The sequence below is a fragment of the Sphingomonas sp. UYAg733 genome, assembly GCF_054057355.1.
This window is the reverse complement of the sequence record NZ_JBSRZE010000008.1, coordinates 1-54,871: the sequence shown is the minus strand read 5'-3', so window position 1 is coordinate 54,871 and position 54,871 is coordinate 1. Positions and strand designations below refer to the sequence as shown.

59 protein-coding genes and 2 pseudogenes (1 of these 61 cut by a window edge) are annotated in these 54,871 nt (G+C 63.5%); 27 read left to right on the top strand and 34 right to left on the bottom strand.

Going from position 1 to position 54,871, the window contains the following annotated elements:
* The 3 genes in view from ACVWZA_RS14390 to ACVWZA_RS14380 are tightly spaced (at most 24 nt apart) and all read left to right on the top strand, a layout consistent with a single transcriptional unit that may run on beyond the window.
* Positions 1 to 3 carry the 3' portion of a hypothetical protein gene (locus ACVWZA_RS14390; RefSeq protein WP_457311938.1) on the top strand. 297 nt of this gene lie to the left of the window's left edge, so only the last 3 of its 300 coding nucleotides appear in the window; its start codon lies off the left edge, out of view; it ends in the stop codon at positions 1 to 3.
* A gap of 13 nt (positions 4 to 16) precedes the next feature.
* Positions 17 to 1,081 carry a ribonucleotide-diphosphate reductase subunit beta gene (locus ACVWZA_RS14385; RefSeq protein WP_457311937.1) on the top strand — a complete coding sequence of 355 codons (1,065 nt, stop codon included), beginning with the start codon at positions 17 to 19 and terminating at the stop codon, positions 1,079 to 1,081.
* Between the two features lie 24 nt (positions 1,082 to 1,105).
* Complete coding sequence (locus ACVWZA_RS14380; RefSeq protein WP_457311936.1) at positions 1,106 to 1,723, top strand: hypothetical protein; 618 nt, start codon at positions 1,106 to 1,108, stop codon at positions 1,721 to 1,723.
* A gap of 235 nt (positions 1,724 to 1,958) precedes the next feature.
* Here ACVWZA_RS14380 and ACVWZA_RS14375 read toward each other — a convergent pair whose 3' ends face one another.
* The 3 genes from ACVWZA_RS14375 to ACVWZA_RS14365 form a co-directional block, all read right to left on the bottom strand.
* Entirely contained in the window at positions 1,959 to 2,150 is a 192-nt protein-coding gene (locus ACVWZA_RS14375; protein WP_457311935.1) for a hypothetical protein, read from the bottom strand.
* A gap of 39 nt (positions 2,151 to 2,189) precedes the next feature.
* Positions 2,190 to 2,579, bottom strand: coding sequence for a GFA family protein (locus ACVWZA_RS14370; RefSeq protein WP_457311934.1), 390 nt, complete (start codon positions 2,577 to 2,579; stop codon positions 2,190 to 2,192).
* A 609-nt stretch (positions 2,580 to 3,188) separates the two neighbouring features.
* Complete coding sequence (locus ACVWZA_RS14365; RefSeq protein WP_457311933.1) at positions 3,189 to 3,503, bottom strand: hypothetical protein; 315 nt, start codon at positions 3,501 to 3,503, stop codon at positions 3,189 to 3,191.
* A 73-nt stretch (positions 3,504 to 3,576) separates the two neighbouring features.
* On the opposite strand from ACVWZA_RS14365, the gene ACVWZA_RS14360 reads away from it, so the two are divergent.
* The 3 genes and pseudogenes from ACVWZA_RS14360 to ACVWZA_RS14350 form a co-directional block, all read left to right on the top strand.
* Positions 3,577 to 5,118, top strand: coding sequence for a hypothetical protein (locus tag ACVWZA_RS14360; RefSeq protein WP_457311932.1), 1,542 nt, complete (start codon positions 3,577 to 3,579; stop codon positions 5,116 to 5,118).
* 138 nt (positions 5,119 to 5,256) lie between these two features.
* The gene (locus ACVWZA_RS14355) at positions 5,257 to 5,589 is read left to right on the top strand and encodes a hypothetical protein (RefSeq protein ID WP_457311931.1); all 333 of its coding nucleotides are present in this window, start codon (positions 5,257 to 5,259) and stop codon (positions 5,587 to 5,589) included.
* Between the two features lie 87 nt (positions 5,590 to 5,676).
* Positions 5,677 to 6,117, top strand: a pseudogene (locus ACVWZA_RS14350) (DUF4440 domain-containing protein); the annotation flags it as partial.
* A 62-nt stretch (positions 6,118 to 6,179) separates the two neighbouring features.
* Here ACVWZA_RS14350 and ACVWZA_RS14345 read toward each other — a convergent pair.
* The 3 genes from ACVWZA_RS14345 to ACVWZA_RS14335 are packed head-to-tail and all read right to left on the bottom strand — an operon-like array spanning position 6,180 to position 7,318.
* Positions 6,180 to 6,677: a c-type cytochrome gene (locus ACVWZA_RS14345; protein ID WP_457311929.1), complete on the bottom strand. Its 498-nt coding sequence runs from the start codon at positions 6,675 to 6,677 to the stop codon at positions 6,180 to 6,182.
* 28 nt (positions 6,678 to 6,705) lie between these two features.
* On the bottom strand, positions 6,706 to 6,885 hold the full coding sequence (locus tag ACVWZA_RS14340; protein ID WP_457312044.1) for a phytase: 180 nt from the start codon (positions 6,883 to 6,885) through the stop codon (positions 6,706 to 6,708).
* Between the two features lie 34 nt (positions 6,886 to 6,919).
* Positions 6,920 to 7,318: a hypothetical protein gene (locus tag ACVWZA_RS14335; RefSeq protein WP_457311927.1), complete on the bottom strand. Its 399-nt coding sequence runs from the start codon at positions 7,316 to 7,318 to the stop codon at positions 6,920 to 6,922.
* 135 nt (positions 7,319 to 7,453) lie between these two features.
* On the opposite strand from ACVWZA_RS14335, the gene ACVWZA_RS14330 reads away from it, so the two are divergent.
* Both ACVWZA_RS14330 and ACVWZA_RS14325 read left to right on the top strand, forming a co-directional pair.
* Positions 7,454 to 7,903, top strand: coding sequence for a MarR family winged helix-turn-helix transcriptional regulator (locus tag ACVWZA_RS14330; protein ID WP_457311925.1), 450 nt, complete (start codon positions 7,454 to 7,456; stop codon positions 7,901 to 7,903).
* Positions 7,900 to 9,180 (top strand): MFS transporter, encoded by a 1,281-nt coding sequence (locus ACVWZA_RS14325; RefSeq protein ID WP_457311923.1) that lies wholly within the window; start codon positions 7,900 to 7,902, stop codon positions 9,178 to 9,180. The genes ACVWZA_RS14330 and ACVWZA_RS14325 overlap by 4 nt, the downstream gene beginning before the upstream one ends.
* Before the next feature lie 33 nt (positions 9,181 to 9,213).
* Here ACVWZA_RS14325 and ACVWZA_RS14320 read toward each other — a convergent pair whose 3' ends face one another.
* The 6 genes from ACVWZA_RS14320 to hflK all read right to left on the bottom strand — a co-directional run bounded on the left by ACVWZA_RS14320 (position 9,214) and on the right by hflK (position 16,297).
* Positions 9,214 to 10,440, bottom strand: a complete 1,227-nt coding sequence (locus ACVWZA_RS14320) for a M20 metallopeptidase family protein (RefSeq protein WP_457311921.1) — start codon at positions 10,438 to 10,440, stop codon at positions 9,214 to 9,216.
* A 9-nt stretch (positions 10,441 to 10,449) separates the two neighbouring features.
* Positions 10,450 to 10,869, bottom strand: a complete 420-nt coding sequence (locus ACVWZA_RS14315; RefSeq protein WP_457311919.1) for a hypothetical protein — start codon at positions 10,867 to 10,869, stop codon at positions 10,450 to 10,452.
* A complete protein-coding gene (locus tag ACVWZA_RS14310) occupies positions 10,869 to 12,533 on the bottom strand; it encodes a helicase HerA-like domain-containing protein (protein ID WP_457311917.1) in 1,665 nt (554 codons plus the stop codon). Before ACVWZA_RS14310 ends, ACVWZA_RS14315 begins: the two co-directional genes overlap by 1 nt.
* 113 nt (positions 12,534 to 12,646) lie before the next feature.
* Entirely contained in the window at positions 12,647 to 14,182 is a 1,536-nt protein-coding gene (locus tag ACVWZA_RS14305; protein WP_457312043.1) for a Do family serine endopeptidase, read from the bottom strand.
* Positions 14,183 to 14,291: 109 nt separating this feature from the next.
* A complete protein-coding gene (gene hflC, locus ACVWZA_RS14300) occupies positions 14,292 to 15,158 on the bottom strand; it encodes a protease modulator HflC (RefSeq protein ID WP_457311916.1) in 867 nt (288 codons plus the stop codon).
* Positions 15,155 to 16,297 (bottom strand): protease modulator HflK, encoded by a 1,143-nt coding sequence (gene hflK / locus ACVWZA_RS14295; RefSeq protein ID WP_457311915.1) that lies wholly within the window; start codon positions 16,295 to 16,297, stop codon positions 15,155 to 15,157. Before hflK ends, hflC begins: the two co-directional genes overlap by 4 nt.
* 88 nt (positions 16,298 to 16,385) lie before the next feature.
* Here hflK and ACVWZA_RS14290 point away from each other — a divergent pair, with 88 nt between their 5' ends.
* The 5 genes from ACVWZA_RS14290 to ACVWZA_RS14270 all read left to right on the top strand — a co-directional run bounded on the left by ACVWZA_RS14290 (position 16,386) and on the right by ACVWZA_RS14270 (position 19,052).
* On the top strand, positions 16,386 to 17,312 hold the full coding sequence (locus tag ACVWZA_RS14290) for an Mrp/NBP35 family ATP-binding protein (RefSeq protein ID WP_457311914.1): 927 nt from the start codon (positions 16,386 to 16,388) through the stop codon (positions 17,310 to 17,312).
* A 1-nt stretch (position 17,313) separates the two neighbouring features.
* A complete protein-coding gene (locus tag ACVWZA_RS14285; protein ID WP_457311913.1) occupies positions 17,314 to 17,742 on the top strand; it encodes a CoA-binding protein in 429 nt (142 codons plus the stop codon).
* 79 nt (positions 17,743 to 17,821) lie between these two features.
* Entirely contained in the window at positions 17,822 to 18,169 is a 348-nt protein-coding gene (locus ACVWZA_RS14280) for a hypothetical protein (RefSeq protein ID WP_457311912.1), read from the top strand.
* Positions 18,166 to 18,618, top strand: a complete 453-nt coding sequence (locus tag ACVWZA_RS14275) for a hypothetical protein (RefSeq protein ID WP_457311911.1) — start codon at positions 18,166 to 18,168, stop codon at positions 18,616 to 18,618. The genes ACVWZA_RS14280 and ACVWZA_RS14275 overlap by 4 nt, the downstream gene beginning before the upstream one ends.
* A gap of 50 nt (positions 18,619 to 18,668) precedes the next feature.
* Positions 18,669 to 19,052: a hypothetical protein gene (locus ACVWZA_RS14270; protein WP_457311910.1), complete on the top strand. Its 384-nt coding sequence runs from the start codon at positions 18,669 to 18,671 to the stop codon at positions 19,050 to 19,052.
* A 6-nt stretch (positions 19,053 to 19,058) separates the two neighbouring features.
* Here ACVWZA_RS14270 and ACVWZA_RS14265 read toward each other — a convergent pair whose 3' ends face one another.
* The 3 genes from ACVWZA_RS14265 to ACVWZA_RS14255 form a co-directional block, all read right to left on the bottom strand.
* Entirely contained in the window at positions 19,059 to 20,366 is a 1,308-nt protein-coding gene (locus ACVWZA_RS14265) for a homoserine dehydrogenase (protein WP_457311909.1), read from the bottom strand.
* A gap of 71 nt (positions 20,367 to 20,437) precedes the next feature.
* Entirely contained in the window at positions 20,438 to 21,391 is a 954-nt protein-coding gene (locus ACVWZA_RS14260) for an isopenicillin N synthase family dioxygenase (protein ID WP_457311908.1), read from the bottom strand.
* Between the two features lie 74 nt (positions 21,392 to 21,465).
* Positions 21,466 to 22,176 carry a glutathione S-transferase family protein gene (locus ACVWZA_RS14255; RefSeq protein ID WP_457311907.1) on the bottom strand — a complete coding sequence of 237 codons (711 nt, stop codon included), beginning with the start codon at positions 22,174 to 22,176 and terminating at the stop codon, positions 21,466 to 21,468.
* A 105-nt stretch (positions 22,177 to 22,281) separates the two neighbouring features.
* Here ACVWZA_RS14255 and ACVWZA_RS14250 point away from each other — a divergent pair, with 105 nt between their 5' ends.
* Positions 22,282 to 22,650: a winged helix-turn-helix transcriptional regulator gene (locus ACVWZA_RS14250; RefSeq protein ID WP_457311906.1), complete on the top strand. Its 369-nt coding sequence runs from the start codon at positions 22,282 to 22,284 to the stop codon at positions 22,648 to 22,650.
* Here ACVWZA_RS14250 and ACVWZA_RS14245 read toward each other — a convergent pair.
* Positions 22,617 to 23,126, bottom strand: coding sequence for a hypothetical protein (locus ACVWZA_RS14245; RefSeq protein ID WP_457311905.1), 510 nt, complete (start codon positions 23,124 to 23,126; stop codon positions 22,617 to 22,619). The genes ACVWZA_RS14250 and ACVWZA_RS14245 overlap by 34 nt on opposite strands.
* Before the next feature lie 67 nt (positions 23,127 to 23,193).
* On the bottom strand, positions 23,194 to 23,547 hold the full coding sequence (locus tag ACVWZA_RS14240; RefSeq protein ID WP_457311904.1) for a DUF3597 domain-containing protein: 354 nt from the start codon (positions 23,545 to 23,547) through the stop codon (positions 23,194 to 23,196).
* A 134-nt stretch (positions 23,548 to 23,681) separates the two neighbouring features.
* Here ACVWZA_RS14240 and ACVWZA_RS14235 point away from each other — a divergent pair, with 134 nt between their 5' ends.
* The 6 genes and pseudogenes from ACVWZA_RS14235 to ACVWZA_RS14210 form a co-directional block, all read left to right on the top strand.
* Positions 23,682 to 24,908, top strand: a complete 1,227-nt coding sequence (locus ACVWZA_RS14235) for a multidrug effflux MFS transporter (protein ID WP_457311903.1) — start codon at positions 23,682 to 23,684, stop codon at positions 24,906 to 24,908.
* Positions 24,909 to 25,011: 103 nt separating this feature from the next.
* On the top strand, positions 25,012 to 25,347 hold the full coding sequence (locus ACVWZA_RS14230; protein WP_457311902.1) for a DNA primase: 336 nt from the start codon (positions 25,012 to 25,014) through the stop codon (positions 25,345 to 25,347).
* 86 nt (positions 25,348 to 25,433) lie between these two features.
* Positions 25,434 to 26,030, top strand: coding sequence for a YdeI/OmpD-associated family protein (locus ACVWZA_RS14225; RefSeq protein WP_457311901.1), 597 nt, complete (start codon positions 25,434 to 25,436; stop codon positions 26,028 to 26,030).
* A 62-nt stretch (positions 26,031 to 26,092) separates the two neighbouring features.
* Entirely contained in the window at positions 26,093 to 26,533 is a 441-nt protein-coding gene (locus ACVWZA_RS14220) for an ExbD/TolR family protein (RefSeq protein WP_457311900.1), read from the top strand.
* 86 nt (positions 26,534 to 26,619) lie between these two features.
* A complete protein-coding gene (locus ACVWZA_RS14215; protein WP_457311899.1) occupies positions 26,620 to 27,297 on the top strand; it encodes a hypothetical protein in 678 nt (225 codons plus the stop codon).
* A 33-nt stretch (positions 27,298 to 27,330) separates the two neighbouring features.
* Positions 27,331 to 27,477, top strand: a pseudogene (locus ACVWZA_RS14210) (DMT family protein); the annotation flags it as partial.
* Here ACVWZA_RS14210 and ACVWZA_RS14205 read toward each other — a convergent pair.
* The 3 genes from ACVWZA_RS14205 to ACVWZA_RS14195 all read right to left on the bottom strand — a co-directional run bounded on the left by ACVWZA_RS14205 (position 27,478) and on the right by ACVWZA_RS14195 (position 28,301).
* Positions 27,478 to 27,681, bottom strand: coding sequence for a hypothetical protein (locus tag ACVWZA_RS14205; protein ID WP_457311898.1), 204 nt, complete (start codon positions 27,679 to 27,681; stop codon positions 27,478 to 27,480). It lies immediately after the preceding pseudogene.
* Between the two features lie 64 nt (positions 27,682 to 27,745).
* Positions 27,746 to 27,982: a YjhX family toxin gene (locus tag ACVWZA_RS14200; protein ID WP_457311897.1), complete on the bottom strand. Its 237-nt coding sequence runs from the start codon at positions 27,980 to 27,982 to the stop codon at positions 27,746 to 27,748.
* Positions 27,983 to 28,166: 184 nt separating this feature from the next.
* Complete coding sequence (locus ACVWZA_RS14195) at positions 28,167 to 28,301, bottom strand: hypothetical protein (RefSeq protein ID WP_457311896.1); 135 nt, start codon at positions 28,299 to 28,301, stop codon at positions 28,167 to 28,169.
* A 127-nt stretch (positions 28,302 to 28,428) separates the two neighbouring features.
* On the opposite strand from ACVWZA_RS14195, the gene ACVWZA_RS14190 reads away from it, so the two are divergent.
* Entirely contained in the window at positions 28,429 to 29,136 is a 708-nt protein-coding gene (locus tag ACVWZA_RS14190; RefSeq protein ID WP_457311895.1) for a Crp/Fnr family transcriptional regulator, read from the top strand.
* Positions 29,137 to 29,371: 235 nt separating this feature from the next.
* Complete coding sequence (locus ACVWZA_RS14185; RefSeq protein WP_457311894.1) at positions 29,372 to 31,354, top strand: OPT family oligopeptide transporter; 1,983 nt, start codon at positions 29,372 to 29,374, stop codon at positions 31,352 to 31,354.
* A 61-nt stretch (positions 31,355 to 31,415) separates the two neighbouring features.
* Here the strand turns inward: ACVWZA_RS14185 and ACVWZA_RS14180 are convergent, their stop codons facing one another.
* The 3 genes from ACVWZA_RS14180 to queF form a co-directional block, all read right to left on the bottom strand.
* Entirely contained in the window at positions 31,416 to 32,699 is a 1,284-nt protein-coding gene (locus ACVWZA_RS14180; protein ID WP_457311893.1) for a glycoside hydrolase family 130 protein, read from the bottom strand.
* A 42-nt stretch (positions 32,700 to 32,741) separates the two neighbouring features.
* Complete coding sequence (locus tag ACVWZA_RS14175) at positions 32,742 to 35,015, bottom strand: glycosyltransferase (protein WP_457311892.1); 2,274 nt, start codon at positions 35,013 to 35,015, stop codon at positions 32,742 to 32,744.
* Between the two features lie 166 nt (positions 35,016 to 35,181).
* Positions 35,182 to 35,628, bottom strand: a complete 447-nt coding sequence (queF, locus tag ACVWZA_RS14170) for a preQ(1) synthase (protein WP_457311891.1) — start codon at positions 35,626 to 35,628, stop codon at positions 35,182 to 35,184.
* A gap of 248 nt (positions 35,629 to 35,876) precedes the next feature.
* Here queF and ACVWZA_RS14165 point away from each other — a divergent pair, with 248 nt between their 5' ends.
* Both ACVWZA_RS14165 and ACVWZA_RS14160 read left to right on the top strand, forming a co-directional pair.
* Positions 35,877 to 37,268 carry an HYD1 signature containing ADP-ribosyltransferase family protein gene (locus ACVWZA_RS14165; RefSeq protein ID WP_457311890.1) on the top strand — a complete coding sequence of 464 codons (1,392 nt, stop codon included), beginning with the start codon at positions 35,877 to 35,879 and terminating at the stop codon, positions 37,266 to 37,268.
* A gap of 68 nt (positions 37,269 to 37,336) precedes the next feature.
* Positions 37,337 to 37,618 (top strand): DUF6881 domain-containing protein, encoded by a 282-nt coding sequence (locus ACVWZA_RS14160; protein ID WP_457311889.1) that lies wholly within the window; start codon positions 37,337 to 37,339, stop codon positions 37,616 to 37,618.
* Positions 37,619 to 37,666: 48 nt separating this feature from the next.
* Here the strand turns inward: ACVWZA_RS14160 and ACVWZA_RS14155 are convergent, their stop codons facing one another.
* Positions 37,667 to 38,767, bottom strand: a complete 1,101-nt coding sequence (locus ACVWZA_RS14155) for an MlaA family lipoprotein (RefSeq protein WP_457311888.1) — start codon at positions 38,765 to 38,767, stop codon at positions 37,667 to 37,669.
* Positions 38,768 to 39,018: 251 nt separating this feature from the next.
* On the opposite strand from ACVWZA_RS14155, the gene ACVWZA_RS14150 reads away from it, so the two are divergent.
* The 3 genes from ACVWZA_RS14150 to ACVWZA_RS14140 all read left to right on the top strand — a co-directional run bounded on the left by ACVWZA_RS14150 (position 39,019) and on the right by ACVWZA_RS14140 (position 42,049).
* Entirely contained in the window at positions 39,019 to 39,858 is an 840-nt protein-coding gene (locus ACVWZA_RS14150; RefSeq protein WP_457311887.1) for a sulfurtransferase, read from the top strand.
* A 10-nt stretch (positions 39,859 to 39,868) separates the two neighbouring features.
* Positions 39,869 to 41,071, top strand: a complete 1,203-nt coding sequence (metC, locus tag ACVWZA_RS14145; RefSeq protein WP_457311886.1) for a cystathionine beta-lyase — start codon at positions 39,869 to 39,871, stop codon at positions 41,069 to 41,071.
* Between the two features lie 207 nt (positions 41,072 to 41,278).
* A complete protein-coding gene (locus ACVWZA_RS14140; protein ID WP_457311885.1) occupies positions 41,279 to 42,049 on the top strand; it encodes a TorF family putative porin in 771 nt (256 codons plus the stop codon).
* A gap of 183 nt (positions 42,050 to 42,232) precedes the next feature.
* Here the strand turns inward: ACVWZA_RS14140 and ACVWZA_RS14135 are convergent, their stop codons facing one another.
* The 10 genes from ACVWZA_RS14135 to ACVWZA_RS14090 all read right to left on the bottom strand — a co-directional run bounded on the left by ACVWZA_RS14135 (position 42,233) and on the right by ACVWZA_RS14090 (position 54,667).
* Entirely contained in the window at positions 42,233 to 42,640 is a 408-nt protein-coding gene (locus ACVWZA_RS14135; RefSeq protein WP_457312042.1) for a DUF3035 domain-containing protein, read from the bottom strand.
* Position 42,641: 1 nt separating this feature from the next.
* Positions 42,642 to 43,196, bottom strand: a complete 555-nt coding sequence (lspA, locus tag ACVWZA_RS14130; protein ID WP_457311884.1) for a signal peptidase II — start codon at positions 43,194 to 43,196, stop codon at positions 42,642 to 42,644.
* A complete protein-coding gene (ileS, locus tag ACVWZA_RS14125; protein ID WP_457311883.1) occupies positions 43,193 to 46,096 on the bottom strand; it encodes an isoleucine--tRNA ligase in 2,904 nt (967 codons plus the stop codon). The genes lspA and ileS overlap by 4 nt, the downstream gene beginning before the upstream one ends.
* Positions 46,097 to 46,303: 207 nt before the next feature.
* On the bottom strand, positions 46,304 to 47,227 hold the full coding sequence (locus ACVWZA_RS14120; RefSeq protein ID WP_457311882.1) for a bifunctional riboflavin kinase/FAD synthetase: 924 nt from the start codon (positions 47,225 to 47,227) through the stop codon (positions 46,304 to 46,306).
* A 191-nt stretch (positions 47,228 to 47,418) separates the two neighbouring features.
* Positions 47,419 to 48,585 (bottom strand): dipeptidase, encoded by a 1,167-nt coding sequence (locus ACVWZA_RS14115; protein ID WP_457311881.1) that lies wholly within the window; start codon positions 48,583 to 48,585, stop codon positions 47,419 to 47,421.
* Between the two features lie 38 nt (positions 48,586 to 48,623).
* A complete protein-coding gene (locus ACVWZA_RS14110; RefSeq protein ID WP_457311880.1) occupies positions 48,624 to 49,109 on the bottom strand; it encodes a dihydrofolate reductase in 486 nt (161 codons plus the stop codon).
* A 136-nt stretch (positions 49,110 to 49,245) separates the two neighbouring features.
* Positions 49,246 to 50,040 carry a thymidylate synthase gene (locus ACVWZA_RS14105; protein ID WP_457312040.1) on the bottom strand — a complete coding sequence of 265 codons (795 nt, stop codon included), beginning with the start codon at positions 50,038 to 50,040 and terminating at the stop codon, positions 49,246 to 49,248.
* Entirely contained in the window at positions 50,040 to 50,783 is a 744-nt protein-coding gene (locus ACVWZA_RS14100) for a class I SAM-dependent methyltransferase (protein ID WP_457311879.1), read from the bottom strand. Before ACVWZA_RS14100 ends, ACVWZA_RS14105 begins: the two co-directional genes overlap by 1 nt.
* Positions 50,784 to 50,884: 101 nt before the next feature.
* Positions 50,885 to 52,012: a peptide chain release factor 2 gene (gene prfB / locus ACVWZA_RS14095; RefSeq protein WP_457311878.1), complete on the bottom strand. Its 1,128-nt coding sequence runs from the start codon at positions 52,010 to 52,012 to the stop codon at positions 50,885 to 50,887.
* 114 nt (positions 52,013 to 52,126) lie between these two features.
* Positions 52,127 to 54,667, bottom strand: a complete 2,541-nt coding sequence (locus ACVWZA_RS14090) for a penicillin-binding protein 1A (RefSeq protein WP_457311877.1) — start codon at positions 54,665 to 54,667, stop codon at positions 52,127 to 52,129.
* Between the last annotated feature and the right edge of the window lie 204 nt (positions 54,668 to 54,871).

Genomic DNA, 54,871 nt, shown 5'->3' with positions numbered 1-54,871 from the left:
TGAAAGGCGTAACCCCATGTCCCTCACCGAAGCCCGCAAGCAGTACAAGCCCTTCGAATACCCTTGGGCGTTCGACTTCTGGAAGCGTCAGCAGCAGATCCACTGGATGCCGGAGGAAGTGCCGCTCGGCGAGGATTGCCGCGACTGGGCACAGAAGCTCAGCGACCATGAGCGCAACCTGCTGACGCAGATCTTCCGCTTCTTCACTCAGGCCGATGTCGAGGTGCAGGATTGCTACCACGAGAAATATGGCCGAATCTTCAAGCCGACCGAGATCAAGATGATGCTCGCAGCCTTCTCCAATATGGAGACGGTGCACATCGCCGCGTACAGCCATCTGCTCGACACGATCGGCATGCCCGAAAGCGAATATGGCGCCTTCCTCGAATATTCCGAGATGAAGGACAAGCACGACTATCTGCAGGGCTTCGGCGTCGATACCGATGAGGATATCGCCAAGACGCTCGCCATGTTCGGCGGCTTCACCGAGGGGCTTCAGCTCTTCGCCAGCTTCGCCATGCTGATGAACTTCCCGCGCTTCAACAAGATGAAGGGCATGGGCCAGATCGTCACCTGGTCGATCCGCGACGAAAGCCTGCACTGCGAAGGCATCATCAAGCTGTTCCACACCTTCGTGAAGGAACGCGATTGCTACACCAAGGCGGTGAAGCAGGACATTCGCGACATGTGCCAGACGACCGTGCACCTGGAGGACAACTTCATCGATCTCGCCTTCGAAATGGGCCCGGTCAACGGCATGACTCCGAAGGAGATCAAGAAGTATATCCGCTACATCGCCGACTGGCGGCTGGGCCAGCTCGGCCTCAAGCCGATCTACATGATCGACGACCATCCCCTGCCCTGGCTCGCCCCGATGTTGAATGGTGTCGAGCACGCCAATTTCTTCGAACAGCGCGCCACCGAATATTCCAAGGCAGCGACGCGCGGCAACTGGAACGAAGTGTGGGACGGCTTCGACAAGCGCCAAAAGGCCAAGGCCGGGCCAGCGGCGAACGAGGATGCCAGCGGTGGGGATGCCGGCGGGGATATGTTCTCGCAGGCTGGCGTGGCGGCGGAGTGAATTGTTGCTCGGAAGGCAAATATCATGCCCAATGGAGAGTCAAAAACACTAGAACATCCGCTGGACGGTTGCGATGCGGACGAATGCTATAAAACCATGATGTCTGAACGGACGGAGCTTATAAAAGCCCGCCGTGAAGCGGAAGACCATTTAATAAAGACAATAATACAACTTTCAGCCGCACTTATAGCACTTATAGCTGGATTCTTGGCTCAGACTAACATTTTAATAGACCTCAATTTCTTATTACTCTTTTCTTCTGTACTTATATTATTTATCCTAGCTCTTACAGCGGGATTAGCAGAACAGTTTTTTTCTTCCAAGGCATACCAAGCTCAGCAAATAATCCTCGAAAAATACTACAACAAGGAGATTAACGAATTTTCTGAACCAAAGGCCAATTGGTGGGTTCGCTTCTTCCAACTTTCATCATTCTCTTTTTTTGTCTTAGCGCTTATAACTTTGGCGTGCTTCGCAATAATCCAAGCAGGAAAGAGAGAAGATGTCAGAAAACAACAATCCCAGCCCGCCTCCTCCACCTCCACCTCCGCCGCCTCCTCCTCCGCCGCCACCACCGCCAACGCCACCTGCCCCTCCGCGGATCAATCTCGGCGAGGACCGGGCTCTAGGATCTGTAACTAAATCAGCGGCGCCTAGCATGCCTCCGCCACCACCCAAGAAAAGCTAATCAGGCAAACCGTATTGAGATACGTGTATTGTTGAATGGCGGGGCAGGACATAATCGTTCCGTCCCGCAATCGCCCTACTGCAGACAAGGTCCCTGCATTGCGGAATTACGAATTACGGTGGGCGCGTTCCAAAACCAAGTGAAATAACGGTGACAGTCCACTAATTACGGCGAGCCTGCGGGGTGAAACTAACGTTCAAGCTTGAGGTCGCGCCAGATCTGTTCGACCGGGATCATCGTCTTGCGGTCGCGGCTTTGCGCCATTCCCTTTTCGACCTTCTCGCGCTTCCAATCGGCATAGCCGGTCTCGGTCGCGCCGCCTTCGGCTTCCAGCTTCTCGCGGTCAGGCAAGGTCGGTTTCATGCGTGGAAGGTAAGTCATCACATCGCATAACGCCATAGCCAGCGCCGTTCCCGCGACCTACTCAAAGCGACCCTCAGCCTCCCGATCGCGCTCATATCCTCTCGCAAGCGGAAACGCCGGCAACCAGGACTCGCGGCGGACGGTCCAGCACTCATAGGTCGGCACCAGCTGGTCCGGCGCGTCCAGCGATCCCAGATACACTTCGACCTCATCGCCGCTGCGCGCGAAAACGGACGAGCCGCAGCGGGAGCAGAAAAACCGCGTGCCATAATTGCTGGTTTCGCCCTCGATCGTCACCGCATCTTCGGGAAAGATCGCGGCGGCGTAAAACAGCGCGCCATGATGCTTGCGGCAGTCGAGACAGTGACAAAGGCCGACCCGATAGGGCTGGCCCGACGCTACGATCCGAACATTGCCGCACAGGCAACCACCAGTGAATCGATCCATGCTGCGTCTCCCCTAAATCAAGCGGCCGGGTTGTAACGAACGGCCTTGTTGGAATTTCCCGCTTTGCGGCGGCGATGCAAGCTTGCTGGTCTGGGGCGTTCTGGAGCTAAGTTGATCCACCCCCGGTCGTTTCGAGCGAAGTCGAGAAACAGACAGCAGGCGCTGCGCATGGTTTCTCGACTTCGCTCGAAACGAACGGGGGGAAAGATTCCGCGCCAGCTCGGAACTGATCCGGTGGCGATCTCTTCGAGCGACCACAGGTCTCCCATACCGCGCGCACTGTTATAACTTATTGAAATAGCTATTATTTTTCTTGACGCGACCCGCCGCCCGGCATCCGCCGATATCGACCGAATGTCCGGCACGCCACTCACCGGACATATGTCACAATAGGGTGTGACATATCTCTCCCCGCCCTTGTCGCGGGGGCCCGATACAAACGCCGTTCAACCCGCGCTATCGCAGCAGGCATGAAAGCTCGCCCCCAGTTTCCAAAACCCCTTTTAGGTTGCGATGGCGCCAGACTTTGCGTTCGCCGCACCTCTCCAAAATTCCCGTGGCGTCGGGTCGATATTCCCGTAAGATTTCCCGTAAATTCCCGTAGTGCGCTCAAAAAATGCTTTTCCCGTAGCGGCTCCCGTAACCACGGGAATCTGGGTCGACGGCGGCCAGCTGGTTTATGGTGACAGCCCACTGGTCATGCGCAGCATCGGCGAGCCGCCACCCGCGCGATTCAAACACGCCGCCATCGTGTCCATTATTCATTCGGTCGGCAATTGCTGATCGGCCGACTCGCTCTTTCACATGATGAAGACCAACCACACTCACGCCGTTCCCGGCGATGGCCGCAAAATGCGCATCGCGTAGCGCACTCTCGATGAAGCGCTTGCCGACGAAACGGCAGCGCGCCGCTGGACGCTGCACCCGCAGCCCCCTATTCCTGCTCCCAACAGAGGGGCCGGGGACCGGCTGACATCACCACATCGGGGAGTGGTTCATGGGGAAAAAGCCATTACCGGCGCTGGGCGCCATATGGGGCCTTCGGCGTCTCCTTCGCACCGCGCTTGCCTCCCTCACGATGGTGCTGGTCTTCGCCGCCACGCCGCGTGACGCATTGGCGAGCGAATGGCAGGCAATGACCTTCAGCGTCATCACCAACCCCGAATTCCGGCGCGCCGAAGCCGCCACGCTGGGCGAGACCGTGCCGATCCTCGCCAGCGGCGTGATTGTAAAAGACACGGTGGCCGACCTCCGCGCCTTTGTCCGGGCGCGGGGCATCAAGTCCGCGACGATCTATCTCAACTCGGACGGCGGACTGATGGAAGGAGGGATGGAGTTGGGCCGCGCGATCCGCGAGCTCAGGTTCAACACCGATGTCGGCCAGCCGGGCGAGGAAGCGTTCTGCGCCAGCGCCTGTACCAGCGCCTATGCCGGCGGCGTCAGCCGTTTTCTGACCAAACGCAGCGGCCTGCTCGGCATCCATCAGTTCTCCAGCAATGCCAAGCCGACCCGCGAGACCGTACTGAGAGCACAGGTCGTCAGCGCGAAGAAAGTCGATTTCCTCACCGAAATGGGCGTCGATGCCCGCCTCTTCTCGCTCGCCAGCATGACCGATGCCGACGATATCGCGTGGCTGTCGCCCGAAACAGCACTGAGCCTTGGCCTCGCCAATAATGGCGCTCAGCCCGCCACGGCGACGATCGGGACCTTGAAGATGCGGCCCTATCTCATCGTCCAGCAAGAGCATCACGACATGATCGGCCGTGCGCTGTTCTTCTGCCTCGGCGGCCGGCTGACGATGAACGCGATCCTGATCACGACGCCCGTAACCGCGCGCACCTGGGCCACCGGGTCGAGGTTTGCCTATGTCGAACTCGACGGAAAGATCGAATTGGCCGCCGCCGGCGCCGATGCGGTGGAGGCGGTCAGCGATTATGTCACCTTCACGCGCGCGATCACGCCGGACATGGCCAGGCGCCTGATCGACACCAACGACATGGCGATCCGGGTGCGCGGCACTTCGCTGCACGGGCAATCGCTCGATCTGCGGCCTGGCCGCGAGACGATGCGCGATTTCTTCCGTCAATGCCTGCCGGGCGGGCTGCCCGCGCCATCGGTCAATGTTCGCGATCTGGTCGTTGCGAGCCTCAGCAGTCACGACGGGCTCAGCTCAGTCATGATCATCGATCGCAACTCGATCGCGCCAGCCGGCAGGCTGGTCCGCGCCCGCGTCTACGGCGCGGCGGTCGAGGGCAAGGAGCGGATCATCAGCGTCGCACTGACCGAGTTCGACTGCACCGCGCACCGATCGCGCGACGTCGCGATCAACTTCCATGATGTGAATGGCAAACTGCTCATGTCGGACAAGCGCGATTGGGCCGCGGTCGCCCCCGGCAGCGGCGGCAACGCGGTGCTGCTTATCGCCTGCGGCAAGACGCGTCCCGACAAAAAGGACGTGATGGGCAATGAGGACCCGTTCGAGCTGTTGCGAATCTTCGTCGATGTCGCCGGGGATGGTCGGCGCCCGCCCTCGCGGTAACCGATGACCAGCGATAAAAGCGATTCGGCCCCATCGCCCAGCCGGCAATGACACGGCGCCGCGCCCTTACCGCCGTTCGCGGTGCCGGGCCGGACGGCAAAGCCGGAGTGCGAACATGCCCTGCCGATGGATAATCTGATGACCGTCGTGGCGTTTACCCTGATCGGACTGGCGGTCGTCCCGCTGCTGCTCGTCGGGCTCACCGCATTGGCCTGTTATTTCGAACTCGGGGTCGCCGATCATATCCTGTCGGTCACGGTTCGCGCCCTGAAGTTTCAATGGATCAGCGGCAGCGTGCTGAATATCGTGGCCGGGCTCGCGGTCGCGGCGCTCGGCATATGGGCGATCCTGCATTTCGATCCGCTCGCGTACCGGTTATTGGCGGCCTTGCTGGTACCGTTCGGTTTATGGCGGACGTTCAGCGCCGTTGCCCTGCTCCGGGGCATCTCGACCGGGAACGATGCGCCATGAAGGGTGGCATCGATCAGGCTGAGGATGTGATCGCTTGACCCGGCACACCCGAACAATACCCCACGAATACACATATCGGAGTCGCCCATGCTTCTCGCTCTCCTGCTCGTCCAGGCCATTTCGGCCGCGACGACCCCAACCGTCCCGCCGAGCGGCCCGGCACTGACGGCGGAGATCGCGACGCGCGATGCCGAATTCTTCCAGCTCTATTTCGAGGGTTGCGACCAGGCCAGGCTCGCGACCACGCTGACGCCCGATTTCGAAATGTACCACGACAAGGGTGGCAAGGTCGCCTCGAGCGCTGCGCCATTCATTGCAGAATATGTGAAAAACTGCGCCAATCGCGCCAGGCCCGACGCCTGGCGCACGCGCGGCGTGCTCGTCACAAGCTCACTCAAGGTCGAGGCGATCCCCGGCTTCGGCGCGATCGAGGAGGGCGATCACGATTTCTACGAACGCCAGGGCGACGGCGCGGAGCGCAAGGCAGGCACCGCGCACTTCATGCAGCTCTGGCAGCGCACCGCCGATGGCTGGCGCCTGTCGCGCGTGTTCAGCTTCCCACCGTGCGGCGCCATAGCCGGGCACGCCCGCTACTTCTTGTCCGCCATCCGGTATGCGTCGTGGCACGCGCCACAGCTCTTGCCCACGACGGCGAACTGCGCGGCAAAGCCCGGCTTGTCGCCCGCCTTGGCCAGCGCGGCGAGCTTGTCCGCCGCCGCGGCATAGGCCGTCGCCTTGGCCTCGAACCCGGCGCGATCGGTCCAGATCGCGGGCAGCGCCCCGCTTGGTGCGATCCCGGTGCCCGCCGGGAACATCGCCGGGATCGTCTTCGCCCAGCGGGCCAGTGATCGCGCCGCGAACGCCTGCGTCGTCACATCGTCGCCGCGCGCGATCGCCGCCTTGATCCCGCCGAAATCGGCCGCCGAAAGCAGGAACGCGGCCTGCCGCCCCGCGACGATCGCCGCAGGATCGACCGGCACGCTCGCTGCGGCCGGGGCAGGCGCGGCAGGCCTCTGACCGCCGGCACTCGCCGCCGCCGCTGTCAGGATCAGTGTCGCCCCAATGATCGCCATCGTTCCGCTGCGCATCGCTTGATCTCCTTGAGTTACGGAGAGGCTATGCCCCCTCCCGCGCGCGCGCAATGGCGGATCGGGGCCCAAGCGCCGCGTTGATCTCGCCCCGGCTAACCAGTTTGAAATTCTGCGCGCGCGGCGCGTTCACCCCATCCTGCGCGACCAAGATGCCGCCGGGATAAGCCGGACCGAAATCGCCCGCGACAATCTCGATCCGGTCGATTTCCTCGATCGACCCGAACCTTGCACCTGATTGCCTATGAGGCGCGCCGGCGTTGCAATCGGCCGCCGAGCAGGACGCATGGCAGCCCGGTCACCGCGACGGCGATCGGATACCAGCGCGGCCCGAGATTGAGCCCGGCGGTGGCAATCACGCCGAGGGTTCCGGCGGCGAGCCCGATCAGGCCGAGGATCAGCACGTGCCGCATCGCATTACGCGGCGCGAGCCACGCGGTGACGAACCCGCCGCCGACGGCGAAGACGCAGCGATAGGCCAGAGCCAGCGCATTGTGCCACGGATTCCACATCGCACCGGGCGGGATGATACCAGTCGCATGCATGATCTGGTCGGTGACGGTAGATCCGATGACGACGACCGCGAGCCCCGCGACGGTCGCCAGGATGCTGCGAAAAAATGTTCCTGCGGTGCTCGCCATATCCCCCCTAACCCGGCCACTCGTAACCAGGTCCCTGGTTATCGCGAACAGTGCCACGACCGCGACAAGGGGCAATCACAAATCGGCCGAACGTCGATCCTGGCCATTGACCGTATCACGTGATGTAGATACATCATGTATATGCATCATGAAGATCCGATCGCCGACGCGGCCTGTGCCTGCACCACCTTGCGCAAGGCCGCGCGCGCCCTGTCGGGCGTCTATGACGCCGCGCTGGCCGATACCGGCATGACTATCGCGCAATTCTCCGTGCTGCGGCATATCGCGCGTGGCGGCGTTGTCCCGCTCAGCCGGCTCGCCGAACAGCTCGTGATGGACCGCACCTCGCTCTACCGCGCGCTGACGCCGCTCGAACGGCAGGGCTGGGTGTCGGTCGCCGCCGCGCCCGAAGGCCGGACCCGGATCGCGTCGCTGACCGATACCGGCCGCGCGGCGATGGCCGAAGCGACCGTGCCATGGGAGGCGGCGCAGCAGCGCATCGTCGGCGCGTTCGGCGTGGAGGACTGGCGCGCGCTGGAAACGATGCTGCGCACCGTGACCGCGATCGCCGGAGACCTCCGGTGACGACACTCCGCCTGCCGCTGCTCCGACTGCCTGTACGCAGCTACGCCTATGTCGTCGTCGCGGTGACCTTCTTCGCGCTGCTCATCTCGGCGGGCCTGCGTTCCGCCCCCGGCGTGCTGATGGTCCCGCTCGAGGTCAATTTCGGCTGGGACCGCGCGACCATATCCTTCTCGGCGGCGGTCGGCCTGCTGCTCTACGGCCTGGTCGGCCCGTTCGCCGCCGCGCTGATGGTGTCGTTCGGCATCCGGCGAACCATGCTCGCCGGGCTTGCCTTGATGTCAGCCTCGACCTTTGCCAGCCTGTGGATGACCCTGCCCTGGCATTATGTGCTCAGCTGGGGCGTCCTGTCCGGTGTCGGCAGCGGTGCGGTCGCCTCGGTGCTCGGCGCGGCGGTGGTCAATCGCTGGTTCGCGACGCGCCAGGGCCTGGTGATGGGCCTGCTCAGCGCAAGCACCGCGACCGGCGCGCTGATCTTCCTGCCGCTGCTCGCCTGGCTCGCGCGTGAGGGTGCGTGGCGGCCGGTGGTGATGGCGGTGAGCATCGCCTGCCTCGTGCTGATCCCGCTGGTCGCCTGGATCGTGCCCGAACGCCCCGGCGATGTCGGCACGCGCCGCTTCGGCGAAACCGACGAAAGCGAACCACCCCCGGCGTTGAAACAGGCAGCCTCGCCGATGCTCGCCTTTGCGGCGCTGTTCCGGGCGGCAAAACAGCCGGTATTCTGGCTGTTGTTCGGTACCTTCTTCGTGTGCGGCCTGACCACCAATGGGCTGGTCGGCACCCACATGATCGCGTTTTGCGGCGATCACGGCATCGCGCCGATCGCGGCGGCCGGCCTGTTGTCGATGATGGGGCTGTTCGACCTGATCGGCACCACCGCCTCGGGCTGGCTCACCGACCGCCACGATCCGCGCAAATTGCTGTTCGTCTATTACGGCCTGCGCGGCCTCTCGCTGCTGGCCTTGCCCTTTCTCGATTTCAGCCCGGCAAGCCTGACGATCTTCGCGATCTTCTTCGGCCTCGACTGGATCGCGACCGTGCCGCCGACGGTGAAGCTCGCCAACCTCTCTTTCGGCGAACGCGAGGCGCCGATCGTGTTCGGCTGGATCCTGGTCGGGCATCAGCTCGGTGCGGCAACCGCCGCGTTCGGCGCCGGCCTGATCCGCGAACAGACCGGCAGCTACACGATCGCCTTTGTGATCGCCGGCGCCTTCGCGCTCGTCGCCTCGGTTGCGATCATCGGCTGGAGCGGGACGCGAGCGCCAGTGGCCACTGCTTAAATCCTCCCTAGCGCAGCGAGGGAGGACTTCAGGTCAGTCGAAGCCGGCGTTCAGGAACCGCTCGGCCAGCGCGCAGTGCATCGCGACGCCCATCGCCATTGCGTCTTCGCGAATGACCATCTTCGTGTTGTGCAGCGGCGGATTGGTGCGCGCATCGCTGCCCTCGGCCGCGACGCCGCTGAACGCCATCGCGCCGGGCACATCGCGCAGCACATAGGCGAAATCTTCCGCGCCCATCATTGGCGCCGGCATCACCTGCCACGCCTGATCGCCGCCCAGCGACACCGCGCAGGACCGCATCAGCTCGGTCGCACGCGCGTCGTTCATCGTCACCGGATAGCCCGGATCGATCTGCGCGACGCCGGTCGCACCGTGCGCGGCTGCGATATTCTCGACGATGCGCACGAACCCCTCGCGCATCGTCTCGCGTGTCCGCTCCGAGAGGGTGCGCAGCGTGCCGAGCATCGTCGCTTCGCCCGGGATGATGTTGTGCGCGCTGCCGGCGTTGATCTTGGCGATGGTCAGCACCGCAGGGTCGCTGACCGGCACTTGCCGCGCCAGGAAAGTCTGCAGTGCGGTGACGATCTCGCATGCGACCGGGATCGGGTCGATGCATTCGTGCGGCATCGCCGCATGGCCGCCGCGCCCGGTGATCGTCGCGGTCAGCGTATCGGTGGAGGCTAGCAACGCACCGGAGCGGCTGACGATCGTGCCGGCCGGGATGTTGGGCGAGATATGCAGCGCGAACGCCGCCTCGGGCCGGGGATCGTCGAGCAGGCCATCCTCGATCATGAAGCGCGCGCCGTGATACCCCTCCTCGCCCGGCTGGAACATGAATATGATCGTGCCCGGCAGGCTCTCGCGCCGCGCGCACAGCGCTTTCGCCGCGCCGACCAGCATCGCGGTATGCGCATCATGGCCGCAGGCATGCATCGCGCCCGGCACCTTGCTGGCGAAGTCGAGCCCGGTCTCCTCCTGCATCGGCAGCGCGTCATGGTCGCCGCGCAACAACACGGTGCGGCCGTTGTTCCCCGCCCCGCTTTCGGCGCCGCCGCGCAGGATCGCGACGAAGCCGGTGGTCGAGCTCCCCTCTCGAATCTCCAGCGGCAGACCGGCAAGTGCCGCCCTGATCTTGTCGGCGGTGCGCGGGCAATGCAGCCCGATTTCTGGATCAGCATGGATCGCGCGGCGCAGCTCGACCACATCCGCCAGTTCGGCCTCGCCGATCGCGCTCCAGTCGGTGGCAAGTTCGTCAAGCATGGCGCAATCCTATTCGCAGGTCATATTTTCATCATCGACGGCGACGAATTGGCCCAGCGCGATCGCCTTGATCGGATAGGGCCAGGATTCGATCGACATCTTGCCACCCGTCATCAGCGTGCAGACGCTGGTCGGTTCCATTTTGCCGCCGTCCAGCAGCATCACTGCTTTGTATCGCATGAACTTGTCGGCATTGCTGGTCACGACCAGCATCGTGCCCTTGTCACCGTAGGTCAGGTCGACGCGGATTTCGCCCCGCGCCGGCTTCTGCCCGGCCAATGGATTGGCCGTCACGACCGTCACGCTGCCGTCCGCTTCGGGTTTGATGATCGCCGACTGGCCGGGTTTGATCACCACGACAGGCTCGCTCGCAGCGGCAGCGACCGATTGCACCGCGATCAACGCGGCAAGCAGGAACCCCCTGATCATTACCGTCCTTTGAACAAGCCGCCGAGCACGCCGCGCACCAGCCCGCCCAGCACACTGGCGCCGGCACCGCGCGAGCTGCCGAACACCGCTTTCGACACCTCGTTCGCGACCGATCGCCCGACCGCCGAGGATGCACTGCGCGTCGCCGAGGTCATCGCGCGATTCCATGGCGAATTGGCCGCTTCGCGCTCGGCCTGTTTCCGCGCCTGTGCCGCCAGCCGCGTCTGGCGATCGGCTTCGCGCTGGTCGGCGAGGCGCTGGCGCTCGCTCTCGCGGGCGAGCCGCGCGTCTTCCTTGGCCCGCAGCGCATCGGCCTTGGCCGCATCGGTATCGGCTTTGGCCTCGGCGGCGGCGGCGCTCGCCTCGGTGGCCTTGGCGGCGAGCAGTTCCTCGGCGGATTCGCGATCGACCAGCGTATCGTATTTGGTGCCGATTGGATCGGTCTGGATCAGCACGCCGCGTTCGACCGGCGTGACCGGCCCGACGCGCGAGCAGGGCGGCTTGATCAATGTGCGCTCGACCGGCGAGGGCGAGCCGTCGGGCAGCAACAGCGAGACCAAAGCCTCACCAACCTTCAACTCGGTGATCGCGGTCGCGACATCCACCCCCGGATTGGCGCGGAAGGTCGTCGCCGCCGATTTGACTGCGGCCTGATCGCGCGGGGTGAAGGCGCGCAACGCATGCTGAACGCGATTGCCGAGCTGGCCCGCAACGGTGTCGGGAATATCGATCGGATTCTGCGTGATGAAATACACGCCCACGCCCTTCGACCGGATCAGCCGCACCACCTGTTCGATCTTCTCGAGCAACGCCTTGGGCGCGGCGTCGAACAGCAGATGCGCTTCGTCGAAGAAGAACACCAGCTTGGGTTTGTCCGGGTCGCCGACCTCGGGAAGATGCTCGAACAGCTCGCTCATCAGCCATAACAGAAAGGTCGAATAGAGTTTCGGGCTCGCCATCAATTTGTCGGCGGCGAGGATGTTGACGATCCCCCTGCCCTTGTCGTCCAGCCCGATGAAATCGTCCATGTCGAGCGCTGGCTCGCCGAAGAAATGCTCAGCCCCCTGGCTGCGCAGCTGGAGCAGGGAGCGCTGGATCGTGCCGACGCTCTGCTTCGAGACATTGCCATAGGTGATGGTCAACTCATCGGCACGCTCGGCGCAATGCGCCAGCATCGATTGCAGGTCGTCGAGGTCGAGCAGCAACAGCCCATCCTTGTCGGCAACGTGGAAGGCGATGGTCAGCACGCCTTCCTGCACTTCGTTCAGATCCATCAACCGCGACAGCAGCAACGGACCCATCTCACTGATCGTGGTACGGATCGGATGGCCCTGCTCACCATACAGGTCCCAGAACTGCACCGGATTATCGGCATAGGCCCAGTCGGTGTAACCGATCTCCTTCGCGCGCGCGGCGAAGATTTCGTGAGTCTTGGTCATCGGCGATCCGGCCATCGCCAGGCCCGACAGGTCACCCTTCACGTCGGCAACGAAGCACGGCACGCCGCGCTGCGAGAAACCCTCGATAATGCCCTGCAGCGTGACGGTCTTGCCGGTGCCGGTCGCGCCCGCAATCAGCCCGTGGCGATTGGCTCGCTTCAATTCGAGCTGCTGGGGGTGTTCGCCGCCAGGGCCGCTACCGACAAAGATGGATCCGTCCGTCATGATCGCTCCTCGACTTAAGGCCGCGACTATTGCGCGTTTGCCGGCAAGGGGGAAGACGGGATGTCCTCCCCGGGGGTTGCCCGAGGAGGAATTTAACCCAAGTCAGTTCTGGGTCAGTTCTTGATCTTCACCGGAATGAAATTGGTCTGGCGAGCACGCGTCACCAGCAACAGCACTTGCGTGCGGCCGGCCGTAGATGCCTGCGCGACCTGCGCCGCCAGCTCGGCTGAGGTACGCACCGGCACATTGTTGACCGATTGGATCACGTCGCCGCGCTTGAGCTTCTGGCCCGCATCGCTGGCCGGGCTGGCCGACGCGATGACGACGCCCTGGACCGTCGCATCGACGCCGATCGACCGCGCGATCTGCGGCGTCAGCGGCACGACGTTGAGGCCGAGCGGGGCAGCGGTCGGCGCCTGCACGCCAGGGCCGTCATTCTCATCGGGAAGGCCGTCATCGCCGCCACCAGCGATCGCCGCAAGCTGGTCTTCGGTCGGCCGGTTGGCGGTGGTGATCGACAGGCTCATCGGCTTGCCCTGACGGATCACGTCGAGCTTTGCGGCCGCGCCGGGCGCGACATTTGCGATCAGGTAGGACAAGGTCTGATCGGGCGTCACCGCCTTTTCATTGACGCGCACGACCACGTCGCCGGCCTTGAGCCCGCCCTTGGCGGCGGGGCCATCGGCCTCGACCCGGGCGATCAGCTCGCCCTGATTCTTCGGCAGGCCGAGTGCCGCACCGACATTCTCGTCGACCGGACCGCCGATACCGACGCCGATATAACCGCGCTTGATCGAGCCGCCCTTCATCAGCGTGTTGATCACCGGCTGAGCCTCTTCGGCCGGAATCGCGAAGCCGATACCGACATTGCCGCCGGTTTCGGACAGGATCTGCGAATTGATGCCGATCACGTTCCCCTGAAGGTCGAACATCGGGCCACCCGAATTGCCACGATTGATCGCCGCATCGGTCTGGATAAAGCGATCATAGGCGCCGCCCGACCCGGTCACGCGGTGCAGTGCGGAGACGATGCCGGCGGTCACGGTCGAACCGAGGCCGAACGGATTACCGATCGCCACGACCCAGTCGCCGACGCGCGCCTTGGTCGAATCGCCGAACTTCACGAACTGGAGATTCTTGCCTTCGATCTTGAGCACCGCGAGATCTGATGCAGGATCGCGACCGATCAGCTTGGCGACATATTCCTTACGGTCGGGCATGATCACCTTGATCGATTCCACCGTTGCGCCTTTGGCACCCGGCGCGATCACATGGTTGTTGGTGACGACATAGCCGTCGGGCGAAATGACGAAGCCCGAACCGAGCGACTGCGCCTCGCGCGTGATCGGCGCGCCACCCTGGCCCTGGCCGAACTGCTGGCCGAACAGCTCGCCGAGCGGCGTGCCTTCGAACGGGTTGCCGGCGGCCTGTTGCGTGATCTTCTGCGTCGTCGAGATATTGACGACGGCGGGCTGGAGCCGCGCGACCATATCGGCAAAGCTCATCGGCGCGCCGGGTTTGGGCACGGTCGCTTCGATCGCGCCGGGTTCGTTTTGGGCGGTCTGCGCGGACGCGGACGGCTGGAACATCATGGTTGCGGCGGTGCCGCTCAGGAGCAGGGCACCAGTAATGGCGTAAGCATAACGCACTTGGGTCATTTCCTCTCGATTGCCGGACGGCAAGAACAGGTTTCTGCCGCGCACTTGCTGAACGGCGATTGAATATGAACGCAATGAAAGTTTGTCGGAAAGCCTCGCATCAACGACCGCGGCCCTGGAATTCCTTCAAATATGCATTGTTCGGCGACAGGATCAACGACGTCGCGCCACGTGGTCTGTTGTCGTTGAGCACCCCGAACGTGAAACGGTAGGACTGCATTGCACGGTAGAATTCGTAGAAGTCCGCATCCTTGTTGAACGCCGCAGCATAGATTTTGGCTGCATTGGCATCCGCCTCGGCGCGAATGATCTGCGCGGTCTGCTGACCTTTCGCGGAGATCGTCGCGACTTCCTGCTGACGCGCGGTCTTCATGCGGTCGAGCGCGCTCTGCAGCGGGGTGCCGTCGGGCAGGTCGGCGCGCTTGATCCGCACATCGACGATCTGCACGCCATATTGCGTCGCCTGACGCTGCAGCCCGGCCTGGATATTATCCATCACCTGGCCACGTTCCGGACTGAGCAGGGCGGCAAACGGCCGCTTGCCAAGCTCATTACGCAACGCCGACCCGAGCAGCGGACCGAGCTGATCGGTGACGCGCTCCTCGCTGCCGGCGGTGACCACCATGCGCAGCGGGTCGACCACGCGGAAACGCGCATAGGCATCGACCGAAAGACGGAGCTGATCGGTCGACAGCACCTGGGTATTGTCGAGATCGACATCGAGCACCCGCTTGTCGACCCACACCAAGCGATCCATGAACGGCACGCGGAAGACGAGGCCGGCGCCAGTGCGGCCAAAGGGCTGATTCGGCTGCCAGCGATTGACCGTGCGGATCGGGTTTTCGAAGCGCAGAATCACCGCCTGCTTGGTTTCAGGCACGATCGCCACGGTACTCGCCGCGAGAATCACGAGGACAAGCGCAAGGAAGCCGAGCACGATTGGATTGCGGAACATGGCGGCGGTCATTGGCTGGCTCCCGGTGCGGGCGCGGCCTGGGCGGCGGGCGCCGTCGGCTGCACTTCGGGCACGCGGCGTGCGCCACCTGGAATAGGCAGATAAGGCACGACACCGGGCGCCTCGATGATCGTCTTGTCGCTCTTGGCCAGCACATTCTCCATCGTCTCGTAATACATACGGCGGCGCGTCACTTCGGGCGCGAGCCGATACTGCTCATAAACCTTGTCGAATGAGGTCGCCTCACCCTGCGCCTGAGCCAGGATCTGCTGAGCATAGCCGCGCGCCTGATTGATATTGCCCTGCGCCGCCTGTTGCGCGGCCGACACCGCCTTGAAATCCTCGGACACGGCAGCAGGCGCCTGCGCCTGCTTGATCGCGACGCCCTGAATGCGGATGCCGGAATTATAATCGTTGAGCACCGACTGGATCAGTTCCTGCACCCGACCTTCGATCGAGCCGCGACCGGCACCGATCGCTTCCTCCAGCGTGGTCGTCGCCATCACCGCGCGCATCGCGCTTTCGGCGGTGGCACGCACGGTCGCTTGCGGATCCTTGATCTGGAAACTGAAATCCTGCGGGTTCGACACGTCCCAGCGCACCGAATAGGCAAGATCGATGATGTTCTGGTCCCCGGTCAGGACGAGATTTTCGCCGCCCGATCCTTCGGGAAAATCCTCCAGCCTGATCTTCTGGACATCGACCTTTCTCACCGATGCGATCGGCGCGGGAAGCGTGGCGCGAATGCCCGGCTCAATCGTGCCGGCATAACGTCCGAACCAGGTGACGACGCCGCGTTGCTGCGGGCCGATCTGATGGAAACTGGTCAAGACGATCCAGGCGACGACGATCAGGCCGACACCTAGGCCCCAGAGCCGCCCGGCATTGGCTCCACCCGGCATACGCGGACGACCGCCGCTGAATCCGCCGCCACCGCCGCCCTTGGCGCGCTTGAGAAATTCGTCGAGCGCGGTCGGCTTCGTACCGCGTGCGCCACCGGGCGGCACCGCCCAGGGATTGCGCGGACCGCTTTCGCCGTCGCCATTGTTCCCCCCATTGCCATTGTCACCACCCGAGCCGCCCCAGGGGCTTTTCGGTCGATCGGAATTGAGAATGGTGAAACGCTGCAGCCAGCCGGTCAGGATCGTCATAACGTCTTTATAGGTGTGTGAGCGCGGAAAAACAGTGGCAAGCGCTCTTTGTGTCCCTATCTGCCCGACAATGACACAAGATGTAACAATGCAGGCCGCCCTGCACTCGGTTGCGGGCGAGCGCGCGACCGCCCGGATCGAGGGCGATCGCGCCAGCATCATCCTCGATGTCACCGGCCTGGACAGGCCATCGGGCGATGAGCTCGAGCGGCGCGTGCGGACCACCGCCGAGCAGATCCCCGGGATCGCCACGGTGCGAATCGCCCAGACCGCCCAGCGCACCACACGTACCCTGATCGCGGTCGCCAGCGGCAAGGGCGGGGTCGGCAAATCGACCGTCTCTGCCAGTCTCGCGATCGGGCTGCACCGGCTCGGGCGCAAGGTCGGGCTGGTCGATGCCGATATCTACGGCCCGTCACAGCCCAAACTGATGGGCGTCGAAGGGTCGAAGCCCACTGCGCGCGATAAAGTGCTGCAGCCGGTGCCAACGCCGCACGGCGTGCCGATGCTCTCGATGGGCCAGCTGGTTGCGCCCGATCAGGCGATCGCGTGGCGCGGCCCGATGATCGCCGGTGCGCTGGGCCAGATGCTCGACGGCAATTGGGCGGCGCAGGATACGCTGGTGATCGACCTGCCGCCCGGCACCGGCGACGTGCAGCTGACCATGGTACAGAAATACCGCCCGACCGGCGCGGTGATCGTGTCCACCCCGCAGGACCTGGCGCTGATCGATGCGCGCCGCGCGATCGACCTGTTCGTCAAGGCGGGCGTGCCGATCATCGGGCTGGTCGAGAACATGGCCGGTTACGCCTGCCCATCATGCGGCGAGATTTCCGATCCGTTCGGGCGTGGCGGTGCCGAAGCGGCGGCCAGCGAGCTCGGCATCCCGTTTCTCGGCCGCATTCCGCTCGACATCGCGATCCGCATGGCTTCCGATGCGGGGAACGCCGGTGAAACGAACGCGTTTGCCGAGGTGAGCCAGCGCGTGTTCGACTGGATTCCCAAAGGAGGCTGATGTGCCGTTGACCAGTGACGAGGATATCAAGGCGCTACTCGAAGAGACGCGCACCATCGCGCTGGTCGGCGCGTCGGATCGGCCGAACCGCCCGTCTTATGGCGTCATGGCGATGCTGCAGGGCCATGGCTACCGCGTGATTCCAGTCAATCCGCAGATCACCGGCGAGCATATCCACGGCGAATTCGTGTTTCGCGAGCTGAACCAGCTCGGCGACCCGATCGACACGGTCGACATCTTCCGCAACTCGGCCGCCGCCGGCGAAGCGGTCGACCAGGCGATCGCGATCGGCGCGAAAGCGGTGTGGATGCAACTCGGCGTGATCAACGAGGAAGCGGCCGCGCGCGCCGAAGCGGCAGGGCTGAAGGTCGTGATGGATCGCTGTCCGGCGATCGAAATCCCCCGGCTTGGCGTCGCCAAACGCAATTGATCGCCCGGACGGCTTGCGTTTTCCTTGCGTTGGAATGGCGAGCGTGCATTCTGCCGGACGCTGACCGGAGGCGGAATTGATGCTGAGCGCGCTGCTGCTGTTGCTGGTTCAATCGGCGCCGGATACCGCGGCGGTCGAGCGATACCGCGACCTGACTGCGGTCGGCCCACGGTGCGTCGCATCGACCGACCCCGCCGAGATCCTGGTCTGCGACCGCCGACGCGCCGACAATTATCGCGTACCGCTGATCGAGCCGGAGGCCGGCGATCCGAAGAATGAAGGCGTGCCGGCCGAACGCGAGCGGTTGCTTGCCCGCACCAACAATTGCGCCGAGAAATCCTCCTTCCTGGTCGGCTGCGGCATGGCCGGCGTCTCAGTCGGGACGGACGGGGTCAAGCTCGGCGGCGAACGGCCGATCGCGCCATGATCCTGCTCGCGCTGCTGCTGCAATCGGCCCCGGCGGCCGATCCCCCTCCGGCACCGCAACGCTGGTCGATCCTCGTGCCGGTCGCCAACGAACCATGCCGTACCGCCGCCAAGGGCGACGATATCCTGATCTGTGCCGATCCCTTGCAGACGCAGCGCCTGCCATTGCGGGACGAGATCGTGCCGGATGGCCCGCGACCGTCCAATCCCAACCGAAGCGGCAGCGGCGCGCTGGCGGCGGATGCGGCACCCTGCGCCACGGCGATGGGCGGATGCGTGGTCGGGTTCGGGCCGCCAGTGATACCGATCGTCGAGGGACTGGTCGGGCTAGCCAAGGGTGCATTTGCCCGGCACCCGGACAAGTCGAAACGCATTGCCATCCCGCTCGACGATCCGGCCCCGCCGACACCCGTAAAAAACGATGCCGCGACGCAACCAAGCGGCGATTAAACGGTTAAGCGTTTGATCGGGCCGAATAATTGCCCGAACGGGGGATCGTGATGGTCATCGTGTCGCTTCTATTGCTCGCCGCCGCACCGGTTGCCGGTGAGCCGGTCAGGCCCTGGGCTGGGACGCAGGTCGTCAGGATTGTCGCCAAGAAGTCGAAAGCCACGTCGTGGCGTCGGGGCAGGCATGCCAGCATTCCGGTCGGCATTCCCAAACGCCTGAGCGTCAACGAATGCGCCGACAGCGCCAGGCCGGACTGCCGGGCACCGAAGCGGTCGCAGTATCGCCTGCAAGCCGGCGCGGCGATCGGCCCGGCATCCAAGGATCGCGCGGTCGCCATGGATGGCAGCGATTGCGAAGTGATCGGCCCAAAGGTCTGCCCGAGCCACGCACGGCCGGTGCTACGCGCCGAATACACGCCCGTCGGCGTAAAATAGCACGCCTCAGCTGAGGATGTGCATCCACATCGGCTGACCGACCAGGCTTTGCGAGCCGCGCAGTTTTTCCAGCGCCTGAGCCACGCTGCGCTCCGGGCCTTCATGCGTAACGATCGCGACGAGCACGCTGCCATCGGGCATCGCGCCGCGCTGGATCAGGCTTTCGATCGACACGCCCGCGTCGCGCATCGCCGCGGCGATCTCCGCCAGCACGCCAACCTTGTCGGTCACGGTGAAACGCACATAGGCACGGGCGCGACGGTCCCCGCTATCGGCGGCAGAATGCGACGCCAGCGAATCGGCCGGCATCGCAAAGGCCGGGCCGAATTCGCCGCGCGCAATGTCGATCAGGTCGGCGACCACTGCCGAAGCGGTCGGGCCATCTCCAGCGCCAGCGCCCTGGAACAACAAGCGGCCGACGAAATTCCCCTCCGCCACCACCGCATTGGTCGCGCCAGTGACGTGCGCGAGCGGATGGCTGACCGGCACGAGATGCGGATGGACGCGCTGGAAAAGCCCGTGCGGGCCATCCTCGGCAACCCCGAGCAGGCGGATGCGATAACCAAGCGCCGCTGCTTCGGCGATGTCGGCGGCGACGATGTTGCGGATGCCGCTCGCCGCCACATCGGCAAAGGCCGGCTGCGTGCCGAAGCAGATGCTCGACAGGATCGACAGCTTATGTGCCGCGTCCACGCCATCGATGTCGAAGGTCGGGTCGGATTCGGCGAAGCCCAATGCCTGTGCCTCGGCCAGTACCTCCGCGAAGTCGCGCCCTTCCGCCTCCATCTTGCTCAGGATGAAATTGCAGGTGCCGTTAAGGATGCCATAGACGCGCGCGATCTCGTTCGCCGCTGCGCCTTCACGCAGTCCCTTGATCACCGGGATGCCGCCGGCGACCGCCGCTTCGAACTTCAGCGCGGCACCGGCTTTTTCGGCGGCGCGGGCGAGTTCGAGGCCGTGATGCGCGATCATCGCCTTGTTCGCGGTAACCAAGCCCTTGCCCGCAGCCAGCGTCGAACGCGCCAGCGCGAGCGCCGGACCATCCGATCCGCCGATCAGTTCGACCACCACATCGGCATCGTCATGATGGGCGAGCGCGGTGGTGTCGTCGACCCAAGCGAAACGCGACAGATCGACGCCGCGATCCTTGGCGCGGTCGCGCGCGGAAATCGCGACGATCTCGATCGGCCGGCCGGCGCGCCGCGCGATCAGCGCACCATTCGCATCGATCAAGCGAATCACGCCGCCGCCGACAGTGCCGAGTCCGGCGAGCGCGATACGTAGTGGTTTGATCGTTCTGGGCGGTTTGGTCATTCTGGTCCCTCCGTCAGGGCGGCGTTAGCGGAGGGAGGGACGCCGGAACAAGCCCGGCGTGACGAATGGGGTTATTTCTTCACCAGACCGATCTCGACCAGCCGCTCGTGCAGATAATCATGCGCCGTGATCGGCCTCGGATAGCGATTGGGGTGATCGGCATCGATACAGCCCGGCAAGGTTTCGATCAGGAAATCGGGCGCCGGGTGGAGGAAGAAGGGCATCGAATAGCGCGACACGCCGCGCCGTTCCGGCGGTGGGTTGACGACGCGGTGCGTGGTCGAGGGCAGGACATGGTTGGTCAGCCGCTGCAGCATGTCGCCGACATTGACCACCATCGCACCTTCGGGCGGCCTGATCGCCAGCCACTTGCCGTCGCTGCCAAGCAGTTCGAGACCCGCCTCTTCGGCGCCGAGCAGCAGCGTAATCAGGTTGATATCCTCATGCGCGCCAGCGCGCACGCCTTCGGCATCAACCGGGATCGGCGGATAATGGAGCAGGCGCAACACGCTGTTGCCGTCGCCCACGGCATGGTCGAACCAGTTGGGCGCAAGGCCGAGATGCCGTGCGATCGCCGAAAGCAGCCGGTCGCCCGCGCGGTCGAATGCCTCGAACAGTTCGAGGAACACCGGCTTGAAACCGGTTGGCACGGTCGGCCAGATATTGGGTGACATCTGCGCGGCGAAGCGGTGCCCGGCGGGCAGTTCGCGACCGACATGCCAGAATTCCTTGAGATCGACCTGGCTCGCGCCCTTGGCGATCTCGGTCTTGAATGGCGTATAACCCCGCGCGCCACCGCCGCCCGGCGCGTGATAACCACGCTTTTCCGCCTCGGGCAGTTCGAACAACGTCTTCGTCTCGGCCCAGGCGCGATCGATCAGGTCGCGGGGGATGCCGTGATCCGACACGACCGCGAAGCCGAACCGCTCGAACGACCCGCCGAGCGCGGCGGCAAAGGCTTCAGGATCGCCGACTTCGTCGTTGAGCGACAAAGCGGGGACCTGGGCGGCGGGGGTATCGAGCATGGCTGTTCGTCCGTGATGGCGTTGTTCAAACCATTGATAACAAGCCCCGCGACGAACGAACAGCCTTGCTCCCGCTATGCCGCCGTGCCGAAGCGATCGATCACCTCGTCGAGCGGCACATGGCCGGCAAGCGCACCGTTGCCATCTGGCGTTTCGCCATTCTCGATCGCCTGCGCGAATCGCACCGCGGGAATCGCTTCGGTTCGGGCGCGCAATGCGGCGAGCCGGGGATAGGTCGATGCGTCGATCGCCTGATGGAACTCGGCCCAGCGCGCCACCCCGATCAGCACCAGATCCGCCAGGCTTGGTCGATCGCCGACCAGGAACGGCGTGTCGCCGATCGCCGCTTCCAGCTGGACATGCCGGCGCGCGACCGAGTCCCGGCCGAAGCGACGCAACGCCGCCTGGAAGTCCGGGTCCGGCTCGCTCATCTCCAGCGCCGCCCATAACGGGCCGAACGCGCCGGTGAAGCCGGTGTTCACGAAGCCGATCAGTTGGTGCATCCGGTCGGCCTCCGGCGTGCCGGCGGCGAAGCTGATACGATACTCCCGATCGCGCGCCTCGATCCAGGCCGTGATCGCCACGGTTTCGGTCAGCACGCGCCCGTCGTCGGTGATCAGGACCGGGGTTTCCTGACGCGGGTTGAGGCGCGCATAAGCATCGTTCTTCATGTCGGCGAGCATGTCGACGCGCGTGAGGCGATAGGGCTGGCCGAGCAGTTCGAACGCGGCGACGAGCCCCATCGAGCTCCCCAGCGGGAAGCCGTAAACGAGTATCGGTTCCATTTGATTTTCCTGATATGGAGGTGTGTCGCTGCGCAGCGAGGCTTGATCTAGGCGCTGATGCCCCCAAGTAAATTACGCACAATTTTGTAACCAGGCGGAGCGCCGATGAAACAGGTCGTCACCGGCTGCCCGATCGAGGGCGCGATGCAGGTATTGAGCGGCCGCTGGCCGACCCTGCTGCTTTATTATCTGAAGGAAGGCACCAAACGCTTCAGCGATTTGCGACGCGACAATCCCGCCGTGTCCCACCGCATCCTTACGCTGGAATTGCGCAAGCTGGAGGCGGCCGGAATCGTTCGGCGCACCGTGCATAAGGGCTATCCGCTGCACGTCGATTATTCATTGACCCAGACCGGATTGCGGCTGGTCCCACTGATCGACGCGATCGGCGACTGGTGGGCGACAGCCGGCGAGGGCCGGCCGCGAAAACATACAGCGGGTCAGCCGCCGATGGAGATCGTGCCCGCCGCATGATCCGCGCCAGAGGGTGAAAGTTCAAGCCGGAAAGGCTCGTTGTCGTCGGTCGTGCCGGTCAGTCCGGTGCCGTCGACCTTCACCTTGAATCCGGCATCCTTGTTGAGCCGCTGAAGGAACCAGTCCTGGACCGCCTCGGGCGATGCCGGGCTGTCAAAGCTAAAGCGGACCTTACCCGAGTCCTTACCTTCCTTGCCGCGATCGTGCGCATCGATATTCATGCTGGAAACGGTCGATCCGGGGAACAGCTTGACCCCGTTCAGATCGACATCGCTGGCGTCGAGCTTCATCTTGGGCAGCTTGAGCTTGCCCGAAAAGCCCGGGACATTGACCGTCAACTGACCCGATTTGTCCATGCCGGCGACAATATTGCCGTCGGCGCCGCTCGCGTTGAGCGTGATCGACGCGCCATCGCCGCTGTCGTTACAGGCGGCGAGCGGCATGGCGAGGACCAGGGCGGCGAAAAGACGAACCATGACGAGCCTCCAGTGTGTTATATTCAACCAACACACTACAGACGCGCCATGGTCCGGGTCAAGATTTTTAGCCGAGCAGTCGCGCCATGGTCTTTTCATGCAGCCAGATGTTCATCGAAGCGCTGTCGTTCTGGTCACCGGTATAGCCGAGTTCGGTGGCGAGCTTCTTGCGATTCTCAAGGCTCGAATCGAGACCTAGCGCCTTCATCAGATCGACGATCGACGTCTTGTAATTGAGCGTCTCGCCGCGGGCGGCGGCGCGGTCGGCGAGCACGCTTTCGATCGCTTCGCGCGACGGCGCGGGTTTTGGTGGGGGCGGAGGGGCGGCAGCGGCAGCGGGCGACGCAGGTGCCGCCGGTGCGGCAGGAGCCGGATCGTCATGTCCGAAAATCGCGTCCTTGATTGCGCCGAATACGCTCATGTCCGTCTCCTCGATGGTGGGCCATCAGGATATCCCCAATGGTAGCCTGCGACAATGGCTGGGACAGGCCCCCGGTTCCTTCAACCGGCACGAAGGGGGTGACCTTTTGTGCTGCATCTGCGAAGAGATCACGCATGGAAGCGACCCGAATCCGCCAGAAAGACACCCCGCCACTCGGTTTCCGCGAATTTGTCGGGCTGATTGCGGGGCTGATGGCGCTGACCGCGCTGGGCATCGATTCGATGCTGCCGGCGCTGCCTGCGATCGGCGCATCGCTCGGCATCGCGAGCGACAATGAACGCCAATATGTCATCACCGTATTCCTGATCGGTTTCGGTGTCGCGCAGCTCGTCCATGGTCCGCTGGCCGATCGTTATGGCCGCAAGCCGATTCTCGGCGCGGCGCTTGTGGCTTATGTCGTCGCCAATATGGTCGCGGCCTATTCAGGCAGCTTCATGCTGCTGCTTGTCGCACGCTTCATCGGTGGCACCGCGATCGCGGCGTCGCGCGTGGTGACGATCGCCCTAGTGCGCGATTGTTATTCGGGCCGGGCGATGGCGCGGGTAATGAGCCTTGCCTTCATCGTCTTCATGGCCGCCCCGGTGATCGCGCCGACTTTCGGCCAGGCGGTGTTGCTGGTCGGCAGCTGGCGGCTGATCTTCTGGGGCATTGCCGGCGTCAGCGCGGTGATCCTGGCCTGGTTCTGGTGGCGCATGCCGGAGACCATGCACGAAGCCGATCGGATGCCATTGTCGGCGGCGCGGCTGGCCGACGGGTTCCGGCTCGCGGTCACCGATCGTTGGTCGATCGGCTACACGCTCGCCTCGACCGCGCTGCTCGGCGGGCTGTACGGCTATATCAATTCGATCCAGCAGATCCTGTTCGATATCTTTCATCGGCCCGACCTGCTGGTGCCGGTGTTCGCGGCGACGGCGGGTACGATGGCGGTCGCCAATCTGCTCAATTCGAGCATCGTCATGCGCGTCGGTACGCGGCGCATCTCGCACACCGCGTTGACCGTGCTCATCATCCTTGCGGGCACCCATCTTGTGATCGCCTGGTCGGGATGGGAAACGCTGTGGAGCTTCGCCATCCTGCAGGCGCTGATGATGGGCTGTTTCGGCCTCGCCACCGCCAATTTCGGAGCGATGGCGATGGAGAATATGGGTCATATCGCCGGCACGGCGTCGAGCGTACAGGGCTTCATCACGGTTACCGCCGGTGCGCTGATCGGCGCGCTGATCGGGCAGAGTTTCGACGGAACGACGGTACCGCTTTATCTCGGTTTCTTCGTGGCCGGCGTGATCGCGCTGATCATCGTTGCGATCGTTGAACGCGGTCGCCTGTTTCGCCCCACCTGATCGCCGTTCGTTTCGCCGTGTTCTTCGCAGGGTGACGGAACTCTCGCCCCCGCCCCGCCGTTCGCGACTATAACCGGCATCGTGCCGGATGGGAGAGACAATCATGGGCGGCTATCAAGTGCCGGGCGAAGGTACCGGCGACGACGGTTTCGAGGAAGAAGGCTATGACGAGAGCCAGCGCGCGGAAATCCTCGAGGTCACGCGCGACGGGCCGACCGACGGCACGATCCTGACCGATCTCGCGCCCGATATCGGCGGTAAGGACGAGGATGAGGACGATCTCGACATGCTCAGCGACGAAGTCGGCGGCGACGATGACGAGGATGTCAGCGACGAAGACGATGATGACGAGGACGATGTGCAGGCCGATTTCGAAAGCGGCACGCTCGCCGATGACGACGAGCTGGACGATGCCGACGATGCTGCGCTGAAGCCCTGACGGGGAAGCGCTGCATGACAAGCGGGGACGCGGATTGACCGCGCCCGCCGCTACGGTCCAGCATGGCCACTCGACAGGAGTGCGCCATGCAGACCGACCCTCGTATCGACACCTATATCGACGCCAGCGCGCCCTTCGCGCGGCCGATCCTCGCCTGGTTGCGCGCCCGCATCCATGCGGCGCTGCCTGAGGTCGAGGAAACGATCAAATGGAGCATGCCGTTCTTTACCTATCGCGGCAAACCGCTCGCCAACATGGCCGCCTTCAAGGCGCATGCCGCGTTCGGATTCTGGAAGCGCAAAAGTTCGGCGACGGGGCATGAGGGAGAGGCGATGGGCCAGTTTGGCAAACTTGCCAGCCTGGCCGATCTGCCCGGACAGGATGCACTGGATGCGATGATCCGGGCTGCTGCCGCACTGATCGATATAGGCGAAGGTGGTCGGTCCCACGCGGAACGGCCGGCCAAGCCCGAGGCCTATGTGCCGCAAGAACTGGCCGAAGCGCTGGCGGGCGATGATGGCGCGGCCACCACGTTCAATGCCTTCCCGCCAAGCTGCCGCCGCGAATATTGCGAATGGATCGGCGAAGCGAAGCGCGCCGAAACCCGGTCAAAACGAGTCGCCGAAGCGATCGGCTGGCTGCGCGAAGGTAAGCGCCGCAACTGGAAATATGAAAGCTGCTAAGCTCTTGCGCGGGGATCAAAGTATGTTACGTTGTAACATCTTTTGTCTGACAGGAGGGTGCCATGGCTGCTCGTGCGATAAAATATGGTCCGGCTCGCAGTGAAAATACCGAGCCCTTTTCCGACCTCAACATCACACCGCTGATCGACGTCCTGCTAGTCCTGCTGGTGATGATGATCCTGACCATCCCGATCATGACGCACAAGGTGCCGATCGACCTGCCGCAGCCGCAGCCCGGCCCGGTCGAAACCATGGCCATCCACCGCATCGACCTCAATGCCAATGGCTCGCTGACCTGGGATGGCGCGCCGATCACCGACGCGGCGCTGCCCGCGCGGCTCGCCGGTTTCATGAAGGAGGACAATGCCCAGCTGCAAATCCGCGCCGCGGCCACCGCGCGCTATGAACGGTTCGACCAGACGCTGGCGATGATCAAACGCGCCGGCGTGACGCGGCTCGGCTTTGTCGGCAACGAACAATTCGCCAAATTCGGCGACCTTTAAAAACTCGACTTCCCCCGGTTCATGCGGAACCGGGGGTGATTAATCTGCGTTAAGACAGTCCTCACTTAAAGATTAAGAGGTCTGTCATGCGCTATCTGATTGCGCTTCCCTTACTGCTTGCCGGATGCGCACCGGATAGCGAAACGACCAACACAAATGTCGATATAAATGCGGCGGCAACGCAAGCGCAAAACAGTATTGACAGCTATGCCGCCAACACCGCCGATCCGGACGCGGCGCCCCTGCCAAGCTCCACGCCCGACCCCATGCCAACGCCGGTACCTTCGTCATTGCCGGCACCACTCAATCCACCGGCACCCGGCACGCCCGGCGGTCTGCCGGACGATCGTACTCCAGTATCGGAAGCGCCGTTCACGCCAGACAGCGCGCAGGGTGCAGCCAATGTCGTCCAGACCTATTACGCGCTGCTCGGCGAAGGGAAATATCGCCGCGCTTGGGCGCTATGGGACAATGGCGGCAAGGATTCGGGCATGAGTGCCGAAGCGTTCGCGGCGAGCTTCGACAAATATAGCGAATATCACGCCAATATCGGCGCGCCCGGCGAGATCGATGCTGGCGCCGGTCAACGTTACGTGACCGTGCCGGTGCAGATTTACGGCCGCCTGAAGGAAGGTGCGCGCCCGGTCTATATGATCGGCAGCGTCACACTTCACCGCACCGGCGACATCGACGGCGCGACGCCGGCACAAAAAAGCTGGCATATCCGCAGCAGCGATATCAAGCCGAGACCAAAGGCCGGGTAATTTTCACGCCATGCCGCAGGCTGGAGCGGCGGGCCGCTGAAAGTCACTCAGGAAGCGATTGCTTTGCTGGTATTTGGTATCTTCATGGTCACGATGCTGGGCGAACCGGTCGGATGGCGGCATCCAGGCGCTCTCGCTTGCCTGGTCGGCGCAGTCGCATTCCTGTTCGCGGGTAAATAGCTAGCCGCCAGAGCCGATCGCGTTGGCGAGTATCGCCAGGTCCCCGCTATTGACGACATCGCCCAACGCGTCTTCCGACGTGGCATTTCCCGCCTGAGGCGGTCGCGCGCCGGGGTCATATCCGGCCACATCGACCGCGGTCCATAATATACCACACGCCCAGAAGAGCGCGGCCCATCGGCTGCGGAAAAGGCGGCTGAACATCGCGCGACGTTAAACGAACGGCGTTAAGGACCCGCTCGCAGCGACGGTTAACGGGGCCGGACGTTCACCGATTGTCGAGCTGCGACTGCACCGCCGCAAGGCCGAGGCGCGTGATGCGATAGGGTTGGCCGCCCATGCTCGCGACTAACAATCTCATCGAACAATCGGCGAGGCGATGTCCCTCTCGCGTGAAGCAATCGGCCGCGATGATCCGCTTGCCCTCTTCATCCCAGCGATGAACCATAGGTCCACCCTGTGCCAGCGCGTGCAATACGCGCTGTTCGTATTTCGAGATATTCATTGGAAATTGTGACCCCGGAACTGCGGTTGGCCCGACGCAGCGATCCAACCCGCCCGGCTGTGGCCGGTCGGTCGGTTGAGGCTACGCACGATGCCGATCCACCGGGAGTGATCCCGGGCCGGCAATCAGCGGGCGACAATTTCCTTCGTGAATCGCTCCGGGTCTTACCCCGCGACTATAACCGTCAGGCCATTTTCGGGTCGACCGGCTTGCGCGTCTGGCTCCCCGCCTCCCGCGCAGCTTGGGCGATACGGTCGGCCGACTGTTGAGCGGCATCGGGGGTCAGCGATATCGCCAGGCCATCGGGACCGTCGAGCATAACTTCGCCTTGTTCAGCAGTAGCATTGGTCGGTATATCATGAGGAGATCTAGCCACCTGTTTTCTCCATTCTCTACAAGCTATTAACGTCATATGGCACGGCAGGTTCCGATGCCGGGAGGCAATGATGATTACGCGGCTGTTTCTGCAAACCCACCGCACGCCGATTCTTTCGGCGGAAGATGCCGCCGCGCTGGAGGCTGCAGCCGCCCGTACCCAGGAGTTCGCGGCCAAGCGCATCATCGTGCGCGAACAAACGCCGCTGACCCAATGTACCCTGTTGCTCAACGGCTTTGTCGAGCGGTTCAAGGATACGCCGGAGGGCCGCCGCCAGATTCTGGCCATCCATGTGCCGGGCGATTTCGTCGACCTGCACAGCTATCCACTCAAGCGGCTCGAACATTCGGTCGCGGCGCTCACCCCGGTCACGGTCGTGACCTTCCCGCATGACAAGGTCCGCGCGCTGACCGAGCAGTCCGCGACGCTGACCGAATTGCTGTGGCGCTCGACGCTGGTCGATGCGGCGATCAATCGCGAATGGATCGTCTCGATCGGCGCGCGCTCGGCCGCCGTGCGGCTCGCGCATCTGTTCTGCGAGATGTTCACCCGGCTCGACCGGATCGGCATGACGCGCGGCCTGGAGTTCGATTTTCCGGTGACGCAGATCGATCTGGCCGACGCGACCGGCCTGACCGCAGTGCATGCCAATCGCATGCTGCGCCAGTTGCGCGAGCGGCGGCTGGTGGAATTCCGCCAGGGCCTGGTGACGATCCTCGATTGGCCTGCGCTCAAGGATTTCGCTGAATTCGATACCGGCTATCTCTTTTTCGATTGAGCGGGATCGCCGCGAAAGCAGCACGGCAAGGGCGGTTCGGTCAAAAATCATCCCTGGCGGCCATGCTTCGCCGGTAGGATCCGGCATGTTCCGCCGATAAAAACCCTGTCGCTATGCGTCGAGATTGTGCCACGATGCCGGCATGACGCTGTGCCCCCTCGCTTCCCCGCCTCCGGCCATCGCCGCCGCGGGTGATTTCGCGGGCACCACCCCCATTTTCGCAAGGTAAGTTTTCATGGCCTCTGTCTCTGCGACGACCCCCGCTCGCCCGCTGGCCGAACTCACGATCCGCGGCATCATTCTCGGTGCGCTGATTACCGTCGTGTTCACGGCCGCCAATGTTTATCTCGGGCTGAAAGTCGGCCTGACCTTCGCAACCTCGATCCCGGCGGCAGTGATCTCGATGGCGGTGCTGCGCTTCTTCAAGAATTCGAACATCCTGGAGAACAACATCGTTCAGACCATCGCCTCGGCGGCGGGGACGCTGGCGGCGATCATCTTCGTGCTGCCTGGCCTGATCCTGGTCGGCTGGTGGACCGGCTTCCCCTATTGGACAACCGTCGCGGTCTGCGCTGTGGGCGGCATATTGGGCGTCATGTTCTCGGTCCCGCTGCGCCGCGCGCTCGTCACCGGATCAGATCTGCCTTATCCCGAAGGTGTCGCCGCCGCCGAAGTGCTCAAGGTCGGCTCCGGATCTGCCGAGGGCGATCTTGAAAACGCCAAGGGCCTGCGCGTCATCATCTTCGGGTCGGCGATCTCGGCATTGTTCGCACTGCTCGCGGCGATGAAGTTGGTCGCCGGCGAAGCGGCGAAGACCTTCAAGATCGGCGGCACGGCCACCGGCGTCTCGACCAGCTACTCGATGGCGCTGATCGGCGTCGGCCATCTTGTCGGCCTGTCGGTCGGCGCGGCGATGTTCTTCGGGCTCGTGATCTCCTGGGCCGGGCTGGTACCGTATCTCGCCTCGTTCAACGCGTTTGCCGATCCGGTCGACGCGGTGGTCAACACCGTGTTTCGCAGCCAGGTTCGCTTTATCGGCGCGGGCACGATCGGCGTTGCCGCAATATGGTCGCTGCTGCGCATCATCGGGCCGATCATCGGCGGGCTGCGATCGGCAATGGCCGCGTCGCGTGCACGCGCGGGGGGGGCGACCCTCGACCTGACCGAGCGCGACCTGCCGATCGGTATCGTCGGCGCATCGGTCCTGCTCACCCTGCCTCCGATCGCCTGGCTGTTGTGGAATTTCTCCGCCGGCGGGCCAGTGCATGAATATCCGCTCGCCGTGATCGGTGGCACGGTGCTCTATATCGTGATCGTCGGCATCCTGATCGCGGCGATCTGCGGCTATATGGCCGGCCTGATCGGCGCATCGAATTCGCCCGTATCAGGCGTCGGCATCCTCGCCGTGCTGGGCGCCTCGCTGCTGCTGGTGGCGATCTTCGGTTATTCGACCGATGTCGCGCGCACCAACGCACTGATCGCCTATGCGCTGTTCACCACCGCGATCGTGTTTTCGGTGGCGACCATCTCCAACGACAATCTCCAGGATCTGAAAACCGGACAACTGGTCGGCGCGACGCCGTGGAAGCAGCAGGTCGCATTGGTCATGGGTGTGATCTTCGGTTCGCTGGTTATCCCGCTGGTGCTCGACTTGCTCAAGAATACGCTCGGATTCGTCGGTATGCCGAATGCCGGCCCCAATGCGCTCTCCGCGCCACAAGCGGCGCTGATCTCCTCGCTTGCCAAGGGCGTGCTCGGCGGCGATCTCGACTGGAGCCTGATCGCAATTGGCGCCGGGATCGGTGTGGTCGCCATCATCATCGACGAGCTGCTCAGTCGGAGCGGCAAGATGCGCCTGCCCCCACTTGCAGTCGGCATGGGCATCTATCTGCCGATGGCGCTCACCTTGCTGATCCCGATCGGCGCGGTGATCGGCCATTTCTACGATCGCTGGGCAAAGCGCGCATCCAATCCCGACTTCGCGGAACGGATGGGCACGCTCGCGGCGACCGGCCTGATCGTGGGCGAAAGCCTGTTTGGTGTCGCATTCGCCGGCATCGTGGCCTGGTCCAATCGCGGTTCGCCGATCCCGCCGATCGACGCACCGCTGGCAGTGGTCGGCGAGGGATTCGCACCTATCGCGATGTACGCCGCGCCCTTGTTGTTCGCGGCGTTCATTGCGCTACTGTACAATCGGACACGGTCATTGGCACAATAGCAAACCCGCGCGGGCGAGCTATCACGCTCACTCGTGGCGGCAACGTGCGCGATGGGGCCGCCTAGCGCTCCATGCCGGCGATCAGCGCCTTGATGGGGATAAACGCAAACGCGACCGAACTGTCGGCCACGCCATAAGGCACGAACAGTTTGTCGCCGTGGCGGATCGCGCCGCAGCTATAGACGACATTGGGCACATAGCCCTCGCGGTCCTGGTCGGCGGCGGCGAGGATCGGTTGCGCCGTCCGGCCGATCACCTTTGACGGGTCTTCCTTGTCGAGCAGCACCGCGCCGATCGAATATTTGCGCATCGCGCCGACACCATGAGTCAGCAGCAACCATCCCTCGTCCAGTTCGATCGGCGGCCCGCAATTGCCGATCTGCACGAGTTCCCACGGGTGTTTCGGCGCGAGCAGCCGCTCGCCTTCGTCCCAATGAGTCAGTGTGTCGGATTTGATCAGGAACAAATTCTCGCCGTCCTGCCGGCCGATCATCATATATTGGCCGTTCACCTTGCGCGGGAACAGCCCCATACCCTTGTTGCGCGACGCCGAACCGGTCATCGGCACGAGATCGAAGCCGCGGAAATCGGTAGTGCGCAGCAACTCCGACTGGATCGTCGATCCATTATAGGCGGTATAGGTGCCGAGCCATTCGACACTGCCATCGTCATGCGTGAAGTGGACGAGGCGCAGATCCTCCAGCCCCTTGGACTGCGCCGCCGTGATCGGGAAGATCACCGTACCCGACAGCGTCGAATCGCGGTGGCGATAGACGGTGATCGGACCCTCGGGCAGCTGCTCCTCATCCACGCCTACCGCGTCGGTCGCCGTTGCGAAGGGCGGCTCGGGCGCGAGCTTCATCTCGTTCTTCGAGGTAATGATGCCCTCGCGGAACGCAACCGATGAGATATGCCCCTCGCCCACCGCGCGTAAGCTCATCAGGATGCGCATCGATCCCTTGGGCATGCCCGACTGGTCGAAATGCGGCACTGCGCTGGGGTTCATCAGCGCGGCAGCGGCATAGCTGTATTCGTGGCAAAAATAGGCACCGATCAGCTGACGCTTCTCATCGCCGATCTCGCTGCCGTCGAGCCCAAGCATCTCCTCGATCTCATCATAGCGCGTCATGAACACGCGGCGCGTCTGCCAGTGCCGCGCCTCGAAATCCTTCAGAACCGTTTCCAGTTCGGCGCGCGTCTGTGCCGTATCCATGGCGAGTACCTCGCGCACCAGCCGTTCGGTCCGGCTACCGCCATTGCCGCTCCACGCAAGATGGAACGGACGCACCACGACGCGCGATGGATCGGCATATAGCCGCAATGCGTGATTGAAAATCTCGACCACAAAATGCCTCGCATACAACACCAGGCGGCGTCGTTAGCGAGGCTATGCGACGGCGCGATCCGGTCCTGCCACGCTTTCGCTAGCCTTTGAAAGCCCCGAAATGGCGCAAGAGGCCAATTGGAGCGCCAAAATCGACTCGGCGCCCTGATTCCGGTTCAGGCCAGTTGGCATCAGGCCATCGAAACAGCCGCCGTCCTGCGACGTGGCAAGCGGCAGATCGAGATCGTTCTGGCCGAGATACCAGCGATAGGCGCGGATCGCCTCCTGGACCCAACGCTGGTCGCCAGTCGCCTTGAAGGCGGCGGCACAGGCATCGATCGTCGCCTGTGCCTCAAGCGGCTGCTGATCGAACGGCAACGGGGGCGCATAGGGGCGTCCGAAACTTTCGGTACCGATCGCACGGAATCGCCCTTCCGGCGTGGTCTGCTGTTGCGTGATCCAGTCGAGCGTCGACAAGCCACAGTTCAACAAATCCTCTCGCCCCAGCATCATGCCGGCGCGGATCAATGCCTCGGGCAAACGCGCATTGTCATAGGCGAGGACGATCTCGAACCATTCCCATTCGGGCCGCCGGGCTTCCTCGACCAGCGCGAGCAAGTCGCCCGAAAAACGCTGGAGGATCTTCAGCGCGAGCGAGTGGCCGGGATGTGCGCCGAGCATGGCGGCAGCGCCGAGCATGGCAAAAGCCTGCGCACGCGGACTGCTCAACTCGAACGCAAGACTGGCGGTCTCGTCGAACAGTCGTGCGGCCCAGTCGCGATGCTTTGCCGCGGTCGCGCGTTTGGCGGTCACGCCAAGCGCCCATAGGGTCCGGCCGTTCGAATCCTCCGACCCCTCATCCTCACACCAGGTGCGATCGAAGCTCATGAAATTGCGGAACCGGCGATGGTCGGGGTTCCAGGCATATTGAACGAACGCGGCATAGACCGTCATCCATTTGTCGCGCACAACTTCGTCCATGTCCTCGATCGCGGTCATCAGGATCAGCGCGCGGACATTGTCGTCGATGCAATAGCCGTGGCGGCGATCGGGCACCGACAGGATCGCGTGCTGGAACATGCCGGTCGCATCGCTCATCCGCTCGACTGCGGCGAAATCGGGCGCGAGCGGCGCGAACGCCGGCTTGGCACTCGCCAGGCGGCGCAGCTTGCCCGCGACCATGGTTTCGATCTCGCGCATCGCGGTCTCCGCCAGCACTGGCCAGATCATCGTGCGGCCACGAGCATAAGCGCGCTGCGATAAACGGGTGCGGTTACGCTCACTGCCGAGCAGCAGGTTGATCTCTCGCGCAAACGCCGCGCTGTCGCCGAAATCGACCAGCACGCCGTGTCCGTCGGCGAGAATCTCGGTGGCATGGACATAAGGCGTCGAGACAACCGCCTTGCCCACGCCGACCGCATAGGACAGCGTGCCCGAGGTGATCTGCGCCGGATTGACATAGGGCGTGGCATAGATGTCCGACGCCTGCAGATAATCGATCAATTCGCCATGTTCGAGGAACGCGTCGATCAATTCGACATTGGCGGCGACGCCAAGTTGTTCGGTCAGTGCCTTCAGCCCGTCGCGATATTTCTCGCCCTCATGCGCGACCAGATTGGGGTGAGTCGCGCCGAGCACCGCATACAGCACATCCGGATTGGCCTCGACGATCGCCGGCAGCGCCTCGATCATCGTCTCGATACCCTTGTTGGGTGCGAGAAGGCCGAAGGTCAGAATGGTCTGGCGCCCTTCCCAGCCGAATTGCGCTTTCAACGTGTTCGGATCGACGAACGCGCGATCCGGCACACCGTGCGGGATCATCACGATCGAGCGCGGGTTCGCGCCATAAACACGCTCGAGGATTTCGCGGCCCTTCTCGGCCATCACGATCACGCGCGATGCGCGACGCAGCAGGCCTTCCATAACCCGGCGCTCATCGGCGCTGGGTTTTTCGAGGATGGTGTGGAGTGTGACGATGACCGGGAGCGATACGCGATCGAGCAGCGCAAGGATCAATTCGCCGGCCGGGCCACCGAAAATGCCATATTCGTGCTGCAGCCAAACCGCCTTGGCGCCGCTCGCCTCGATCACCCGTGCGGTGTCGAGATAGGCGATGCGCTCGTGCTGCGGGATGCTGCCGGTCACTTCGGGCGGATAATCGTAAAGCCCGGGATGGTCGTCCATCGCATAAACATCGACCTGCACTTCAGGATAACGAGCCCTGAGCGCGGTAAACGTGTCGGTAGTATATGTTGCAAGGCCGCATTTGCGCGGCAGGAAGTTGCCGATCAGGGCGATATGATCGATAGGCGCCACGACGTCCTTGAGGAGCGACATTTCAATCCTTCCGAGTGTACAAAGGGTCTTCCACCCCAATCATGCCTTCTCCGAACGGCCAGATTTGAATATGGTTGCACTTATGCTGCAGCGCAATAAGTGAATCGTCCTGATCGAGATCAACCTTGGCGCCGAATGAATGGATTCTGCGGCGAGTTGAGCGCCTTCAACCGCGCCCGCGATATCCCGGCACGTCCTGACCCGGTAGCCACATGCCGGCGGGCGGTTCGCCCGACTGCCAGAACACGTCGATCGGTATGCCGCCGCGCGGATACCAATAGCCGCCGATGCGCAACCACACCGGCGCCAGTTCGGCAAACAGCCGCTCGCCGATGCCGACGGTGCAATCCTCATGGAACGCCTGATGATTGCGGAACGCGCCGAGGAACAGCTTCAATGACTTGGATTCGACGATCGTCGCACCCGGCGCATAGTCGATCATGAGATGCGCGAAATCGGGCTGCGCGGTCACCGGACAGAGCGACGTGAATTCAGGCGCGGTGAAGCGCACCAGATAAGGGCGGCCGGGGCGCGGATTGGGGACATAATCGAGCACCGCTTCCTCCGGGGAAGCAGGCAGCGCACTGGTTTTGCCGAGATGAGTTGGAGTCATGCGTGCTATTTAGGGAAGGCGGCGCGAAATTGAAACGCGCCCGGCACGGTGGCAGGTCCGTGGGTGCCGGTCGCCCGCCACCGTCTGACCTTCCCGGACCACTTGTGATGACGGTTGTCTCTCCGACAGGCGAAGGCCCGTCATTTGGAGTCCGGCTCTCCGATTCAATATTCCCATCCGCTCGCTACAGCCCGTTTCGTCACACGGGCGAGCCGATCTGTATCGCTCTGGCCCGTGAGGCGAGGGAGATGCCGGTGCAAATACCATACGAACAAGACAGTCCGGTCGATACGGACCGGGCACGACGCCGGGTCGAGATGCAGCTCTATTCGCGCATGATGACCGATCTGACGGTGCTAACCGACGGCACGCGTGTGCCAAACGATGACGAGATCAATGACGCGTTGCGGCGTGCGGCGCGAGCGCATGGGGCATGGTCGGCTCAGGATGAAGCCGCTTGGCGCAGATCGCCGGGCGGTGGGCAGCCGGCACGCGAATTTGCCTCATTTGACCCGGTCAATTCCACATTCGGAAGCCGCGTGACACCTGGTATGGATCGCGACGTCGCCAATCCCCCGAAGCGCGCCATCGTTAAAGAGCTGGGGGAGAATATAGACAGCCAGGAGTCCGCCGATGAGGTCGTCGATGATTCCTTCTGGTCGGATGGGGATTCCAGCGGGCAAGCCGCTGCCGACCAGGGCAGCGAAACGGTCAATCAGGGTAATGCTGCGGTCATAGATGGCAAGGAAACGGCTACCGAACCGCGAGCCGGAACACCGCCCACAAGCCGCCCATCGGATGCCGGGACGGATCAGCCACAATCTAGCAACCAGTGGCGCGCGCATGTCACCAATGGCGTTGCGTTCAAACCGGATACCGACAAAACCTACTTCGCTTTCCTGCTGGGAGCCGAAGGCGTTTCGGCCACTGATCGCCTGGTGGAACTGCACCGCAACGTACTGAACGGCACGTCGCTGACTGATCACTTGCTGGAAGAATTGCACCCCAGCGACGAACGGCTGGCCAAGACCCTCGACGTCATGAAAGCCGGAGTTGCGGGTAACGAGAAACTCCGGGCCGCGTTCGGCGCGGACATTAATCGACTACAGGCAATCATCGATACCGAACAGGTCCGCGCCAGTGCAGCTTATGCCCGCGAAGCCAAGGCATTTGGCAAGGCCTATGCCATTGAGGTCGCTTCTAACGCGTTAGGCTTCGGCGCGGGCAACGTCATCGGCAAGATCGCGCCGATAGCCATTGAGGCCGCCGCGCCCTCCGTGCGCGCGTTTGGCAACCGAGTCGGTGGAGCTTTGTCGCGACTCTCCGGGCGCGCTGCGAACACAGTGGGGAATGAGGGAGGTACGGCCGGTCGCCAAGTTCTGTATCACTATACAAACGAAGCCGGTGCGGCCGGCATCGCGGAAAGCCGATCCCTTAATCCGTCACTTTGGCGAGCTGGAACCAAGGACGTTCGATATGGTAACGGACAATATGTCTCAGATTTTGCGCCAGGAACTAAAACGCCCGCACAATTATCCCGTGAGTTCCTGGGTCGGCCGTTCCATGGTGATCGTTTTACACACTATGTCGAAATTGATGCAACCGGTTTGGGAGCAATCCCAGGTCGCGTGGGTGTCTAAGTTATCCGAAACGAAACGCCGCTTGACCTGACAGGCAGACTTCTCGGTAGCGGAAGGATTCCAGGCAAATGAAGTATATCAAAGTTAAATGGATGCACACCTCGCCCGACGATCCAGTGATGCTTTACAGCGAACTGAATCCGGAGCTTTGGGAAGAGAGAAAAGTTGAGGTTTATGCCGATGGGCGCGCTGATTTTGCCGACAGCGAAGAACATTCAGGCAGCACGAAGCTTGGCATAGAGCCGTTCCCGACAATGGAGGAGATTGCCACCGATCCGCAATTTGAACCCGTGGCGATATCGGCCGCGGAGTTTGAATCTGTGTGGGAGCAGGCAAAGGCAAGAAAGTAGCGATTGGCCTCAATACTCGTTCGCTATCGGGCGGGATTAGTTGTGCGCTTATGGCGTGGGAGAGGCCACCTCCGGCACCTTCGCTCCGACGCCGGGCGTCGGTGCGACGGGCGCCGCTGTGGTTGAGACAGGCTCGGCAGGCGCAACCGCCGCGCCGAACGTTCCGTCAACCCCAAGTACGGGCACGACGGGCGGTGCGATGGTCCGCGTCACGATACGATGCCCGGGCCATTTCGGGCTATGCAGGCGATCGATTTCGGCCTTGCGCTTGCGCAGGTAATCGTCGCGCGTCGCGGCATAGGGATCGGTGGCGGTGTGCAGGACGGTCAGCTTGTCGTCGAACGCCACGCGGTAATCGAGCGCGCTGAGCACGTTGACTGGAATTGTGTAGTACGCCTTGTTGAACGGCGTGCCGATCGTCACCGGCAGGAGCAGCCGGTCGACCGAAATCCCGAACAGATCGCGCAGCGTGGTCGGGCCGACCAGCGGCAGAAAGAAATAAGGTCCCGGTTTCACGCCATAATAACCGAGCGTGTTGGCCAGGCTGTTGGGGCGATGCGGCAGCTTGAAGGGTTTGCGTTTGGCGATGTCGACCACGCCGGCCAGTCCGACCGTCGAGTTGATCGCGAAGCGCCCCAGCGTTTCCGCCGCTTTGCCCGGCTTCAACTGCAGCAGGTAATTCAGGAAGACGATCGGCTCCTGAATATGGTCGAGGAAATTGTGGATGCCGTCGCGCACCGGCTTGGGCAGGCCTTTTTTGTAGCCCATGGCGATCGGCGCGACAAAAGCGCCATCGATCGCCTGGACCGCCTTGTAGGACTGGACATTGACCCGTTCGAGCGGATCGATCGGCGATCGGCGTCGCGACAGGACAAGAATGTCCTGATCGACAAGCGGGTCGCCGGCCGGTGTCTGCGCATCCGTCGGCGCCGACTGGTCGGGTGCCGCCGGGGCCTGAGCCGTAGTGGCCGGGGCCACAGGCAGAGCCTCTGGCGGCGCGACGGGCACCGCCGGTACGGGGGATTCCGGCGCAACGACCGGAGCGTGCTGAGCGCTTGCCGTTTGGACCATCACTGGCGGGATCGGCACTTCGACAGCGGCCAATGGCGAATTCGCGAACAGCACCACGGCGCCGAATACAGGACTCATTATCTCTTTATCCCCAGCCGACCGGCTCAATTGCTTATGGCGCACGATTCGTTTTCACGAATGCGCCCGCGCGCGACTCAGATATTGGTCCCGCGCCAAGGTTCAATACTCGAATTTGTAATAAATATATCAATTCCGTTTGGCGAAGGCGGGAATCAGTCACGCGGTCGGGAATGACATCTTCGCCCCCACCTCACTCGACGCCGCGCCCGAGGCTCGCTAGTGAACCGCAATCTGCAAGGGAGATGGCAATGGACTCGCTGGTGACGACCGAATGGCTCGCGAACGAAATGGGCGCGAACGACCTGCGTATCGTCGATGCCACCTATGTGCTGGCCGGCGACAAGCGCAATCCGGCGGCCGAATATGAAGCGGCGCACATCCCCGGCGCGGTGTTCATGGATCTGGCCGAACTGGCCGATACCAATACCGACCTGCCTTCGATGCTGCCGCCGCCGGAGAAATTCGCCAGCCGCATGCAGTCGCTTGGCCTCGGCGATGGCAGCCGCATCGTGCTGTACGATGATTCGCCCTATCACACCGCGGCGCGCGCCTGGTTCATGCTGCGCACGTTCGGCGCGCATGACGTCGCCATCCTCGACGGTGGCTTCGCCAAGTGGAAGGCCGAAGGACGCGACACGGCGAGCGGCAAGGAGCAGCTGCGCCACCGTCACTTCACCGTCTGGGCCGATAGCAAGGGCGTGCGCGACATCGGCCAGATGAAGGCCAATCTCGACAGCGGCGCGGAGCAGGTGCTCGACGCACGTTCCGCCGCGCGTTTCACCGGCGCCGAGCCGGATCCGCGTCCGGCAACGCATGCCGGGCATATCCCGGGTTCGAAAAACCTGCCGCAGGGCGAGTTGTTCAACGCCGACGGCACCTACAAGCAGGGCGATGCGCTCAAGGCCGCCTTCGACGGCGCCGGGATCGACCTCGCCAAGCCCCTGGTTACCACCTGCGGCTCGGGCATCACCGCCTCGATCCTGGCGTTCGGAGCGTATCTGCTCGGCAACGAGGCCGCGGTCTATGACGGCAGCTGGTCGGAATGGGGTGCGGATAGCTCGACCCCCAAGGCGACCGGCGGCCAGTGAGCCCGACGGCATGACGGATGAGGCAGGGCGCCCAAAGAATGACGCGACCCGCGTCGTGTCCGCCGGGCGACGCAAGGAATGGACCGGCGGGGTGGTCAACCCGCCGGTGTGGCGCGCCTCGACCATCCTGTACGATTCTGTCACCGAGCTGCGCGAACGCGTGTCGGATACGCATCACCAGCTGTTCTACGGCCGGCGCGGAACGCCGACGCAATGGGCGCTGGCCGATGCGCTGACTGAACTCGAACCCGGAGCGGAAGGCACGTTCCTCTATTGCTCCGGCGTCGCGGCGCTCGCGGCGGCATTGCTCTCGGTATTGTCGCCGGGCGACGAATTGCTGCTCGTCGACAGCACCTATGACCCGACCCGCTCGCTGGCGACCGGCCTGCTCAAGCGCATGGGCATCACCACGCGCTTCTACGACCCGATGATCGGCGCTGGCATCGCCGAACTGATCGGCGACCGGACCAGTGCGATCCTGATGGAAAGCCCTGGCAGCCTGACCTTCGAAGTGCAGGACATCCCCGCGATCGTCGCCGCTGCAAAGGCGCGCGGCGTGACCACCCTGCTCGACAATACCTGGGCGACGCCGCTGCTCTTCCCGGCGATCGCACACGGCATCGACCTGAGCGTGCTCGCCTGCACCAAATATGTCGTCGGTCATTCGGACGTGATGCTGGGATCGGTCACCGCCGCGCCGGGTCATTTCGCCAAGCTGCGCGACACCAGTTTCCAGCTCGGCCAGGTCGCCAGCCCAGATGATTGCTGGCTCGGCGCGCGCGGCCTGCGCACCATGTCGGTCCGCCTCAAACAGCATGAGACGAGCGCATTGAAGATCGCGCTCTGGCTGCAGGACCAGCCCGAAGTCGCCCGCGTGCTTCACCCCGCTTTGCCCGGCCATCCCGGCCACGAATTCTTCCTGCGCGACTTCAAGGGCGCATCCGGCTTGTTCTCCTTCGTGCTCGACGGCGGCGATGAAGCGGCCCGCGCTGCGCTCATCGACGGGCTCGAACATTTCGGTATCGGGTATAGCTGGGGCGGGTTCGAGAGTTTGGCGCTCCCGGTCGATCCCGTTCGCTACCGCAGCGTAACGAAACGCGATGATGCCGGACCGATGGTGCGGCTGCAGGTCGGGCTGGAGGATGCCGACGACCTGATCGCCGACCTTTCCGATGGACTGAGCCGGTTCCGCGAGGTCGTTGCGCCGCGGTAGCAAAGGTCCAGACCCTAGTGTTGCACCGCGGCCACACAATTATTGCTGAATGTTGCTGAATGCCGAATTTTGTTGTGCACTGCAGCAGCTTTCGGCAATTTGGTTGCGTCAACGGTTAGTAGCACGGGGCATTCAAGTGCCCGACAGATGCAACATCCGTGAAGCGCAGGTTGGGACGATCTTATTCAAGACGTCGAAAGGGATATCATGCGCATTTCCACACTCAGCCTCGGCGCGCTGCTGCTCGCCGCGACTGCCACACCTGCGTTCGCACAAGACGCCGCCGCACCAGCACCGCCGCCCGCAATCACCGTCACCGGCGGCGCGACGATCGTTTCCGACTATCGCTTCCGCGGCATTTCGCAGACCGACAAGAAGGTTGCGGTCCAGGGCACTTTCACCGTCAGCCATGAATCCGGCTTTTATCTCACCGTCTGGGGCTCTTCGATCGACGATTATGTCGCGGCGGGCAGCGACCAGGAAGTCGATTTCATCGCCGGCTATTCGCATACCATCGACGGCTTCAAGCTCGATGGCGGCATCCTTTATTATTACTATCCCGGCGGCGGCCATCTGAAGACCGACTTTTTCGAGCCTTATGCCGATGTCTCGTACACCGCCGGTCCGGTGACCGGAAAGGTAACGGTCAATTACGCGCCTAAACAGGACGCGTTGAGCCTCGATGGCATCCATAAGGAAGACAATGTGTACCTGGCCGGCGATCTTTCGACCGGCATCCCGAACACGCCGATCGCGCTCAGCGCGCATCTCGGCCACACCTTTGGACCGAGCTATCTGTCGGCCGGCTACAAGGACTATACCGATTGGGGCGTGGGCGCGACCTACACCTGGAACCACCTGACGGCCGGTATCAGCTATGTCGATACCAACAAGGACACGTTCATCATCGACGGTCCCGGCAAGCTGCGTAACATCACATCTTCGGGCGTGGTCGCCTCGCTCGGCGTCGCTTTCTGAACACCGATCGCGTTCGAAAAGGGCCGTCGCTTCGCAAGAAGCGGCGGCCTTTTTGTTATTTTTGACACGTCCTCATCGTCGTCGAATTTACCGCCTTCGGCCCCCGGACACAGCAAACCCCCGCCCATAAGAGCGAAGGGTTGCTGGATCATGGTGCGACCGCTCATTCGCGGCCGCGCGGGATTATGGGTTGGGCGTGGTCGCGCGTGCGTCCTGGCCGTCGCCTTCGGGAGCGGCGACGATGTCGCGAGTCGTGCCGCCCTTGTCGACCACCGTCGTGCCGGGGTCGCCGACATCGGAGCGGATGCCGGTATCGGCCAGATCGCCACCCGCCGCGTTGACCGTCGCGGTTTCCGACGCGCTACGCGCCGCCGAACCACCGAACAGCGCATCGAGCGCCTGGGCATTGGCGCTGCCGGCCGAGACCGGAGCGGCGCCCGGTGCCGGCGGCACCAGCGAGAAATCGGGCGGTATGACCAACGGCGCCTGGCGCGCCACCGCGAACTCGTCGGGGCGGTCGCGGTTGATCCCGGTCGAGCCACATCCGGCCAACAATACCACCAGGCCCAGCCCGGTTGCGATCGACGCCATCTTACGCATTTAAATTCTCCACTGGAGCTCGTTCGTCGCTCTGTCGCCTGTCGGGCCCGCCGTCAGACCCTGTGCCGGTCTTGTCCCGTACCAGAAGCGCGCGAACGAGCAAGATGAGCACCCCTATCGTAATCGCCGCGTCGGCGACATTGAAGACTAAAAAGGGCCGCCACTCACCAAAATGCAGATCGGCGAAATCGACGACATACCCAAAACGCACGCGATCGAGGATATTGCCGATCGCACCGCCGAGCACGAGGCCAAGCGCGATCTGGTCCTGGCGGTTCTTTTCGCGCGTCATCCACACCAGTACGCCGACCGCGATCGCCCCGGTCAGCGCGACCAGGCCCCAGCGCATCATCTCGCTATCGGCCGGGAACAGGCCGAGCGACACGCCGATATTGGGCACGAAACGCAACTGGAAGAAGGACGTGATCTCCCGCACCGCGCCAAGATGATCGATGCCGAGCGGCCCGGTGATCATATGCTTGGCCAGCTGATCGACCAGGAAGACGATGATCGCCGTCACGAAACCGGCGGGGCGGAGCGACTTCATGCGGGTACGACCTCGGTACAACGGTCGCACAGCGTGCCGTCTTCCATCACTTCGGGAAGATGGCGCCAGCAGCGGCCGCATTTATGGAAATCCGTCGGGGTCACCGATACGGTGTCGCCTTGCGTCACTTTCGCCACGATGAACATCTCGGCCAGCGCCGCCACCGGCAGCGGCGATTTAGGCACCACGACTTCGGCCTCGAGGCTTGATCGTACCAGCTTTTCACGGCGCAACGGCTCAATCGCCTCGGTCACCTGGACGCGAAGTGCACGCATATCCGCCCAGTTGGTCGACACCGCATCGTCGCCCGGAAGCGACGGCAGTTCGGGCCATTCAAGGAAATGCACCGAACCATCCTCACTCGGGAAGCGCGCCTGCCAGACTTCCTCCGCTGTGAAGCACAGGATCGGCGCGGCATAGCGCACCAGCGCGTGGAACAATATGTCGAGCACGGTGCGATAGGACCGGCGCTTTATGTCGCCATGCGCGTCGCAATACAGCGAATCCTTGCGGATATCGAAGAAGAAGGCCGACAGATCCTCAGCCGCGAAATCGGTCAGCAGCCGCAGATAGCGGTTGAATTCGAAATTCGCCGTCGCCGCCTTTAATTCGACATCGAGCTTGCCGAGCAGATGCAGGACATAAAGCTCGAGCTCGGGCATTTGCTTCGGCGCGACCTTCTCCGAATCCTCGAACCCGTCGAGCGCGCCGAGCAGATAGCGGAAGGTGTTGCGCAGCTTGCGATAGGCGTCGCTGGTCGTGCCGAGCACTTCCTTGCCGATCCGCACATCCTCGAAATAATCGGTTTGCGCGACCCACATGCGCAGGATGTCGGCACCCGATTCCTGGATGATCTTGAGCGGATCGACGACATTGCCCAGGCTCTTGGACATTTTCCGCCCCTGCCCGTCGAGCGCAAAGCCATGCGTCAGGACCGCGTCATACGGCGCGCGGCCACGCGTGCCCGCGCTTTCCAGCAACGACGACTGGAACCAGCCGCGATGCTGGTCCGATCCTTCGAGATACAGGTTCGCGCGCGTGCCCTCGCCATAACGCGCCTCGATCACGAATGCGTGAGTCGATCCGGAATCGAACCACACGTCGAGGATGTCGTTGATCACCTCATAATTTGCCGCGTCGTACTTCTCACCAAGCAACTGCTGATGATCGGCGGCGAACCACGCATCCGCACCGCCCGCCTTGAACGCATCGACGATGCGCGCATTGACCGCCGGATCGTTGAGATACAGCCCGGTCTTGCGATCGACATAGAGCGCGATCGGCACGCCCCAGGCGCGCTGGCGGCTGATCACCCAGTCGGGGCGCTGCTCGACCATCGCGCGAATCCGGTTCTGCGACCGCGCCGGCACCCAGCGCGTGCGCTCGATCGCGTCGAGCGCGATGTTGCGCAGCGTCGGGCCATTGCCCTTGGCGTGACCAAGCACCGGTGCGAAGCCGGTCTCCGCACCGATCTCGATCGGCGTCGGCGCGGCATCGGCCTGTTGCGGTTGGTCCATCGGGATGAACCATTGCGGCGTCGCGCGGAAGATCACCTTCGCCTTGGACCGCCAGCTATGCGGATAGCTGTGTGCGAAATCGTCCGACGCCGCGAGCAACGCACCGGCCGCGCGCAGATCCGAACAGATCGGTCCGTCCGACGCGACGAACTTCTTGTTGATCACGCTGCCCTGCCCGCCCAGCCACAGCCAGTCGGCCCGGTACATGCCCGCACCATCGACCGCGAACACCGGGTCGATACCGTATTGCTTGCACAGCAGGAAATCGTCCTCGCCATGATCCGGCGCCATATGGACCAGGCCGGTGCCGGCTTCGGTGGTGACGAAATCGCCGGGCAGGAACGGACGGGGCTTGGCGAAGAAGCCTCCGAGATGGTGCATTGGGTGGCGTGCGATGGTGCCCTGCATCATCGCCCCGGCGAACGTTCTCCAAACAAACGTATCACCACCAAAGAACCCCACTTGGTCACCAGGCATTTGATGCGACGGGCTCGAAGTCCCAGTTGCCGTCAGGCCGGTTCGAGCAAGGAACTCTTCCGCTAGTTGGGCTGCGACTACGTATCGTTCATCACCGACGTGTACGACGGTGTAAGTTATTTCAGGCCCATAGCTCAGCGCCTGATTCACCGGGATCGTCCATGGCGTGGTCGTCCAGATCACCGCATGCGCGCCGACCAGTTCCGGCGCGTTCGGCGCGTCCATGATCTCGAACGCCACGTCGATCTGAGTCGACACGACATCCTCATATTCAACCTCGGCCTCGGCCAGCGCGGTCTTCTCGACCGGCGACCACATCACGGGCTTCGCGCCGCGATAGAGCTGGCCGCTCTCGGCGAATTTCAGCAATTCGCCGACGATCGCCGCCTCGGCGTCGAATTTCATGGTGAGATACGGGTCTTCCCAATCGCCCATCACGCCGAGCCGCTCGAATTCGCCACGCTGCACCGCGACCCATTTCTCGGCATAGGCGCGGCATTCGGCGCGGAACTGCGCGACCGGCACCTGATCCTTGTCGAGCTTCTTGGCGCGATACGCTTCCTCGACCTTCCATTCGATCGGCAGGCCATGGCAATCCCAGCCCGGCACATAAGGCGCGTCCTTGCCGAGCAAGGACTGGCTGCGGACGATGATGTCCTTCAGCACCTTGTTCATCGCATGGCCCATATGGATGTCGCCATTGGCGTAGGGCGGGCCGTCATGCAGGATAAAGCGCTCACGCCCCGCGCGCTGTTCGCGCAGCCGGTCGTACAGGCCCAGTTTTTCCCACCGCGCCAGAATCGCCGGTTCCTTGGCGGCAAGGCCGGCCTTCATCGGAAAGTCGGTCTTCGGCAGGAAGACGGTGTCGCGATAGTCGCGTGCGGTGTCGGAAGGCGTATCGGTCATAAGTGCTGCGGCATTAGACGAGCGTTTCGCCGGACACAAACACCGAACTGCCCTTCTCCCCCTGTGGGAGAAGGGAGGAGCCGCGCAGCGGCGGAGGGATGAGGGGGAGTGAGGCGGGGAAAGGGTGGCCAATCTCTGCCAGTCCCCCTCACCCTTCCCATCGCTATGCGATGGGCCCCTTCCCTCTCCCACAAGGGGAGAGGGAGGTTAGGCGAGCAGCTCAGCTGCCCGATCGCAATCCGCCACCATCTGCGTCGTCAGAGCCTCCAGCGACTCGAACCGCACCTCGGGCCGCAGATATTCGATCAGCTCGACCTCGATACACTGGCCGTACAAATCCTCCGAAAAGTCGAAGAAATAGGGCTCGAGCAATTCCTTGGGCGGGTCGAAGGTCGGGCGGATGCCGAGATTCGCCGCACCTTTCAGCACACGACCATCGGCCAAATGCCCGCGCACCGCATAGATGCCATAGGCTGGCCGGAGATAATTGCCCATGTCGACATTGGCGGTCGGATAACCGATCGTGCGGCCGAGCTTGTCGCCATGCTGCACCACGCCCTGGATCGCAAACGGCCGGGTGAGCAACGCCGCCGCGCCACGCGGATCCCCGGCGACGAGCAATTCGCGGATCCGGCTCGACGACACGGTCTCGCCATCCTGCGCCACCGCGCCGGCCGTCTCGACCGCGAAACCGTCGCGCCGACCGAATTCGGCCAGCACATGCACATCGCCGCCCTTGTTCTTGCCGAAGGTGAAATCCTCACCGGTCACCACCCCGCCCACGCCGATATTGCCGCATAGCCGTTCGGCGACGAACTGTTCGGCGGTCAGCGCGGCCAGCGTCGCGTCGAAGTGAAAGACGATCATCGCATCCGCGCCCGCCTCACCGAACAGCCGCTCGCGCTGGTCGAGCGTGGTCAGGCGAAAGGGCGGCGCATCGGGCCGGAAATACCGCACCGGATGCGGATCGAAGGTCGCGACCAGCGCCGGCACGCCCCGCGCTCTGGCCATCGCGACCGCAGCCCCGACCACCGCCTGGTGCCCGCGGTGAAACCCGTCGAAATTGCCGAGCGCGACGATCCCGCCACGCAGTTCGGGCGGGATGGGCGCGCTGCCGTCCAGCCGCTGCATGAGCCGGGCTATAGGGAGGTGTGGCGAAGCGCGAAAGTCCTTCTTCTCCTCCCCCGGCACGGGGAGGGGGACCAGCGAAGCTGGTGGAGGGGGTGGGCCGGCAACATACCGCCTGGAGCAGCGCGGCTTGGCACGCCCCCTCCACCACGCGCTGAAGAAGCGCGTGGTCCCCCTCCCCGTGCCGGGGAGGATTAAGGCGTCGGCACGATTCCCGCCCTCAACACCCTAAGCACATTGCCGCCCATCACCTTGCCGATCTCCTCCGGCGTGAAACCGCGATCCATCAACGCCTGGGTCACCGCGACAAGCTGGCTGACGTCAAACCCGGTGGTCACCGCGCCGTCGAAATCCGATCCCAGTCCGACATGATCGATCCCCACCACATCGCGCACATGCGCGATCGCCAGTGCGACCTGTTTCGGGTCGGTGCCGCAAATCGCCGCATCCCAATATCCGATGCCGACCACGCCACCGGTCGCGGCGATGCCCTTGATCTCGGTGTCGGTCAGGTTGCGGTTGACGTTGCACGTCGCCTGTACGCCGCCATGGCTCGACACCACCGGGCGCTTGGCGATCCTGAGGATCTCGGCGACGGTCTCATGGCTCGCATGTGCGACATCGACGATCATGCCGAGCCTCTCCATCCGCACGATCACCTGACGGCCGAGCGGGGTCAGGCCGCCCTTCTTCTCGCCGTGCATCGACCCCGCGACATCATTGTCGAAGAAATGCGCCATCCCGGCCATGCGGAAGCCCGCGCCGTACAGCATATCGAGATTCCCGATCTTGCCCTCGAGATCCTGCAGCCCCTCGATCGACAGCATGCCGCCGACGATCTTCCTGCCCGCCCCGCGTGCCCCGAGCAGCGCATCGAGATCGGCCGCAGTGCGGATCACGCGAAGCTGCCCGTTCGACGCCGCGGCATAGCGGTTGAGCTTGGTCGCGTGCCACAGCGAGCGTTGCAGCAGCGAATCCCAGGTGCGCAGCGGTTGCAGGTCGGCGATGACCAGCGACGTGATATTGTCGGTCGCGGCGGAATTGGCGTCGTAATTCTGTCCCTTGGGCGTCTTGGTCACCGAAGAGAAGACCTGCAGCGCCATATTGCCCTCGACCAGCCGGGGCATATCGACCTGGCCGCGCGAGGATCGCGTGAGCAGGCTACGTTTCCACAACAAGGTATCGGCATGCATGTCGGCGATCTGAAGCCGCGCGTGCAGTGAACGCGCTTCGGGGCTGATCTTCAGCGCGACCGGCACGACCTTGTTCATCGATTTCTCGACGATGCCCGGTGCGAAGACGAAAAAGGCGATAGCACCAAGGATGATCAGGGCGAGAATGCCCCACAGCCATTTCTTCATCGCCCGTCCCCTAATTTGCTTTTGGCGTTACAATTAAGTCAGTTACGCGCCAACGTCACGAAACTATAGGCGGGTCGATCGCCCTCGGCGGGATGATCCTCGCGCGCCACCTCGTTCCAGCCAGTGAAGGATGGCACCGATGCATCGCCTTCGGGCGACAGATGCACCTCGGTCAGTTCGATCCGGTCGGCCCGGTCGAGGAACAGCGCGAAAACCTCCGCGCCACCGATCACCGCAATGTCTCCGTCACCGGCCAGCGCAATGGCGTCGTCCGGCGAGTGCACCACTTCCGCCCCCGCCGCCACCGCCACCGCCGACCATGCACGATCGCGCGTCAGCACGATATGACGGCGACCAGGTAACGGGCCGGGGAAACTCTCGAAGGTCTTGCGACCCATCACCATCGGCTTACCCATGGTTTGCGCCTTGAAGCGCTTCAAATCGGCGGGAAGACGCCAGGGCAGCAGACCGTCGCGGCCGATCACGCCATTATCGGCGCGAGCGAGATGGAAGCTGATACTCACTTGATCCCCCCCGGCACGGGGAGGGGGACCATTTGCTTCTTCAGCAAATGGTGGAGGGGCGCCTCCCCAAGCGCTTCGCTGCTTGGCACGTCCCCTCCACCAGCTACGCCGGTCCCCCTCCCCGTTCCGGGGAGGATCAAACCGCCACCGCCGCTTTTATATGCGGCTGCGCCTCGTACCCGATCAGCTGAAAATCCTCATACTCATACCCGTCGATCGCGTCCGGCTTGCGCAGGATCTCCAACGTCGGCAGCGGCCCGGGCGTGCGCGACAATTGCTCGCGCGCCTGGTCGAGATGGTTCGAATAAAGATGGCAATCGCCGCCGGTCCACACGAACTCGCCAACCTCCAGCCCGCATTGTTGCGCCAGCATATGCGTCAGCAGCGCATAGCTCGCGATGTTGAACGGCACGCCGAGAAAGATATCGGCGCTGCGCTGGTAAAGCTGCAGCGACAGCTTGCCGTTCGCGACATAGGTCTGGACCAGGCAATGGCACGGGCTGAGCGCCATCGCATGCAGGTCGCCGGGGTTCCACGCGGTGACGATCTGGCGACGCGATCCGGGGTCGCGTTTGATCAGCGCGATCAACTCGGCGATCTGGTCGATATGACGGCCGTCCGCCGTTTCCCAGTCGCGCCATTGCTTGCCATAGACCGGGCCGAGATCGCCATTCTCGTCGGCCCATTCGTCCCAGATGCTGACCTTGCGGTCGCGCAGCCACTGCACATTGGTGTCGCCACGCAAGAACCAGAGCAATTCGACGATGATCGAGCGCAGATGCAGCTTCTTGGTGGTCAGTACCGGGAAACCCTTGGCCAGGTCGAACCGCATCTGGTGACCGAACACGCTCCTCGTGCCGGTGCCCGTGCGGTCCATCTGTTCGGCACCGGTGTCGAGCACGCGCTGCATGAGGTCGAGATAAGGCCGCATCAGCCGGCTGCCGCTGGCGTAGCGGGGGGAGGCGTTGAAACCGTCACGCACGGTTTGATCGCCTCCGGCTCCGGACGCGGCCCGGCAGCACGGAACACCGTGAGATAACCGCCGGCCGATGGCATGTCGTGCATCTCGACCAGCGCATAACCGACCGCGGCGAATTCGCACTTCAACAGGCTCGGCGGCGTGCCGTGATCTTGGGTGCGGCGCTTGGCATCGACCACCACCACCTCGCCGCCGGGGCGCAGCGACGGCCGCATCCGCCACAGGAACTCATAAGGCTCCTCGATCTCATGATACATGTGCACCATGAAGATGCGGTCGAAGCTGTTGTCGGGCAGCTTTGGGTTCGCCGGCTCGCCCAGGCGCACGCTGACATTGTCGAGCCGTTCGCGCGCGACGCGCTCGGCCAGGGTGTCACGCACCCCGGCGACGATATCCTCGGCCAGCACGCGGCCATCCTTGCCAACGCGCTGCGCCAGGCGGATCGTGTAATACCCCTCGCCCGCGCCGATATCGGCGACGGTCATGCCGTGCTTGATGCCTGATTTGTCCATCACCTCGCCCGCCTCATTAAGCCGGTCGCGGGCTTCCTCGGTCGACCAGCGCGACGAGACGATATGCGCGACCGGACGGTCGGCGGCGGGGAAAGTGCCGATCTTTTCGACCGGCTTCTTGATCCGCGGCGGGCCGGGTTCGCATGCGGTAAGCGCGAGGAGCGAACAAAATCCAACGCCCAATACCGTTCGTTTCGAGCGCAGTCGAGAAACCGACCCCATGCGCTCCGCAAGGTTTCTCGACTGCGCTCGAAACGAACGGAAGTTTGGGCGGTTCGTGAAACTCAATCCACGTCCTCCACCTCGACCGCCTCACCGGTCACGCGCTGCGACAAGGCCGCTGCCATGAATGAGTCGAGATCGCCGTCGAGCACGTCCGACGGGCTGGAAGAGGTCACGCCGGTGCGCAGATCCTTGACCAGCTGATAAGGCTGCAGGACGTAGGATCGGATCTGGTGGCCCCAGCCGATATCGGTCTTGGCGGCATTCTCCGCATTGGCCACCGCTTCGCGCGCCTGCAATTCGCGCTCGTAAAGGCGCGCCTTGAGCTGGTTCATCGCCTCGGCCTTGTTCTTGTGCTGCGATCGCTGATTCTGGCACTGGACGACGATGTTGGTCGGGATGTGCGTGATGCGCACCGCCGAATCGGTGGTGTTGATGTGCTGCCCGCCCGCGCCGGATGCGCGATAGGTGTCGATGCGCAGCTCGCTTTCATTGACCTCGATATCGATATTGTCGTCGACCACCGGATAGACCCACACGCTGGCGAAGCTGGTGTGGCGCCGCGCCGCGCTGTCATACGGGCTGATGCGCACCAGACGATGCACGCCGCTCTCGGTCTTGGCATAACCATAGGCGTTCTCGCCCTTGAGCAGCAGCGTCGCCGACTTGATCCCGGCCTGTTCGCCCGAATGCTGATCGATCAGCTCGACCTTCAGGCCGTGCCGTTCGCCCCAGCGCGAATACATGCGGCTGAGCATGCCCGCCCAATCCTGGCTCTCGGTCCCGCCGGCACCGGCATTGACCTCGATATAGGTGTCGTTGGCGTCGGCCTCGCCGGCGAGCAGCGCCTTGACCTTGTCGCGGTCGGCACGCTTGGCGAGTTCGGCGAGCGCGGCGACGCCTTCCGTCTCCATCTCGGTATCGCCCTCGGCCTCGGCCATCTCGATCAGCTCAGCGGTGTCGGTCAGTTCGCTTTCGATCGCGCGCGTCGCATTGATCGCCTCTTCGAGGCGGCGGCGCTCGCGCATCACTTCCTGCGCGGCCTTGGGGTCGCTCCACAGCGCCTGATCCTCGACCCGGGCGTTGAGCTCGTCGAGACGGCGGAGCGCACGGTCCCAGTCGAGGAAGCGACGCAGCAGCGCCAGCGCCTCGTTGATGGTGTCGACATGGGCCTGCGCTTCAGCGCGCATCGGGAATACTCCGGGTCAATTCATTGGTCCCGACATCGCCGGGCTTCAGGATATAATGCAGGACACATAGTGCGAGGCATATAGTGCGAGACATATAGTGCGAGACTGGGCGGACTAGTAGATTCCGCCTTCCCTTTGCAAGAAATCGGTGTCGCGGCGCTGTTCGGCGCGCTGTTCGACCTGCGCCGCGCGTGCCTTGATCGCGGCGGCCTGTGCCTGTGCGGCGAGTTCCTCCGGGGTTGCGCGCTTGATCGAACGACGCGGCTCGCTCTCCGGCTTGAACGCTTCCCAGATCATGCCGGCCTTGGGATCGGTGCCCGGCCAGCCGCCGAACACCGGCTTGCCCGAGGCGCGATCGATGCGCACCATGCGGACCCCGGCGGGCGCGCGGAACGGCAGCTTCTCCATCCCGTCATAGGCCTTGAGCGCGAACTGCTTGAAGATCGGCGCGGCGAGCGTGCCGCCTTGCGCATAACCGCCCATGCTGGTCGGCTTGTCGAAGCCGATATAAAGGCCGCCGATGATCTGCGGCGTGCCGCCGATGAACCACACATCGGTCGGGCCCGACGAAGTGCCGGTCTTGCCGAAGACCGGCCGGTCGAGATCGCGCAGCGTCGTCGCGGTGCCGCGCTGGATGACGCCTTCGGTGATATGGATCATCTGAAATGCGGTCATCGCGTCGAGCACCTGCTTGCCGCGAATCACCGGGCGCGGCATCGCCTTGCCGTTCCAGTCGGGCGCGTTGCAGCGGTCGCAGGCACGCCAATTCTCCGGCCAGATCACCTTGCCGTGACGGTTCTGCACGAAATCGATCAGGCTCGGCGTATGCCCGCGACCCTGATTCTCCAGGATTCCATAGGCATTGACCATGCGCATCACGGTCGTCTCGCCCGCGCCCAGCGCGAACGCGAGATAGGGCGGGTATTTGCCGACGCCCATCCGGTCCATCAGCCCGACGACCTTGTCCATTCCGGTGGTCGCCGCCGCGCGCACCGTCATCAGGTTGCGCGATTGCTCGATGCCCCAGCGCATGGTGTGCGGCCCCGAACCGGCGCCGCCACCGAAGTTGCGAAAGCATTTCTGCCCGAGCCGTCCACCCTGATAGACGCAGAACGGCCCGTCGACGATAATCGAGGCCGGGGTCATGCCGTTTTCGAGCGCGGCGGAATAAACGATCGGTTTGATCGTCGAGCCCGGCTGACGCATCGCCTGAGTCGCGCGGTTGAACGATTGCAGCCGCGAATCGAACCCGCCCTGCATCGCCAGCACGCGTCCGGTGGAGGGCTCCATGATCACCATACCGCCGGATATCTTGGGGATCGCGCGCAGCGCGAAGACGCCGCCTTGGGGCGCAACCGCGATGATGTCGCCGACCTTGAGCGCGCCGAACGCGGTGCCGCCGACGCCGCGCACCGGCATCTGCGCGCCCCAGCGCGGCAGCGTGCCGGTCTGGCCGGTGGCGAAGCCGAGCGTCGCATCGTTGGCGCCGACCGCGGTCACGATCGCCGCGCGCCAGTCCGTATAATCGAGCCCGATATTGGTGTTGAGCAAGGCGGGCAGCCAATTGTCGCCGGCATAATCGATATGGCGGATCGGCCCGTTCCAGCCGCGCCCGCGATCATAACGCAACAGGCCGTCGCGCAGCGCGTCCTGCGCATAACCCTGCAATTTATTGTCGAGCGAGGTGCGCACCCACAGCCCGCCGGCATAGACGCTGTACGGGTTGCGCCCATTCTCGGCCGCCTCGCCGAACTTGTCGATCAGCTCGCGACGGACTTCCTCGACGAAATAGCCGTTGACTCGTTCGAACTTCGGCTTCTGGCGTGCGACCGCGCCGATCGGCTGAACCACCGCATCGCGATATTGCGCGGCGGTGATGAAGCTGTTGCGCTGCATCTCGCTCAATACGAAATTGCGCCGCTTCAGCGCCTTTTCGGTGCTGCGGTCGGGATCGTAATTGGCCGGCCCCTTGGGCAGGATGGCAAGATAGGCGAGCTGCGACAGGCTGAGCTCGTTCAGCTCCTTGTCGAAATAGGCATGGCCAGCCGCGGCGACACCATACGCGTTACGGCCAAGGAATATCTGGTTGAGATAAAGTTCGAGGATCTGTTGCTTGGTCAGTGCATCCTCGATGCGATAGGCGAGGATCGCTTCCTTGGCCTTGCGCAGATAACTGACTTCGTTGCCGATCAGCAGGTTCTTGGCGACCTGCTGCGTGATCGTCGAGGCGCCGACCGGGCGGCCGGAATTGCGCAGGTTGATCAGGATCGCCGAAGCGATGCCGGGGTAATCGACGCCGTGATGTTCGAAAAAGGTCTTGTCCTCGGCGGCGAGGAACGCGCGCACCAGCAGCGGCGGATATTCGTCATAGCTAAGCTCGACCCGGCGTTCGCGCGCATAGCTGTGGATCGGCGTACCATCGATACCGCGTACGTTGGTCGGCAGTGGCGGTTCATAGGCGCGCAGATTCTCCACCGAAGGCAGGTTGCGCGAGACCAGCAGCCACAGCACCAGAATGGCCAGCATCCCGAGCAGCGCAAGGATGGCGAGCGTCTTGACCCACCAGCGCGCCCATGAACGCTGGAGGAAGCCACGAAACCCATCGACATCGCGACGCAGGCGGAATTTGACGCGGGGGGATTCGGTTGCGGCCATATGAGCTTCCAGCCTCTAGCAAGTTTGACGCGGCTTGCCAGCCGATGATTGGAACGGCCCGCCGCATTGCCTCACTCCTCCCCGGCACGGGGAGGGGGACCAGCGCAGCTGGTGGAGCGACTATCTGGATTGTCAAACTGCATGCGCGAGGTGCGCGCGCGTTTCGCGTGCCTTTGCGTTGAGCCTGACGAGGAGTTTGCGGGC

Coding starts and splice junctions, on each gene's coding strand:
- ACVWZA_RS14385 (WP_457311937.1), top strand. CDS start 17: ATGTCCCTCACCGAAGCCCGCAAGCAGTACAAGCCCTTCGAATACCCT.
- ACVWZA_RS14380 (WP_457311936.1), top strand. CDS start 1,106: ATGCCCAATGGAGAGTCAAAAACACTAGAACATCCGCTGGACGGTTGC.
- ACVWZA_RS14375 (WP_457311935.1), bottom strand. CDS start 2,150: ATGACTTACCTTCCACGCATGAAACCGACCTTGCCTGACCGCGAGAAG.
- ACVWZA_RS14370 (WP_457311934.1), bottom strand. CDS start 2,579: ATGGATCGATTCACTGGTGGTTGCCTGTGCGGCAATGTTCGGATCGTA.
- ACVWZA_RS14360 (WP_457311932.1), top strand. CDS start 3,577: ATGGGGAAAAAGCCATTACCGGCGCTGGGCGCCATATGGGGCCTTCGG.
- ACVWZA_RS14355 (WP_457311931.1), top strand. CDS start 5,257: ATGACCGTCGTGGCGTTTACCCTGATCGGACTGGCGGTCGTCCCGCTG.
- ACVWZA_RS14345 (WP_457311929.1), bottom strand. CDS start 6,677: ATGCGCAGCGGAACGATGGCGATCATTGGGGCGACACTGATCCTGACA.
- ACVWZA_RS14335 (WP_457311927.1), bottom strand. CDS start 7,318: ATGGCGAGCACCGCAGGAACATTTTTTCGCAGCATCCTGGCGACCGTC.
- ACVWZA_RS14330 (WP_457311925.1), top strand. CDS start 7,454: ATGTATATGCATCATGAAGATCCGATCGCCGACGCGGCCTGTGCCTGC.
- ACVWZA_RS14320 (WP_457311921.1), bottom strand. CDS start 10,440: ATGCTTGACGAACTTGCCACCGACTGGAGCGCGATCGGCGAGGCCGAA.
- ACVWZA_RS14315 (WP_457311919.1), bottom strand. CDS start 10,869: ATGATCAGGGGGTTCCTGCTTGCCGCGTTGATCGCGGTGCAATCGGTC.
- ACVWZA_RS14310 (WP_457311917.1), bottom strand. CDS start 12,533: ATGACGGACGGATCCATCTTTGTCGGTAGCGGCCCTGGCGGCGAACAC.
- hflC (WP_457311916.1), bottom strand. CDS start 15,158: ATGACCGCCGCCATGTTCCGCAATCCAATCGTGCTCGGCTTCCTTGCG.
- hflK (WP_457311915.1), bottom strand. CDS start 16,297: ATGACGATCCTGACCGGCTGGCTGCAGCGTTTCACCATTCTCAATTCC.
- ACVWZA_RS14290 (WP_457311914.1), top strand. CDS start 16,386: ATGCAGGCCGCCCTGCACTCGGTTGCGGGCGAGCGCGCGACCGCCCGG.
- ACVWZA_RS14280 (WP_457311912.1), top strand. CDS start 17,822: ATGCTGAGCGCGCTGCTGCTGTTGCTGGTTCAATCGGCGCCGGATACC.
- ACVWZA_RS14275 (WP_457311911.1), top strand. CDS start 18,166: ATGATCCTGCTCGCGCTGCTGCTGCAATCGGCCCCGGCGGCCGATCCC.
- ACVWZA_RS14270 (WP_457311910.1), top strand. CDS start 18,669: ATGGTCATCGTGTCGCTTCTATTGCTCGCCGCCGCACCGGTTGCCGGT.
- ACVWZA_RS14265 (WP_457311909.1), bottom strand. CDS start 20,366: ATGACCAAACCGCCCAGAACGATCAAACCACTACGTATCGCGCTCGCC.
- ACVWZA_RS14260 (WP_457311908.1), bottom strand. CDS start 21,391: ATGCTCGATACCCCCGCCGCCCAGGTCCCCGCTTTGTCGCTCAACGAC.
- ACVWZA_RS14255 (WP_457311907.1), bottom strand. CDS start 22,176: ATGGAACCGATACTCGTTTACGGCTTCCCGCTGGGGAGCTCGATGGGG.
- ACVWZA_RS14250 (WP_457311906.1), top strand. CDS start 22,282: ATGAAACAGGTCGTCACCGGCTGCCCGATCGAGGGCGCGATGCAGGTA.
- ACVWZA_RS14245 (WP_457311905.1), bottom strand. CDS start 23,126: ATGGTTCGTCTTTTCGCCGCCCTGGTCCTCGCCATGCCGCTCGCCGCC.
- ACVWZA_RS14240 (WP_457311904.1), bottom strand. CDS start 23,547: ATGAGCGTATTCGGCGCAATCAAGGACGCGATTTTCGGACATGACGAT.
- ACVWZA_RS14235 (WP_457311903.1), top strand. CDS start 23,682: ATGGAAGCGACCCGAATCCGCCAGAAAGACACCCCGCCACTCGGTTTC.
- ACVWZA_RS14230 (WP_457311902.1), top strand. CDS start 25,012: ATGGGCGGCTATCAAGTGCCGGGCGAAGGTACCGGCGACGACGGTTTC.
- ACVWZA_RS14225 (WP_457311901.1), top strand. CDS start 25,434: ATGCAGACCGACCCTCGTATCGACACCTATATCGACGCCAGCGCGCCC.
- ACVWZA_RS14220 (WP_457311900.1), top strand. CDS start 26,093: ATGGCTGCTCGTGCGATAAAATATGGTCCGGCTCGCAGTGAAAATACC.
- ACVWZA_RS14215 (WP_457311899.1), top strand. CDS start 26,620: ATGCGCTATCTGATTGCGCTTCCCTTACTGCTTGCCGGATGCGCACCG.
- ACVWZA_RS14205 (WP_457311898.1), bottom strand. CDS start 27,681: ATGTTCAGCCGCCTTTTCCGCAGCCGATGGGCCGCGCTCTTCTGGGCG.
- ACVWZA_RS14200 (WP_457311897.1), bottom strand. CDS start 27,982: ATGAATATCTCGAAATACGAACAGCGCGTATTGCACGCGCTGGCACAG.
- ACVWZA_RS14195 (WP_457311896.1), bottom strand. CDS start 28,301: ATGCTCGACGGTCCCGATGGCCTGGCGATATCGCTGACCCCCGATGCC.
- ACVWZA_RS14190 (WP_457311895.1), top strand. CDS start 28,429: ATGATTACGCGGCTGTTTCTGCAAACCCACCGCACGCCGATTCTTTCG.
- ACVWZA_RS14185 (WP_457311894.1), top strand. CDS start 29,372: ATGGCCTCTGTCTCTGCGACGACCCCCGCTCGCCCGCTGGCCGAACTC.
- ACVWZA_RS14175 (WP_457311892.1), bottom strand. CDS start 35,015: ATGTCGCTCCTCAAGGACGTCGTGGCGCCTATCGATCATATCGCCCTG.
- queF (WP_457311891.1), bottom strand. CDS start 35,628: ATGACTCCAACTCATCTCGGCAAAACCAGTGCGCTGCCTGCTTCCCCG.
- ACVWZA_RS14165 (WP_457311890.1), top strand. CDS start 35,877: ATGCCGGTGCAAATACCATACGAACAAGACAGTCCGGTCGATACGGAC.
- ACVWZA_RS14160 (WP_457311889.1), top strand. CDS start 37,337: ATGAAGTATATCAAAGTTAAATGGATGCACACCTCGCCCGACGATCCA.
- ACVWZA_RS14155 (WP_457311888.1), bottom strand. CDS start 38,767: ATGAGTCCTGTATTCGGCGCCGTGGTGCTGTTCGCGAATTCGCCATTG.
- ACVWZA_RS14150 (WP_457311887.1), top strand. CDS start 39,019: ATGGACTCGCTGGTGACGACCGAATGGCTCGCGAACGAAATGGGCGCG.
- metC (WP_457311886.1), top strand. CDS start 39,869: ATGACGGATGAGGCAGGGCGCCCAAAGAATGACGCGACCCGCGTCGTG.
- ACVWZA_RS14140 (WP_457311885.1), top strand. CDS start 41,279: ATGCGCATTTCCACACTCAGCCTCGGCGCGCTGCTGCTCGCCGCGACT.
- ACVWZA_RS14135 (WP_457312042.1), bottom strand. CDS start 42,640: ATGGCGTCGATCGCAACCGGGCTGGGCCTGGTGGTATTGTTGGCCGGA.
- lspA (WP_457311884.1), bottom strand. CDS start 43,196: ATGAAGTCGCTCCGCCCCGCCGGTTTCGTGACGGCGATCATCGTCTTC.
- ileS (WP_457311883.1), bottom strand. CDS start 46,096: ATGACCGATACGCCTTCCGACACCGCACGCGACTATCGCGACACCGTC.
- ACVWZA_RS14120 (WP_457311882.1), bottom strand. CDS start 47,227: ATGCAGCGGCTGGACGGCAGCGCGCCCATCCCGCCCGAACTGCGTGGC.
- ACVWZA_RS14115 (WP_457311881.1), bottom strand. CDS start 48,585: ATGAAGAAATGGCTGTGGGGCATTCTCGCCCTGATCATCCTTGGTGCT.
- ACVWZA_RS14105 (WP_457312040.1), bottom strand. CDS start 50,040: ATGCGGCCTTATCTCGACCTCATGCAGCGCGTGCTCGACACCGGTGCC.
- prfB (WP_457311878.1), bottom strand. CDS start 52,012: ATGCGCGCTGAAGCGCAGGCCCATGTCGACACCATCAACGAGGCGCTG.
- ACVWZA_RS14090 (WP_457311877.1), bottom strand. CDS start 54,667: ATGGCCGCAACCGAATCCCCCCGCGTCAAATTCCGCCTGCGTCGCGAT.